The sequence below is a fragment of the Ramlibacter sp. genome, from assembly GCF_041916345.1.
In the GTDB taxonomy this organism is placed as follows: domain Bacteria; phylum Pseudomonadota; class Gammaproteobacteria; order Burkholderiales; family Burkholderiaceae_C; genus Ramlibacter.
Window position 1 is genome coordinate 1 of record NZ_JAYRZR010000028.1, and the last position, 45854, is coordinate 45854.

General features: G+C 70.1%; 37 protein-coding genes and 1 pseudogene. 17 read left to right on the forward strand and 21 right to left on the reverse strand.

Features of this window, described 5'->3' with window-relative positions; genetic code table 11:
• Both ACE3T5_RS09615 and ACE3T5_RS09620 read right to left on the reverse strand, forming a co-directional pair.
• Nucleotides 1–452 (reverse strand): sensor histidine kinase N-terminal domain-containing protein (locus tag ACE3T5_RS09615; protein ID WP_374666923.1); only part of this gene is annotated, 452 nt, incomplete at its 3' end.
• Between the two features lie 19 nt (nt 453–471).
• The gene (locus ACE3T5_RS09620) at nt 472–1161 is read right to left on the reverse strand and encodes a response regulator (protein ID WP_374666926.1); all 690 of its coding nucleotides are present in this window, start codon (nt 1159–1161) and stop codon (nt 472–474) included.
• A 115-nt stretch (nt 1162–1276) separates the two neighbouring features.
• Between ACE3T5_RS09620 and ACE3T5_RS09625 the strand changes: the two genes are divergently transcribed.
• The 3 genes from ACE3T5_RS09625 to ACE3T5_RS09635 are packed head-to-tail and all read left to right on the forward strand — an operon-like array spanning nt 1277 to nt 3881.
• Complete coding sequence (locus ACE3T5_RS09625; protein WP_374666928.1) at nt 1277–1765, forward strand: tripartite tricarboxylate transporter TctB family protein; 489 nt, start codon at nt 1277–1279, stop codon at nt 1763–1765.
• Nucleotides 1766–1774: 9 nt separating this feature from the next.
• Nucleotides 1775–3286 carry a tripartite tricarboxylate transporter permease gene (locus ACE3T5_RS09630; protein WP_374666930.1) on the forward strand — a complete coding sequence of 504 codons (1512 nt, stop codon included), beginning with the start codon at nt 1775–1777 and terminating at the stop codon, nt 3284–3286.
• 37 nt (nt 3287–3323) lie between these two features.
• On the forward strand, nt 3324–3881 hold the full coding sequence (locus ACE3T5_RS09635) for a GAF domain-containing protein (protein WP_374666932.1): 558 nt from the start codon (nt 3324–3326) through the stop codon (nt 3879–3881).
• On the opposite strand, the gene ACE3T5_RS09640 is transcribed toward ACE3T5_RS09635, so the two are convergent.
• The 7 genes from ACE3T5_RS09640 to dapC form a co-directional block, all read right to left on the reverse strand.
• Nucleotides 3865–4374: a hypothetical protein gene (locus ACE3T5_RS09640; protein WP_374666934.1), complete on the reverse strand. Its 510-nt coding sequence runs from the start codon at nt 4372–4374 to the stop codon at nt 3865–3867. The genes ACE3T5_RS09635 and ACE3T5_RS09640 overlap by 17 nt on opposite strands.
• Before the next feature lie 37 nt (nt 4375–4411).
• Nucleotides 4412–6421, reverse strand: a complete 2010-nt coding sequence (locus ACE3T5_RS09645) for an ABC-F family ATP-binding cassette domain-containing protein (protein WP_374666936.1) — start codon at nt 6419–6421, stop codon at nt 4412–4414.
• Between the two features lie 45 nt (nt 6422–6466).
• On the reverse strand, nt 6467–7345 hold the full coding sequence (prmB, locus tag ACE3T5_RS09650) for a 50S ribosomal protein L3 N(5)-glutamine methyltransferase (RefSeq protein WP_374666938.1): 879 nt from the start codon (nt 7343–7345) through the stop codon (nt 6467–6469).
• On the reverse strand, nt 7342–8490 hold the full coding sequence (gene dapE / locus ACE3T5_RS09655; RefSeq protein ID WP_374666940.1) for a succinyl-diaminopimelate desuccinylase: 1149 nt from the start codon (nt 8488–8490) through the stop codon (nt 7342–7344). The genes prmB and dapE overlap by 4 nt, the downstream gene beginning before the upstream one ends.
• Nucleotides 8491–8651: 161 nt before the next feature.
• Nucleotides 8652–9800: a PilT/PilU family type 4a pilus ATPase gene (locus tag ACE3T5_RS09660; protein ID WP_374666942.1), complete on the reverse strand. Its 1149-nt coding sequence runs from the start codon at nt 9798–9800 to the stop codon at nt 8652–8654.
• A gap of 58 nt (nt 9801–9858) precedes the next feature.
• A complete protein-coding gene (gene dapD, locus ACE3T5_RS09665; RefSeq protein ID WP_374666944.1) occupies nt 9859–10683 on the reverse strand; it encodes a 2,3,4,5-tetrahydropyridine-2,6-dicarboxylate N-succinyltransferase in 825 nt (274 codons plus the stop codon).
• Entirely contained in the window at nt 10680–11897 is a 1218-nt protein-coding gene (dapC, locus tag ACE3T5_RS09670) for a succinyldiaminopimelate transaminase (protein WP_374666947.1), read from the reverse strand. The genes dapD and dapC overlap by 4 nt, the downstream gene beginning before the upstream one ends.
• 51 nt (nt 11898–11948) lie before the next feature.
• Between dapC and ACE3T5_RS09675 the strand changes: the two genes are divergently transcribed.
• Both ACE3T5_RS09675 and ACE3T5_RS09680 read left to right on the forward strand, forming a co-directional pair.
• Nucleotides 11949–12977 (forward strand): alkane 1-monooxygenase, encoded by a 1029-nt coding sequence (locus ACE3T5_RS09675; protein ID WP_374666949.1) that lies wholly within the window; start codon nt 11949–11951, stop codon nt 12975–12977.
• Between the two features lie 140 nt (nt 12978–13117).
• Entirely contained in the window at nt 13118–13576 is a 459-nt protein-coding gene (locus tag ACE3T5_RS09680) for a hypothetical protein (protein WP_374666951.1), read from the forward strand.
• Nucleotides 13577–13585: 9 nt separating this feature from the next.
• On the opposite strand, the gene ACE3T5_RS09685 is transcribed toward ACE3T5_RS09680, so the two are convergent.
• Complete coding sequence (locus ACE3T5_RS09685) at nt 13586–14410, reverse strand: YiiX/YebB-like N1pC/P60 family cysteine hydrolase (protein WP_374666953.1); 825 nt, start codon at nt 14408–14410, stop codon at nt 13586–13588.
• 135 nt (nt 14411–14545) lie between these two features.
• Between ACE3T5_RS09685 and smc the strand changes: the two genes are divergently transcribed.
• The 4 genes from smc (at nt 14546) to def (ending at nt 21805) form a co-directional block, all read left to right on the forward strand.
• A complete protein-coding gene (gene smc, locus ACE3T5_RS09690) occupies nt 14546–18061 on the forward strand; it encodes a chromosome segregation protein SMC (protein WP_374666955.1) in 3516 nt (1171 codons plus the stop codon).
• A 4-nt stretch (nt 18062–18065) separates the two neighbouring features.
• Nucleotides 18066–19094 carry a cell division protein FtsZ gene (locus ACE3T5_RS09695; RefSeq protein WP_374666957.1) on the forward strand — a complete coding sequence of 343 codons (1029 nt, stop codon included), beginning with the start codon at nt 18066–18068 and terminating at the stop codon, nt 19092–19094.
• Between the two features lie 65 nt (nt 19095–19159).
• Nucleotides 19160–21220, forward strand: coding sequence for an NAD-dependent DNA ligase LigA (gene ligA, locus ACE3T5_RS09700; RefSeq protein ID WP_374666959.1), 2061 nt, complete (start codon nt 19160–19162; stop codon nt 21218–21220).
• A gap of 45 nt (nt 21221–21265) precedes the next feature.
• Nucleotides 21266–21805: a peptide deformylase gene (gene def, locus ACE3T5_RS09705; RefSeq protein ID WP_374666961.1), complete on the forward strand. Its 540-nt coding sequence runs from the start codon at nt 21266–21268 to the stop codon at nt 21803–21805.
• Between the two features lie 133 nt (nt 21806–21938).
• Here def and ACE3T5_RS09710 read toward each other — a convergent pair whose 3' ends face one another.
• Complete coding sequence (locus ACE3T5_RS09710) at nt 21939–24584, reverse strand: [protein-PII] uridylyltransferase (protein ID WP_374666963.1); 2646 nt, start codon at nt 24582–24584, stop codon at nt 21939–21941.
• Entirely contained in the window at nt 24581–25384 is an 804-nt protein-coding gene (map, locus tag ACE3T5_RS09715) for a type I methionyl aminopeptidase (protein WP_374666965.1), read from the reverse strand. The genes ACE3T5_RS09710 and map overlap by 4 nt, the downstream gene beginning before the upstream one ends.
• Nucleotides 25385–25491: 107 nt before the next feature.
• Between map and purL the strand changes: the two genes are divergently transcribed.
• Genes purL through ACE3T5_RS09730 form a run of 3 tightly spaced genes read left to right on the forward strand, consistent with a single transcriptional unit; the run spans nt 25492 to nt 30901 of the window.
• Entirely contained in the window at nt 25492–29487 is a 3996-nt protein-coding gene (purL, locus tag ACE3T5_RS09720) for a phosphoribosylformylglycinamidine synthase (protein WP_374666967.1), read from the forward strand.
• Complete coding sequence (locus ACE3T5_RS09725) at nt 29487–29915, forward strand: chorismate mutase (protein ID WP_374666969.1); 429 nt, start codon at nt 29487–29489, stop codon at nt 29913–29915. Before purL ends, ACE3T5_RS09725 begins: the two co-directional genes overlap by 1 nt.
• Entirely contained in the window at nt 29912–30901 is a 990-nt protein-coding gene (locus ACE3T5_RS09730; protein ID WP_374666971.1) for a Bug family tripartite tricarboxylate transporter substrate binding protein, read from the forward strand. Before ACE3T5_RS09725 ends, ACE3T5_RS09730 begins: the two co-directional genes overlap by 4 nt.
• A 12-nt stretch (nt 30902–30913) precedes the next feature.
• Here ACE3T5_RS09730 and ACE3T5_RS09735 read toward each other — a convergent pair whose 3' ends face one another.
• Both ACE3T5_RS09735 and ACE3T5_RS09740 read right to left on the reverse strand, forming a co-directional pair.
• Nucleotides 30914–32905 carry a U32 family peptidase gene (locus ACE3T5_RS09735; protein ID WP_374666973.1) on the reverse strand — a complete coding sequence of 664 codons (1992 nt, stop codon included), beginning with the start codon at nt 32903–32905 and terminating at the stop codon, nt 30914–30916.
• A gap of 48 nt (nt 32906–32953) precedes the next feature.
• Entirely contained in the window at nt 32954–33823 is an 870-nt protein-coding gene (locus ACE3T5_RS09740) for a metal-dependent hydrolase (RefSeq protein ID WP_374666975.1), read from the reverse strand.
• A 134-nt stretch (nt 33824–33957) separates the two neighbouring features.
• On the opposite strand from ACE3T5_RS09740, the gene ACE3T5_RS09745 reads away from it, so the two are divergent.
• Nucleotides 33958–34701, forward strand: coding sequence for a DUF1624 domain-containing protein (locus ACE3T5_RS09745; RefSeq protein WP_374666977.1), 744 nt, complete (start codon nt 33958–33960; stop codon nt 34699–34701).
• A gap of 64 nt (nt 34702–34765) precedes the next feature.
• On the opposite strand, the gene ACE3T5_RS09750 is transcribed toward ACE3T5_RS09745, so the two are convergent.
• Genes ACE3T5_RS09750 through ACE3T5_RS09780 form a run of 7 tightly spaced genes read right to left on the reverse strand, consistent with a single transcriptional unit; the run spans nt 34766 to nt 41325 of the window.
• Nucleotides 34766–35545, reverse strand: a complete 780-nt coding sequence (locus ACE3T5_RS09750; RefSeq protein ID WP_374666979.1) for a peptidylprolyl isomerase — start codon at nt 35543–35545, stop codon at nt 34766–34768.
• Between the two features lie 33 nt (nt 35546–35578).
• On the reverse strand, nt 35579–35848 hold the full coding sequence (locus tag ACE3T5_RS09755; RefSeq protein ID WP_374666981.1) for a BolA family protein: 270 nt from the start codon (nt 35846–35848) through the stop codon (nt 35579–35581).
• 1 nt (nt 35849) lies between these two features.
• Nucleotides 35850–36428, reverse strand: a complete 579-nt coding sequence (locus ACE3T5_RS09760; RefSeq protein WP_374666983.1) for a septation protein A — start codon at nt 36426–36428, stop codon at nt 35850–35852.
• A complete protein-coding gene (gene msrB / locus ACE3T5_RS09765; RefSeq protein ID WP_374666985.1) occupies nt 36428–36853 on the reverse strand; it encodes a peptide-methionine (R)-S-oxide reductase MsrB in 426 nt (141 codons plus the stop codon). Before msrB ends, ACE3T5_RS09760 begins: the two co-directional genes overlap by 1 nt.
• Entirely contained in the window at nt 36850–38349 is a 1500-nt protein-coding gene (locus ACE3T5_RS09770; RefSeq protein ID WP_374666987.1) for a YdiU family protein, read from the reverse strand. The genes msrB and ACE3T5_RS09770 overlap by 4 nt, the downstream gene beginning before the upstream one ends.
• Before the next feature lie 58 nt (nt 38350–38407).
• On the reverse strand, nt 38408–39088 hold the full coding sequence (locus ACE3T5_RS09775) for a Crp/Fnr family transcriptional regulator (protein WP_374666989.1): 681 nt from the start codon (nt 39086–39088) through the stop codon (nt 38408–38410).
• 50 nt (nt 39089–39138) lie between these two features.
• Nucleotides 39139–41325, reverse strand: coding sequence for a protein kinase (locus ACE3T5_RS09780; RefSeq protein ID WP_374666991.1), 2187 nt, complete (start codon nt 41323–41325; stop codon nt 39139–39141).
• A gap of 208 nt (nt 41326–41533) precedes the next feature.
• Here ACE3T5_RS09780 and ACE3T5_RS09785 point away from each other — a divergent pair, with 208 nt between their 5' ends.
• From ACE3T5_RS09785 to ACE3T5_RS09800, 4 genes and pseudogenes are all read left to right on the forward strand, one after another.
• Nucleotides 41534–43162, forward strand: coding sequence for a 3-(methylthio)propionyl-CoA ligase (locus tag ACE3T5_RS09785; RefSeq protein ID WP_374666993.1), 1629 nt, complete (start codon nt 41534–41536; stop codon nt 43160–43162).
• Nucleotides 43163–43298: 136 nt separating this feature from the next.
• A complete protein-coding gene (locus ACE3T5_RS09790) occupies nt 43299–44528 on the forward strand; it encodes a branched-chain amino acid ABC transporter substrate-binding protein (RefSeq protein WP_374666995.1) in 1230 nt (409 codons plus the stop codon).
• Nucleotides 44529–44652: 124 nt separating this feature from the next.
• Complete coding sequence (locus ACE3T5_RS09795) at nt 44653–45600, forward strand: branched-chain amino acid ABC transporter permease (protein WP_374666997.1); 948 nt, start codon at nt 44653–44655, stop codon at nt 45598–45600.
• Between the two features lie 6 nt (nt 45601–45606).
• Nucleotides 45607–45854 (forward strand): annotated as a pseudogene (locus tag ACE3T5_RS09800) (branched-chain amino acid ABC transporter permease); the annotation flags it as partial.

The window sequence follows — 45854 nt, forward strand, 5'->3', positions numbered from 1 at the left end:
AGCGTGCGCGTGCGCGTGCTCTGGCCGACCAGCACGGTCACCGGCAAGGGCTTGTCCAGGTGCAGGGCCACCACGCGGAAGGGGCGGCCCGCGATCAGGCCGTCGCCATAGCGGTGGCCCGTCTCGGGTGGCGGGCCGTCCAGCGCCAGGCCCGGATGGCCGTGCACCAGGGTGCCGTCGGCCGCGCGTACGCTGAAGACCACCGTCTCGGCCTGGTCGAACAGCACCGTCTTCACCTGGTCCGGCGTCAGCGCCAGGTGCGGGCGGCCCTCGCGCACCTGCACGGCGGAGCCGACCAGATAGGCGTCGTCGAGGATGGATCGGTCGAAGGCACGCTGCGCGAAGAAGTACGCCACGGCAAGCGAGATCGCGGTGCCCAGCAGCCAGATGGCCGCCAGTGACAGCAGCACCGGCCGCAGCAGGATGGCGCGCAGCGATTGCAGGCGGCGCATGGTAGGGTTCACGCGTCCGCTAGGCCGCGGCCTCGAGCAGGTAGCCCAGCCCGCGCAGCGTGCGGATGTTCACGCCGGCCCCCGCCAGGCGCTTGCGCAGGCGCGAGATGAAGGCCTCCAGCGCGTTGTCGGTCAGCATGTCGCCCACGGCGGAGAGCTTGGTCGCCAGCTCCCGCTTGCTCACCACGCGGCCGACGGGCGTCATCAGCTCCCACAGCACCTCGAACTCGCGCGCGGGCAGCTCCAGCGGCTCGCCTGCCATGAAGAGCCGGCGTGCCTGCCGGTCCAGCAGCAGCGTGCCCGCCTCGGCGCGGTCCGTCGTGCCGCGGTGCCGGCGCACCAGCGCGCGCAGGCGGGCCTCGAGTTCGGCCAGGTCGAACGGCTTGCCCAGGTAGTCATCGGCGCCGCTGTTCAGGCCGGCGATGCGCTCCTCGGTGCGGTTGCGCGCGGTCAGCACCAGCACGGGCGTGGCGCTGCCGCGGGCCCGCGCCGCGCCCAGCAGGGTCAGGCCGCTGCCCAGACCGCTGTGCGGATGCGCGGTGTGGGGCAGGTTCAGATCCAGCACCACGGCGTCGTAGGCCTGCACGCGCCACAGGTGGTCGGCCGTGGCCATGTCGCCCGCTTCGTCCACCCGTACGCCTGCCTCGCCAAGGCTGCGGGCAACGATGTGCCGCAGGGTGGGGTCGTCCTCGATCAGCAGCACGCGCATGGGAAGCATGGTGTACCGCGTCGCCGATGCGTCGCGCTAAGTGGAATCACGTAGCGGGCGGGTCAGTCGCGGGTCAGGGCCGGCGGGCGATAAACAGGGCCTCAAGGAAAACACCATGCAGATCAAGAGCCAGAAGGACTTTGTCTCGGGCCTGATGTTCACGGCCATCGGGGTCGCGTTCGCCATCGGGTCGACCACCTACACCGTGGGCGAGGGCGCCCGCATGGGCCCCGGCTACTTCCCGCTGCTGCTGGGGGTGGTGCTCGGCGTGCTGGGCCTCGTGATCGTGGGCCAGAGCCTGGGCACCGCCGAAGGCGAGGGTGAACGCATCGGCGCCTGGGCCTGGAAGCCGCTGGGCTTCGTGCTGGCCGCCAACTGCGTGTTCGGCATCCTGCTGGGCGGCATTCCGCGCCTGCGCATACCGCCCATGGGCCTGATCGTCGCGATCTACGCGCTGACGTACATCGCCAGCCTCGCGGGCGACGAGTTCGACGCCAAGGAGGTCGCCATTCTCTCCACCGTGCTGGCGGCGGGCAGCTACCTGGCCTTCGTGATGCTGCTGAAGCTGCAGTTTCCCGTCTGGCCCACGTTCATCACCGGTTGAGGCGCAGTCATGGATCTCATCGCGAACCTGGCCACCGGCTTCGGCGTGGCCGTCACGCCGATCAACCTGCTGTACTGCTTCATCGGCTGCCTGCTGGGCACGCTGATCGGGGTGCTGCCCGGCATCGGGCCGGTGGCCACCATTGCCATGCTGCTGCCCGCCACCTATGCGCTGCCGCCGGTGTCGGCCCTGATCATGCTGGCAGGCATCTACTACGGCGCCCAGTACGGCGGCTCCACCACCGCGATCCTGGTGAACCTGCCGGGTGAATCGTCCTCGGTGGTGACCGTCATCGACGGCTACCAGATGGCCCGCCAGGGCCGCGCCGGCCCCGCGCTGGCCGCCGCGGGCCTGGGCTCGTTCTTCGCCGGCTGCGTGGGCACGCTCATCCTCGCGGCCTTCGCCGCGCCGCTGACCGAGGTGGCGTTCAAGTTCGGCCCGGCCGAGTACTTCTCGCTCATGATCCTGGGCCTGATCGGCGCGGTGGTCCTGGCCTCCGGTTCGCTCGTGAAGGCCATCGCCATGATCGTGCTGGGCCTGCTGCTCGGGCTGGTCGGTACGGACGTGAACTCCGGCGTGGCGCGCTTCGCCTTCGACATCCCGGAGCTGACGGACGGCATCGGCTTCGTGGTCATCGCCATGGGCGTGTTCGGCTACGGCGAGATCATCAGCAACCTGTCGCAGCCGGCCGAGAACCGCGAGGTGTTCACCGGCAAGGTACAGGGCCTCATGCCGACGCTGCAAGACTTCAAGCGCATGGTCCCCGCGGTGCTGCGCGGCACCGCCCTGGGCTCGGCGCTGGGCATCCTGCCCGGCGGCGGCGCGCTGCTGGCGGCCTTTGCGGCCTACACGGTGGAGAAGAAGACCAGGCTGCAACCGGGCGAGGTGCCCTTCGGCCGCGGCAACATCCGCGGCGTGGCGGCGCCCGAATCGGCCAACAATGCCGGCTCGCAGACCTCGTTCATCCCGCTGCTCACGCTGGGCATCCCGCCCAACGCCGTGATGGCGCTGATGGTGGGCGCGATGACCATCCACAACATCCAGCCCGGCCCGCAGGTGATGACCAGCAACCCCGGCCTGTTCTGGGGCCTGATCGCCTCCATGTGGATCGGCAACCTGATGCTGGTGATCCTGAACCTGCCGCTGATCGGCATCTGGATCAAGCTGCTGACCGTGCCCTACCGCTGGCTGTTCCCGGCCATCGTGCTGTTCTGCGCCATCGGCGTCTATTCCACCAACAACAACGTCTTCGACATCTGGATGGTGGCGCTGTTCGGCTTCGTCGGCTACGCGTTCATCAAGCTGGGTTGCGAGCCTGCGCCGCTGCTGCTGGGCTTCATCCTGGGCCCGATGATGGAGGAGAACCTGCGCCGGGCGCTGCTGCTGTCGCGCGGCGACTGGAGCGTGCTGGTCACCCGGCCACTGTCGGCCAGCCTGCTGGCCGCCGCGCTGGCACTGGTCGTCATCGTGGCCCTGCCGGCCATCAAGGCCCGTCGCGAGGAGGCCTTCGTCGAGGATTGAGCCCCGCCCGCATCGACCTTGGGCCAGAATCACGGCGATGTACGAGGACTACAACCCCGATGACCTGCAGGTGCGCGTGGCCGAGATGCTGGTCGCCACCGCCGATGAGGCCGACCATCAGGTCGACAGCCAGATCCGCGACGTGCTGAGGTTGCTGCGCGAGAAGATGAAGATGGACGTGGTCTTCGTGTCCGAGTTCACCGGTGGCCGCCGGGTCTTTCGCCAGGTGGAGCAGGCCCGCCCCGTGCTGGCCGAGGGTGAATCGGATCCGCTGGAGGCCTCGTGGTGCCAGCGTGTGGTGGATGGGCGTCTGCCCGGCTTCGTGCCCGATGCCGCGCCGCTGGTGGCCGCGGGCACCTTGCCGGCGCCGCCCACACCGATCGGCACGCACATCAGCACCCCGCTGATGCTGCCCAGCGGGGAGGTTTACGGCACGCTGTGCTGCTACAGCTTCACGGTGAACCCCGACGCGACCGAGGCGGACCTGCGGCGCCTGCGCTACACGGCGGAGCTGGCGGGCCAGCGCATCGACGCCGGCCGCAAGGCCATGGCCCTGCAGCCCAAGGCGCCAGGCGCGCTCAATCCCCGGCCGTAGGCGCCGGCAGCCGCAGCTTCGCGGTCTTGCACACCTGCACGCAATCGCGGATGTGCAGCTCGCCCAGGTAGCGGATGGCGGAGTAGCTGATCGCGGCGGAGATCACCTGGCCGGCCAGCGGCACGAACTTCGCGGCCTGCTTGGCGGTGAGCCGCTTGCCGGCGGCGGCGGCCATGCGGATCACGAGGTCGCGCGTGATGAACTTGCCGATCAGCATGGAGCCGACCACGCTGATGGCCTTCTGCACCTGTTCGCGCTTGCGCGGCGGAAGCCGGTCCAGCTGCTCGGGCGAGAGGCCGAATTCCTCGTTGATGGCGGGCAGCAGCTTCGAGAGCAGGGCCGCATCGACCAGCCAGTCCAGGCCGGGGATGGGCACCGCGCCCGCGGCCGCGCCGGCCAGGGCGCGACGGTTCAGCAGCTTGCGGGCCCGCTCGATGGCGGCGAGCATCGCGGGGTCGCCATCGGCCAGTTGCAGGGTGGTGGGGGTCGCCATGGCGCGATGGTGGGGGCGAGAGGCCTGGCTTGCAAGTTCAATCGGCGGCGCCCGTCTCCGCAAGCTCGATGTCGCCGGAGAGTTCCAGCCAGCGTTCCTCCAGCCGGGCCAGCTCATCGCCCGCCGCCTTGAGGCGCCGGCCGGCCTCCGCGATCTCCGCTGGCGCCAGCCCGCCTGACAGGCGCGCCTCCAGCTCGGCGCGCTCGGCTTCCAGCGCGGCAATGCGGCGCTCGGCATCGGCCAGCTCCTTGCGCAGCGGCTTGAGCCGCGCGGCGAGCTGCTGGCGGGCCTGCGCCTGCTGGCGCCGCTGCTCCTGCGGGGGCAGGGCGGGGGCGCTCGGGGCCGGCGCGGGCGGGGCCGCCTCGGGTGCAGGCGCGGCCTCGACCGCCGCGCTGGCCTCGCGCGCCTCTCGCGTGGCCGCCTCGCGCAGGCGCTTCGCTTCCTCCAGCAGGTAGCGCTGGTAGTCGTCCAGGTCACCGTCGAAGGGCTGCACCTGGCCGCGACCGACCAGCCAGAACTCGTCGCAGACCGCACGCAGAAGCGCGCGGTCGTGGCTGACCAGCATCACCGTGCCCTCGAACTCGTTCAGCGCCACGGCGAGCGCCTCGCGCGTGGCGAGGTCCAGGTGGTTCGTGGGCTCGTCCAGCAGCAGCAGGTTGGGCCGCTGCCACACGATCATCGCCAGCACCAGCCGCGCCTTCTCGCCACCGCTCATGGTGCCCACGGTCTGCTTGACCATGTCGCCGGTGAAGAGGAACTGACCCAGGTAGTTGCGCAGGTCCTGCTCGCGGTCCGACTGGCCGGTGGCGTTGCCCAGCTCGCGCGCGAGGCGGGTCATGTGTTCGAGTGGCGTGTCCTGCGTGCGCAGCACGTCCAGCTCCTGCTGGGCGAAGTAGCCGATGGTGAGGCCCTTGCCCTCGGTCACGCCGCCGGCCAGTGGCGGCTGCATGCGGGCGATGGTCTTCACCAGCGTGGACTTGCCCTGGCCGTTGGCGCCCAGGATGCCGATGCGCTGGCCGGCCAGCACCGAGCGGTTCACGCCGCGCAGGATGACCGTGGGCTCGCCGCCATCGTCCCGCAGGTAGCCGAAAGCCGCGTCGCTGATCGCCAGCATCGGGTTCGGCAGGTTCATCGGCTCCTTGAACTCGAAGGTGAACTCCGCGTCCGCCAGCACCGGCGCAATCTTCTCCATGCGCTCCAGCGCCTTCACCCGGCTCTGTGCCTGCTTGGCCTTGGACGCCTTGGCCTTGAAGCGGTCGATGAACTTCTGCAGGTGGGCGATGCGCTCCTGCTGCTTGGCAAAGCTCTGCTGCTGCAGCGCGAGCTGCTGGGCACGCAGCATCTCGAAGGCGGTGTAGTTGCCGCCGTAGCGGGTGAGCTTCTGCTGCTCGATGTGCAGCGTCACGTCGGTCACCGCGTCCAGGAACTCGCGGTCGTGGCTGATCACGATCAGCGTGCCGCCATAGCGCTGCAGCCAGCCTTCCAGCCAGACCAGCGCATCCAGGTCCAGGTGGTTGGTGGGTTCGTCCAGCAGCAGCAGATCCGAAGGACACATCAGCGCGCGGGCGAGCTGCAGGCGCATGCGCCAGCCGCCGGAGAAGCTGTTGACGGGGCGATGCAGCTCCTCGGTGCGGAAGCCCAGGCCCAGGATCAACGTCTGCGCGCGCGGCACGGCGTCGTGCTCGCCGGCGTCGGCCAGGTCACTGTGCGCATGGGCGATGGCCATGCCGTCACCGGAGGCCTCGGCCTCCGCGAGCTCGGCGCGCAGGCGCATCAGGCGCTCGTCACCGGCCAGCACGAAGGCGGTGGCGGGCTCGTCGGTCTCGGGCATGTGCTGCGCCACCTGGGCGAGCTGCCATTGCGAGGGACGGCTGTAGTCGCCCTTGTCCTCGTGCAAGCTGCCGTTGAAGAGGGCGAACAGGGTGGACTTGCCGGCGCCGTTGCGGCCGACCAGGCCCACCTTCTCGCCGGGGTTGAGGGTCACGGACACATCGTCCAGGAGCACCTTGGCGCCGCGGCGCAGGGTGACGTTGCGAAGCTGGATCACGGAAAGGGAAACGGTCTCGGGAAAGGGGAGGGGAAGGCCGGGGAATCAGGCCGGGTCGGCCGCGGCGGCCAGGGCGTCACGCGTGAGCAGCAGCACCTGGTCGTCACCTGCGCTCACTTCCAGCCACACGGCCTCGAGCCGGGGAAAGGCGGCCTCGAAGTGCGCGCGCTCGTTGCCGATCTCCAGCACCAGCACACCGTGCTCGCGCAGGCGGGAGGGGGCATCGCGCAGCAGCGCGCGGATGAAGTCCATGCCGTCGTCGCCGCCCGCCAGCGCCAGCGCGGGCTCGGCCTGGTACTCGGGCGGCAAGGCGGTCATGCTCGCGGCGTTCACATAGGGCGGGTTGCACAGGATCAGGTCGTAGGGGCCGGGCAGGGCGGCGAGGCCGTCGGACGCGACGAGGCGGATGCGATCGGCCAGGCCATGCCGTTCGACATTCAGCCGGGCCACGGCCAGCGCATCGGCCGACAGATCTGCGGCATCCACGCGCACATCGGGCCAGGCCATCGCGGCCAGCACGGCCAGGCTCCCGTTGCCGGTGCAAAGATCCAGCACGTCGCGCGTGGTCTCGTCCAGCCAGGGGTCGACGGTGCCTTCGGCCAGCAGCTCCGCGATGAAGCTGCGCGGCACGATCACGCGATCGTCCACGTGGAACGGCACGCCTTGCAGCCATGCCTCACCGGTCAGGTAGGCGGCGGGGCGGCGCTTGGCGATGCGTTCCTCGACCAGCGCCTCCACCGCGGCCCGCTCGGCGGCGGTGAGGCGGCGATCCGCGAATTCGTCCAGCGCGTCCAGCGGCAGGCCCAGGCGCCAGAGCACCAGCCACGCGGCTTCGTCGAAGGCGTTCGTCGTGCCATGGCCGAAGGCCACGCCAGCCGACTGCAGCCGCGCCGCGGCCGCCTGCACCGTGTCGATCAGCTTCATCCGAGCGACTCGAGCCGTTCCAGCGTGCGGCGGTAGATGTTCTTCAGCGGCTCGATGTCGGCCACGCGCACGTGCTCGTCGATCTGGTGGATGCTGGCGTTGATGGGCCCGAACTCGATCACCTGCGGGCAGATGCGCGAGATGAACCGCCCGTCGCTGGTGCCGCCGGTGGTGGACAGCTCGGTCTCCACGCCGGTCTCGTCGCGGATGGCGCCCTGGATGGCGCCCACCAGATCGCCCGGCTCGGTGAGGAAGGGCTGGCCGCCCACGACCCAGGTCAGGTCGTACTCGAGGCCATGCCGTTGCAGCACCGCTTCCACGCGCTGCTGCAGCGCCTCGGCCGTGGTCACGCTCGCGAAGCGGAAGTTGAAGTCGATGACGACCGCGCCAGGGATCACGTTGCCCGCGCCGGTGCCGCCATGGATGTTGCTGATCTGGAAGCTGGTGGGCGGGAAGAACGCATTGCCGTGGTCCCACTCGGTGCGCGCCAGTTCCTCCAGCGCGGGCAGGGCCTGGTGGATCGGGTTGCGCGCCAGTTGCGGATAGGCGATGTGGCCCTGGATGCCCTTGACGGTGAGCTTGCCGGTCAGGCTGCCACGGCGGCCGTTCTTGATCATGTCGCCCAGGCGCTCCACCGAGGTGGGCTCGCCGACGATGCAGTAGTCCAGCCGTTCGCCGCGAGCGCGCAGCCGCTCGCACACGACTACCGTGCCATCCACGCTGGGGCCCTCCTCGTCGCTGGTGATCAGCAGGGCGATGCCGAGCGCCGGATCCGGGTTGGCCTGCAGGAACTCCTCCGCCGCCACGGTGAACGCGGCGATGGAGGTCTTCATGTCGGCGGCGCCGCGGCCGTACAGCCGGCCCTCGCGGTGGCTGGGCACGAAGGGATCGCTGGTCCACTTCTCCAGCGGGCCGGTGGGCACCACGTCGGTATGGCCGGCGAAGACGAGCATCCGGCCGCTGCGGCCCGGGCGCTTCGCCCATAGGTTGGTCACGCGGAAGCTGTCAGGCCCGCTTTCGACGGTCTCGCAGGCAAAGCCCAGCGGCGCCAGGCGCGAGCGCAGGATGCGCTGGCAGTCGCCGTCGGCGGGCGTGACGGAGCGCTGCGCGATGAGCTGTTCGGTGAGCAGGAGGGTCTGGGACATTTTCGAATTGTGAGGCCCCTTCAGGGGCCTCAATGGCAGACCGCGCGGAATAGCATGCAGCGCGGTCTCCCCTGTGAGGAGGATCCGGCTTTGCCGGTCCGAGTCACACTGATCCAGAAGGCCACTGAAAGAAGTCGCGCAGCGACTTCTTTCAGTGAATCCTAATGTTTCACGTCGAGGGTGATCTCGGTGAAGGACGGTTCGTCGTCCGGCTCCTCTTCGGCCTGCTGCTGGCCGGGCTTGCCGCCGGCGGCGGTGTTCTGCAGCCGCCATTGCAGGTTGGTGGGGGAGTCGGCGTGGGCCAGGCCTTCCTTCTTCTCGACCGTGCCGTCCATGATCAGGCGGGCGATGTCGGCTTCGAAGGTCTGCGAGCCCTCGGCCATGGATTGCTCCATGGCCTCCTTCACGCCGGAGAAGTCGCCCTTCTCGATCAGGTCAGCCACCAGCTTGGTGTTGAGCATCACCTCCACCGCTGGCGCACGGCCGCCGCTCACGGTGCGAATCAGCCGCTGGGACACGACGGCCTTCAGGGCCGCGGCCAGATCGCCCAGCATGGTGGGGCGCACCTCGACCGGATAGAACGAAAGAATGCGGTTGAGGGCCTGGTAGCTGTTGTTGGCGTGCATGGTCGCCAGGCACAGGTGGCCCGACTGGGCGTAGGCGATGGCGGCGGACATCGTCTCCCGGTCGCGGATTTCACCGATGAGAATGACGTCGGGCGCCTGCCGCAGCGCGTTCTTCAGGGCGACCTGCAGCGTCTGCGTGTCGCTGCCCACCTCGCGCTGGTTGACGATGGACTTCTTGTTCTTGAAGATGAATTCCACCGGGTCCTCGATCGTGAGGATGTGGCCGGCGAGGTTCTCGTTGCGGTGGTCGATCATCGCCGCGAGCGTGGTGCTCTTGCCGGCGCCGGTGGCACCCACCATCAGCAGCAGGCCGCGCTTGGCGAGGATCAGGTCCGCCAGGATCATGGGCACCGACAGCGAGGCGAGCGGCGGAATGTCCGAGGCGATATAGCGGATCACCGCGGCGACCGTGCCGCGCTGGTGCAGCGCGGAGAAGCGGAAGTTGCCCACGCCCTCGATCGCGCGGGCCATGTTCAGTTCACCCGTGCTGTCCAGCTCCTCCATGCGGTCGGCGGGCAGCACCTCGGCCAGCAGGGCGCGCGTGGCGTCGGGCGGCAGCAGCTGGTTGTTGATCGGGAGGCACTGCCCGTTGATCTTGATCGTGGCCGGCGCGTGCGCCGAGAGGTAGACGTCCGAGGCCCGCTTCTCGGCCATCAGACGCAGGATCCGCTCCATCGTGGACATGTGCCTACTCCGTCAGTGTTCTGACATTCTTCTCCGGACCCTGCATTGAACTACAGCCCTAGTCGCGCAGCAAGTCGTTCAGGCTGGTCTTGGCACGCGTCTGTGCATCCACGCGCTTGACGATGATCGCGGCATACAGGTTGTACTTGCCGCCATCGCGCGGCAGGCTGCCGGAAATCACGACCGAGCCGGCCGGAACGCGGCCGTAGGTGGTTTCCCCGGTTGCGCGGTCATAGATCGGCGTGCTTTGGCCGATGTACACGCCCATGGAGACGACCGAGTTCTCCTCCACGATCACGCCTTCCACGATCTCGGAGCGCGCGCCGATGAAGCAGTTGTCCTCGATGATCGTCGGGTTGGCCTGCAGCGGCTCCAGCACGCCACCCAGGCCCACGCCGCCGGAGAGGTGCACGTTCTTGCCCACCTGCGCGCACGAGCCGACGGTGGCCCAGGTGTCCACCATGGTGCCTTCGTCCACGTAGGCGCCGATGTTCACGTAGCTGGGCATCAGGATGGCGCCGCGGGCGATGAAGCTGCCGCGGCGCGCCACGGCCGGCGGCACCACGCGCACGCCGGTGGCCGCCATCTCCTCGGCCGAGAGATGCGCGAACTTGGTGCGCACCTTGTCGTAGAAGGCCAGCTCGCCGGCCTTGATGACCTCGTTGTCGTTCAGGCGGAACGACAGCAGCACCGCCTTCTTGATCCACTGGTGCACCGTCCACTGGCCCACGCCCTCACGGGTGGCCACGCGGAGCTTGCCGGCGTTGAGGTCGGCGATGACGTGTTCCACCGCTTCGGTGACTTCCTTGGGGGCGGCCTTGGGGGAGAGGCTGGCGCGGTTCTCCCACGCGGTGTCGATGATCTGCTGCAGCTGTTGGGTCATTGGGGTCGGTTCCGCACGAATTGCACGATGCGTTGCGCGGCCTCCAGGCATTCGGCGGTATCCGCCACCAGGGCCATGCGCACGCGGCCGGCGCCGGGATTGCGGCCACCTGCCTCGCGGGCGAGATAGCTGCCCGGCAGCACCGTCACATTGTATTGAGCCAGCAGATCACGCGCGAAATCGGTGTCGCTGCCCTTCACGCCCGCCCACAGGTAGAAGGCGGCGTCGGGCAGGCGCACGTCCAGCACCTCGGCCAGCAGGGGCGTCACCTCGGCGAACTTGCGGCGGTACAGCGCGCGGTTCTCCACCACGTGTGCCTCGTCGGCCCAGGCCACGGCGCTGGCCGCCTGCACGATGGGGCTCATGGCGCTGCCATGGTAGGTGCGATAGAGCAGGAACTGCTTCAGCAGCGCGGCATCCCCCGCCACGAAGCCGCTGCGCAAGCCGGGCACGTTGCTGCGCTTCGAGAGGCTGGTGAAGGCCACCAGGCCCGGGAAGCCCTCGCGCCCCTGGCGCTGGGCCGCCTCCAGCCCGCCCAGGGGCGGGCCGCCGCCCTCGGCCTCGTCGCGGAAGTAGATCTCGCTGTAGCACTCGTCGCTGGCGATGACGAAGCCATGGCGGTCCTGCAGCGCGAAGAGCTTGCGCCACTCGTCCTGCGGCATCACCGCGCCGGTGGGGTTGCCGGGGGAGCAGACGAAGATCAACTGCGTGCGGGCCCAGGTCGCTTCGGGCACGCTGTCCCAGTCCACCGCGAAGTTGCGTGCCGGGTCGCTGGGCGCGTAGTACGGCTCGGCGCCAGCCAGCAGGGCCGCGCCCTCGTAGATCTGATAGAACGGATTGGGGCACACCACCACGGCCGGCCGGGTGGGATCGATCACCGTCTGCGCGAAGGCGAACAGGGCCTCGCGCGAGCCGTTGACCGGCAGCACCTGCGTGGCCGGGTCGATGGGCAGCCCGTAGCGGCGCTGCAGCCAGCCGGCACAGGCCGCGCGCAGTTCCGGCGTGCCCGCCGTGGGCGGGTAGCCGGTGAGGTCGTGGCCGGGGCGCTCCATCGCCTCGGCGAGCGCCTGCTTGATGAAGGCGGGCGTGGCGTGCTTCGGCTCGCCGATGCCCAGGCTGATGGGCCGATGGGCGGGCGACGGCGTGACGCCCGCGAAGAGCTGCCGCAGCCGCTCGAAAGGGTAGGGCTGCAGGCGGGACAGCAAGGGATTCATGGGCGGGATTATCCCGTGCCCCCGGCGCCAGCCCGGCGCCATCATCGCGCCATGGACACGCCCCGGATGGCCTGGACGGATGCGCGCTTCGTGCTGGGCCTGGCGCTGGCGTCGCTCGCGCTCTACAACGTGCTGCACCATCCCGGGATGGCGGGGTGGGGCGCGCTGGGCATCCTGGTCTTCATCGCCGCGGCCGAGGCGCTGGTGCCGGCGCTGGCCAGGTCACCCGCACCGCAGGGGGCGCGTCCCGCGCTGCTGTGGCTGCTGCGCTTGCATGTGCCCTTGCAGCTCGCGCTGATCGCCGCCGGCCTCTCGGCCTCGGCGCATGCGCAGCCAGGCGAGTTGCTGGGCATCGCCCTGGCCGTGGGCTTCGTCACCGGTGCGCAGGGCATCACCTTCGCCCACGAACTGGGTCATGCGCGGAATCGTGCGGATCGAGCGCTCGCCTGGCTGCTGATGACCTCGGTGGCCTACCCGCACTTCATGGTGGAGCACTACCGCGGCCACCACGTGCGCGCCGCCACCTTCGACGACCCGGCGACCGCGCGGCAGGGCGAGAGCCTGTGGCGCTTCCTGCCCCGCACCCTGGCCGGCAGCCTGCTGAGCGGGTGGCGGCTGGAGGCCGCGCGGCTGCGGCGGCACGGCCTCGGCTGGTGGCGCAGTCCGCTGGCGGCCAGCACCCTCGCGATGGGGGCCTTTGCCGCCGGCCTGGCCCTGGCGCAGGAGTGGCGCCTGCTCGCCGTCTGGCTGCTGCAAGCCGCGGTGGCGGTGTGGCTGCTGGAGACGGTGAACTACATCGAGCACTACGGGCTGGTGCGTTCCGCCGGCGTCGATGGCCGGCCGGTGCCCTTTGGTGCCGGCCACGCCTGGAACGCCGACCACGCCCTCAGCAACGGCCTGCTGGCCAATCTGCAGCGCCACTCGGACCACCACATGCACGCGTGGAAGCCGTTCCCTGAGCTGGCACTGCTGCCGGGCCCGCGCCTGCCCACGGGCTACGCGGGCTGCATCCTGCTGGCCGCCGTGCCGCCGTTGTGGTTTGCCTGCATGCATCCGCGGCTGGCGGGTGAGGCGGCGTAGCCGGCCACGCACCAGGAAAGTTGCGCCGCACGATACCGGTGGTGGCCGCGCGCGGCACGGGTGCAGCAGGATGAGGCTGCGGCGCCTGCTGCGCCGGAGACTGCGCGCACAAGCATGTGCTTGGGCCACCAAGGATGCGGATGCAGATCCCTTCCAACACCCTCTCACGCGGCGCCGTCGCCGCCCTGTCCGTTGCGGGCACGCTCACGCTCGCGGGCTGCTACGTGGTGCCGGTTCATCCGCCGCACTCGCCGTACCCCGCACCCGCGGCGGTACCGGTGCCCGCGCCGCCGGCACCCATCAGCTTCACGGCGCGCCTCTATCCCTCGAACGACGCCGCCGCGCCCCACGGCATGGTGATGGCGGTGGTCACCAACGATCTCAACGGCCGCGGCCATTTCAGCACCCAGATCGGCGGGGAGGCCTTCACCGGCGAGGCCACGCGCGAAGCCGGCTCCTCGCGCGCCGGCACGGCCAGCGGCAGCGGCAACCGCGGCGGCTTCATCCAGTGCCGCTACACCATGAACAGCCCGACGCTGGGCACGGGCCACTGCCGCATGTCCAGCGGCGCCACCTTCACCATGCACGTGGGCGGCTGAGGGCGCCGCTCAGGTGACGTCGGCCTTGAGGTGCCCGACATAGCGCAGGGCCTGCCGCGTGCGCACCGAGGGCACGTCGCCCTCGCGCATGTGCAGCAGGTCCGCCGGGCTCAGCAGGCGCGGATCGGCGTCCGTCAGCGGCAGGCCGGCGCGGCGGTACGCCTCCAGCACGAACTGCGAGCAGAAGAAGCGGTCGCTGGGCCCCAGCCCGAGGTGGATGGCGCCCAGGCCCTGCAGGCAGATGTCTCGCACCAGCGTGGGCGTGAGGGGCAGCTCGCACAGCTTGCGGTCCAGCGTGAAGGGCGCCTGCAGCACGATGCCGGTGAAGCTGTAGGCCTTGCCCACGTTCTCGGCCACGAAGGCGTGCATGCGGGCCAGGTGTTCGGCCTGCACCTCGGGGTGGCGGAAGGCGACCACGGTGGATTCCTCCGCCACCAGGGCCTCCAGGCTGCGGCGGCGGATGCCCTGCGGCACCGCCTCCGCCACCGTGCCGGCGCGGCCGGCCTCTTCGGCGCCCAGGTACAGCGACGCATGGCTGACCGCCGACAGCGTCGCCAGGCGGATGCCCACCGAACTCCAGCCGGCGGCCGACGACAGCAGGATGTCGCCCGGCGCCAGCGCGGCCGCATCCACCGCCACGCCGCCGTTGAGCGGATGCAGCGAGGGCTGGCGCACCTGCAGGCGCGGGGCGGCGTCGGGCTGGGCATCGTCGATGAAGCGCGTGGCGCAGCCGGCCAGCAGCGCGGCCGGGGCGCCAGCCAGCAGGGCGCGCCGGGTGAGGCGGCCTGCGGGGCGCCCGGTCTGGCGTGGCGTGGGGCTCTGGCGCATCGGCATCGGCGGATTCTAGGAGCCCGCGGCGTCCCTACCACGAGCGCCCCGGCACGGCAATGCCAAAGTGCTCGGGTAACATCCGCCCTCGGCCGTCGGGTTGCCCGCGGCACGCGCATTGCTTTCACGCGACATCCACCCGTGCGTCTCACGTCGATCAAGCTCTCGGGCTTCAAGTCCTTCGCGGAGCCCACCAACTTCATGCTCCCGGGCCAGCTGGTGGGCGTGGTAGGCCCCAACGGCTGCGGCAAGTCCAACATCATGGACGCCGTGCGCTGGGTGCTGGGCGAGTCCCGCGCGAGCGAGCTGCGCGGCGAGTCCATGCAGGACGTCATCTTCAACGGCACCACCACGCGCAAGCCGGCCTCGCGCTCGTCGGTGGAGCTGGTGTTCGACAACGCCGACCATCGGGCGGGCGGCCAGTGGAGCCAGTTTGCCGAGATCGCGGTCAAGCGCGTGCTCACGCGCGACGGCACCAGCAGCTACTACATCAACAACCAGCCGGTGCGCCGCCGCGACGTGCAGGACGTGTTCCTGGGCACCGGCCTCGGCCCGCGCGCCTACGCCATCATTGGCCAGGGCACCATCAGCCGCATCATCGAGAGCAAGCCCGAGGAGCTGCGCCTGTTCCTGGAGGAGGCCGCGGGCGTCTCCAAGTACAAGGAGCGCCGGCGCGAGACCGAGAACCGGCTCGCCGACACGCGCGAGAACCTCACGCGGGTGGAGGACATCCTGCGCGAGCTGAACGCCAACCTCGACAAGCTGGAGAAGCAGGCCGAGGTGGCGCAGCGCTACAACACGCTGCAGGCCGACGTGACGCTGCGTCAGCAGCAGCTGTGGTTCCTCAAGCGCGCCGAGGCCGAGGCCGACCAGGTGCGCCTGAAGGCCGATGCCGACAAGGCCGTGAACGACCTGGAGTCGCGGGTGGCCGACCTGCGCCGCATCGAGAGCGAGCTGGAGACGATCCGTCAGGCCCACTATGCGGCCGGCGACCAGGTGAACCAGGCGCAGGGCCTGCTGTACGAAGCCAGTGCCGAGGTCGGCCGGCTGGAGGCCGAGATCCGCTTCGTGGTGGAAGGCCGGCAGCGGGTGGAGCAGCGGCTCATCCAGCTCAAGGAGCAGGCCGCGCAGTGGACGCAGCGGCGCGAGGAGGCGGAGGCCGAGACCGGCCAGCTGGCCGAGCAGTCCGCCACCGCCGAGGACCGCGCCACCCTGCTGGCGGCGCAGGTTGAAGAACACGGCATGCAGCTGCCCGACCTGGAAGAGGCCCTGCGCCAGGCCCAGGCCCGTGCCAACGAGCAGCGCGGCGCCGTGGCGCAGGTGCAGCAGCAGATCCAGGTGCTGGCCGCCGAGCAGCGTCACATCGAGGAACAGTCGCGCCAGTTCAACCAGCGCCGCGATCGCTTGGTGACGGACCGCAACGCGTTGGCCGCGCCCGATGAGGCGCGGCTGGTGAACCTGCAGACGCAACTGGCGTCCGCGCAGGAGGCCGCAGAAACGGCGGACGCCCGCCTGCACGAGCTGCAGGAGCAGGTGCCGCGGCTGGATGAAGACCGCCGCGCACGCCAGCAGGACGTGAACGCCCAGGGCGCGAAGCAGGCCGACCTGTCGGCCCGGCTGGAGGCGCTGAAGGCGCTTCAGGAGAAGGTGCGAACGGACGGCAAGCTGCAGCCCTGGCTCACGAAGCACGGTCTGGCCGGCCTGCAGGGCCTGTGGAGCCGCATTCACATCGAGCAGGGCTGGGAGGCCGCTCTGGAGGCGGCCCTGCGCGAGCGGCTGAACGCGCTGGAGATCTCGCGCCTGGAGATGGTGCGCGCCTTTGCGCAGGATGCCCCGCCGGCCCGGCTGGCCTTCTATCACGCGCCTGTTGCCGCCTTGCCCGAGGCGCCGGCTGCGCTGCCCCGGCTCGCCGATCTGCTGCGTCTGAACGATGCGGGCCAGAAGGCCCTGCTGGCGGATTGGCTGCAAGGCTGCTACACCGCTGCCAGCTTCGAGGAAGCCCTGGCCCAGCGGGCGCAGCTGCGTCCGGGCGAGGCGATCTTCGTCAAGGCGGGCCACGCGGTCACGGCGCATGGCGTGAGCTTCTACGCGCCCGATTCCGAGCAGGCCGGTCTGCTGGCGCGCCAGCAGGAGATCGAGAACCTCGAAAAGCAGCTGCGCGCCCAGGCCCTGATCACCGAGGAAGCCCGCAGCGCCCTGGTGCGCGCCGAGGCGGCCTACACCGACGCTTCGCAGCGCCTGCTGACGGTGCGGCGCGAGGCGCAGGAGTCGCAGTCACGCGCGCACGAGCTGCAGGTGGAGACGCTGCGCCTCAGCCAGCTGGCCGAGCAGACGCGCGCCCGCAGCGAGCAGATCGCCGCCGACCTGGGCGAGGTCGATGCCCAGCTGGAAGAGCTGCAGGAGCGCCGCGTGGCCGCCGAGGCGCGCTTCGAGGAGCTGGACATGCAGCTCGCCGACAGCCAGGAGCGCCACGCCCAGCTCGACGAACGCGTGATCGAGGCGGACCGCAAGCTGGCCGAGGCGCGCGAGCAGCACCGCAGCCTGGAACGCCAGGCGCAGGAGGCGCAGTTCTCGCAGCGCGCGCTGGAAGCGCGTCGGGGGGAACTGGCGCGCGCGATCGACACGGCCACCCAGCAACTGGCGAGTCTTTCCGCCGAGGACGAGCGGGCCCACGCGGAGCTGACGCGCCTGACCGATGCCGCAGCCCAGGCCGGCCTGCAATCCGCACTGGCCGTGAAGGCCGAGCGCGAGCAGGTGCTGGGCGCGCGCCGCAGCGAATACGACGACCTCACCGCCAAGCTGCGCGCCAGCGACGAGCGCCGCATGCAGCTCGAGCGCGAGCTGGATCCGCTGCGCCAGCGCATCACCGACCTGCAGCTCAAGGAGCAGGCCGCGCGCCTGGGCCTGGAGCAGTACACGCAGTTCCTGGCCGATGCGCAGGCCGACCTGGAGGCCGTGGGGCGCTCCATCGCCGAGGGCAATGTGCGCCTGGCAGGCCTGCAGGGCGAGATCGACCGCATCCACCGCGAGATCACGGCGCTGGGGGCCGTCAACCTAGCGGCGCTGGACGAGCTGAGCGCCGCGCGCGAGCGCAAGCAGTTCCTCGACGCGCAGTCGGCGGACCTGAACGAGGCCATGAAGACGCTGGAAGACGCGATCCGCAAGATCGACGGCGAAACCCGTGAGCTGCTGGGCAGCACCTTCCAGACCGTCAACGAGCACTTCGGCCGCATGTTCCCGGAGCTGTTCGGCGGCGGCAACGCCAAGCTGGTGATGACCGGCGAGGAGATCCTCGACTCGGGCGTGCAGGTGATGGCGCAGCCGCCCGGCAAGAAGAACCAGACCATCCACCTGCTCTCCGGTGGCGAGAAGGCGCTCACCGCCATCGCGCTGGTGTTCGCCATCTTCCAGCTCAACCCGGCGCCGTTCTGCCTGCTCGACGAGGTGGATGCGCCGCTGGACGACGCCAACACCGAACGCTATGCCAAGCTGGTCACCAGCATGAGCAAGGGCACCCAGTTCCTCTTCATCAGCCACAACAAGATCGCGATGGAGATGGCCGAGCAGCTGATCGGCGTGACCATGCAGGAGCAGGGCGTCTCACGCATCGTGGCGGTGGACATGGAATCCGCCGTCTCCATGGCCGAGGTGTCCTGACCCGATGAGCGGCTTCACCGTCGGCCTGGCGATCCTCGGTGGCCTGCTGCTGGCCGCGCTGGTGGCCTACAACGCCTGGACGACGCGCCGCAACACGCCGCGCCAGCCCGATGCGCCGCCGCCGGCCCCCGCGGTGGAGCCGGGCCTGGACGGTCGCACCGAACCCGTCTTCGATGATGCGCCGCTGGCGCCCCTGCCGGTGCCGGAGCGCCGCCCCGGTCTGGATGCACTGATCGACGTGCTGGCCCCGATTGCCGTGGACGCGGCCGTGACCGGGGATGCCGCCCTGGCGGCGCTGCCGCCCACCCGGCGTGCGGGCAGCAAGCCGTTTGCCGTGGAAGGCCGCAACGAGGCCACCGGCGAGTGGGAGATGCCGCGCGCGGGCCAGCGCTACACCGCCTTCCAGGCCGGCGTGCAGCTCGCCAACCGCAGCGGCCCGCTGAACGAGATCGAGTACTCCGAGTTCGTGGTGAAGGCACAGGCCTTTGCCGACGCCGTGGGCGGCAACCCCGAGTTCCCCGAGATGCTGGACGAGGTGGCGCGGGCGCGCGAGCTGGACCAGTTCGCCAGCGCGCACGATGCCCAGCTGGGCTTCACCCTGCGCGCACGCCATGCCGCCTGGAGCCCGGGCTATGTGCAGCAGAGCGCGGCGCGTCTCGGCTTCGTCGCGGGCGCGCTGCCGGGGCGGCTGGTGCTGCCGGCGGCCACGGCCGGCCACCCGCCCATCCTGGGCCTGGCCTTCAGCACGCAGGCGGCACTGGCCGAGGACCCCACGCAGAGCGCGATCCGCGAGGTCTCGCTCAGCCTCGACGTGCCGCAGGTGCCGCGCAGCGAGCAGCCCTTCGTGCGCATGCGCGATGCCGCCATTGCGCTGGCTGCCTCGATGGACGGGCTGATCACCGACGACAACGGCCAGGTCATCCCCGCCGACGCGCTGGATGCCATCGGCGCCGATCTGGAAAGCCTGTACGACACCCTGGACGCGCGCGACCTCGCGGCCGGCTCGCCGCAGGCGCGCCGGTTGTTCTCATGATGCATCCCCTGCCGTAGAAGGCTGGCGGTGACCGCAGGGAACCCCAGCACAGCCTCCGACGCGCCATGCCCCTCTCGCCCCAAGTCCAGGAACGCGCAGCCGCCCTGCGTGAGCTGCTGCATCACCATGCCCACCGCTACTACGTGCTCGATGACCCGGCTATCCCCGATGCCGAGTACGACCGCCTGTTCCGCGAGCTGCAGGCGCTGGAGGCGCAGCACCCTGATCTGCTCTCGCCCGATTCGCCCACACAGCGCGTGGGCGGGCGCGCGCTGGACGGCTTTGCCAAGGTGCGGCATGCGGTGCCCATGCTCTCGATCCGCACCGAGACTGACATCGAGGCCAGCGGTGCCCTCGCGTTCGATGCCCGGGTGCGCCGCGAGCTGGGCCTGACCGAAGGCGACCCGCCGGTCACCTACGTGGCCGAGCTGAAGTTCGACGGCCTGGCGATCAACCTGCGCTACGAGCATGGCGTCTTGGTCCAGGCCGCCACGCGCGGCGACGGCGAGATCGGCGAAGACGTGACGCAGAACATCCGCACCATCGGCCAGATTCCGCTGCGCCTGGGCGCCGGCGCGCCGCCGGTGCTGGAGGTGCGCGGCGAGGTGTACATGCGCCGCGACGACTTCGAGCGCCTGAACGAGCAGCAGCGCGCGAAGATCGCCGCCGGCGCGAAGAACGAGCGCACCTACGTCAACCCGCGCAATGCGGCGGCGGGCGCCGTCCGGCAGCTGGACCCGGCTGTCACGCGGCAACGTCCGTTGAGCTTCTTCGCCTATGGCTGGGGCGAGGTGACGACAGCGGAGGCGGGCGGGCCGGCCTTCGAATCACACCACCAGGCGCTGCAGGCCTTCCGCGAGTGGGGCCTGCCGGTGTCCGACCGCATGAGCCTCGCGCACGGTCCGCAGGCGCTGGTGGCGTATCACGCCTCGGTGGGGCGGGATCGCGACAGCCTGCCCTTCGACATCGATGGCGTGGTCTACAAGGTGGACAGCCTCGCGCTGCAGCGGCAGCTGGGCTTCGTGACCCGCGAGCCGCGCTGGGCGGTGGCGCACAAGTTCCCGGCGCAGGAGATGGTGACCGTCGTCGAGGCGATCGACGTGCAGGTGGGCCGCACCGGCAAGCTGACGCCCGTGGCCAAGCTGGCGCCGGTCTTCGTGGGCGGCGTCACGGTGACCAACGCCACCCTGCACAACGAGGACGAGGCGCGCCGCAAGGACGTGCGCGTGGGTGACCATGTCATCGTCCGCCGCGCCGGCGACGTGATCCCCGAGGTGGTGGCGGTGGTGCCCGAGCGCAGGCCGCCGGGCACCGAGGTCTTCACCATGCCGCGCGTCTGCCCGGTGTGCGGCTCGGCGGCCGTGCGCGAGGAAGGCGAGGCCGACTACCGCTGCACGGGCGGCCTGTTCTGCGCCGCGCAGCGCATGGGCGCGATCCTGCACTACGCCCAGCGTCGCGCGCTCGACATCGAGGGCCTGGGCGACAAGCTGGTGGAGCAGCTGGTCGAAGCCGGCGTCGTGAAGACGCTGCCCGATCTGTACCGCCTGGGCCTGACCTCGCTGGTGGCCCTTGAGCGCATGGGCGACAAGTCGGCGCAGAACCTGCTGGCCAGCCTGGAGGCCTCCAAGCGCACGACGCTGCCGCGCTTCCTGTACGGCCTGGGCATCCGCCACGTCGGCGAATCGACCGCGCGCGATCTGGCGCTGCACTTCGGCAGCCTGGACGCGATCATGGCCGCCGACCCCGACCGCCTGCTCGAAGTGCCGGATGTCGGCCCCATCGTGGCCGAGAGCGTGCACACCTTCTTTCAGCAGCCGCACAACCGCGAGGTGATCGAGCAGCTGCGCGCCTGCGGCGTGCACTGGGACGAAAGCGAACCCGCCAGCGGCGCACCCCGTCCGCTGGCCGGCAAGACCATCGTGCTCACCGGCACCTTGCCGACCCTCAGCCGCGACGAAGCCAAGGATCTGCTCGAAGCCGCCGGCGCCAAGGTGTCCGGCTCGGTGAGCAGGAAGACCCACTACGTGGTTGCCGGCACTGAGGCCGGGAGCAAGCTGGACAAGGCCCGCGAGCTGGGTGTGCCGGTGCTGGATGAAGAGGGCCTGCGGCAGCTGCTGGCGGGCTGAGGCGCCCGCATCTGGCCGCACCTCGACGACGACAAGAGACGCCCCATGACTGTCCGTGAAATCCTGAAGATGGGCGACCCGCGCCTGCTGCGCACCGCGCAGCAGGTGCGACGCTTCGACACCCCCGAGCTGCACGCGCTGATCGCTGACCTGCACGACACCATGAAGGCGGCCGATGGGGCCGGGCTGGCCGCGCCGCAGATCGGCGTGGACCTGCAGCTCGTGGTGTTCGGCAGCGACCGGCCCAATCCCCGCTACCCCGATGCGCCGCTCGTGCCGCGCACCGTGCTGCTCAACCCGGTGATCACGCCGGTGGGCGAGGAGGAAGAGGAGGGCTGGGAAGGGTGTCTGTCGGTGCCCGGCCTGCGCGGCTTGGTGCCACGTTGGCGGCGCATCCACTACCAGGGCTTCGACCCTCGCGGCCAGCCCATCGACCGCGTGGCAGAGGGCTTCCATGCGCGCGTGGTGCAGCACGAGTGCGACCACCTGTGGGGCAAGCTGTACCCCATGCGCGTGCGCGACTTCACGAAGTTCGGGTTCACCGAGGTGCTGTTTCCGGGTTTGGATGCCGGCGGGGATGATTGAGGGCGGCAGCGCTGGGGTTGCGCTGTCTCTCCACCGCCAGCCTACGGGGACAGCGACAGTCTTCGGGTGTTCGTAGGCTGGGGTGCAACCCCAGCGGTTCCCGTGGCGCGCACAGGCCCGGGCGCGCCGCGCCTCAGCTCGCCATCGCCTCCAGCAGCTCGGTCTCGATCTCGATCTGCTTGCGGTTCTGCTGCAGCTCGGCGCCGTCGATCAGGAAGGTGTCTTCCACGCGCTCGCCCAGGGTCGTGACCTTGGCGAGCTGCAGGTTGATCTTGTGGCGGGCGAGCACGCGCGCCACGGAGTAGAGCAAGCCCACGCGGTCGCTGGCGGAGATGGAGAGCAGCCAGCGCTGCGCCTTCTCGTCCGGGCGCAGGTCCACGCGTGGGGCAATGGGGAAGCTCTTGACCCGGCGTGACACCCGGCCGCGGCTGGGCGGCGGCAGCGGGCCCGCGGCGGAAATGGTGGTGGCCAGGCCGGATTCGACCATGCTGCACAGTTCGCGGTAGTGGTCGGGCAGCATGGCGGTGACGACCTGGAAGGTGTCGAGCGCGCAGCCGTCCGTGGCCGTGTGGATCTTCGCATCCAGGATGCTGAAGCCCGCCTGGTCGAAGTAGCCGCAGATGCGCGCGAACAGGTCGGGCTGGTCGGGCGTGTACACCAGCACCTGCAGGCCTTCGCCCACCGGCGACAGGCGGGCCCGCACGATCACGCGCCCGCTGCCCACGTGACGCGAGAGATGGCGCGTGTGCCAGGCGATGTCGCCGGCGTCGTGGCGCATGAAGTAGCCCACGTCCAGCGTCTCCCACAGCTTCTTGTGCGCCTCGAAGGGCAAGGCGAAGAGCTGCAGCTGCACCAGCGCCTCACGCTTGCGGGCCTCGATCTCGGCGTCGGGGTCGGGGGCGCGGCCGCCCAGCACCCGCAGGGTGTAGCGGTACAGGTCCTCCAGCAGCTTGCCCTTCCAGGCGTTCCACACCTTCGGGCTGGTGCCGCGGATGTCGGCCACGGTCAGCAGGTACAGCGCGGTGAGGTAGCGCTCGTTGACCACGCGCTTCGCGAAGGCGTGGATCACGGCCGGGTTGCCCAGGTCCTCCTTCTGCGCCACGCGGCTCATCGACAGGTGCTCGCGCACCAGGAACTCCACCAGCTTCGCGTCCTCGCGTTCGATGCCGTGCTGGCGGCAGAAGCGCCGCACCTCGGTGGCACCCAGGTCCGAGTGGTCGCCGCCGCGGCCCTTGGCGATGTCGTGGAACAGCGCCGCCAGATACAGGATGTAGGGCTTGTCCCAGCCGGCGGCGAGCTGCGAGCAGAACGGGTACTCGTGCGCATGCTCGGCGATGAAGAACCGGCGCACGTTGCGCAGCACCATCAGGATGTGCTGGTCCACCGTGTAGACGTGGAACAGGTCGTGCTGCATCTGGCCCACGATGCGGCGGAACACCCACAGGTAGCGGCCCAGCACCGAGGTCTGGTTCATCAGCCGCATGGCGTGGGTGATGCCCTCGGGCTGCATCAGGATGGCGCGGAAGGTCTCGCGGTTGACCGGGTCGTTGCGGAAGCGCGCGTCCATCACGCCGCGGGCGTTGTACAGCGCGCGCAAGGTGCGGGCCGAAAAGCCCTTCACGCCGGCGGTGGTCTGGTACAGCAGGAAGGTCTCCAGTACCGCGTGCGGCTCGCGCTCGTACAGGTCGTCGCTCACGACCTCGACCATGCCGGACTTCTCCAGGAAGCGCTCGTTCAGCGGCCGCGGCGGCTGCACCGCCGGATTCAGGCGCTCCTCGATGTTCAGCAACAGGATCTGGTTGAGCTGCGTCACCGCCTTGGCCGCCCAGTAGTAGCGCTTCATCAGCCGCTCGCTCGCCCGCGTGAGCAGGCGGCCGTCGGGCCGCATCGCGTTCTCGTAGCCGAAGGTGGCCGCCACCGCATCCTGCAGGTCGAAGACGAGGCGGTCCTCCCGGCGGCGCGAGACCATGTGCAGCCGTGCGCGGATCAGGCTGAGCAGGGCCTCGTTGCGCTTGATCTGCCGGGCCTCGAAGGGCGTGGCCAGGCCCTTGCGGGCCAGTGCGTCCCAGCTGGCGCCGAAGCCGGCCGCGTTGGCCACCCACAGGATCACCTGCAGGTCGCGCAGGCCGCCGGGGGATTCCTTGCAGTTCGGCTCCAGCGCGTAGGGCGTGTCCTCGAACTTGGTGTGCCGCTGGCGCATCTCCAGCGTCTTGGCCACGAAGAAGGCACGCGGGTCCAGCCCGGCGCGAAAAGCCTTCACGAAGGACTTGTAGAGCGGCTGCGCACCGGTGACGAGCCGTGACTCCAGCAGCGAGGTCTGCACCGTCACGTCGCCCGCGGCCTGGGCCACGCACTCGGCCACCGTGCGCACGCTGGAGCCGATCTCCAGGCCGGCATCCCAGCAGCTGCCGATGAAGGCCTCGATGCGGCGGCGCAGCTCGTCGTCCGGCTCGGCCGGCGCGCCCGATGCGGACTCGGGCAGGAGCAGCAGCACGTCCACGTCGGAGTGCGGATACAGCTCGCCGCGCCCGAAGCCGCCCACCGCCACCAGGGCCAGCCCTTCGGGCAACCCGGCGCGGACCCACAGGGCGCGCAGCAGGTCATCGACCAGGGCGCACAGATCCTTCAGCAGGCGGTGCACGCCGCGGGTGGAGGTGCCGGTGGCCTGCAGCGTGGCCATCAGGGCGGCCTTGCGCGTGCGGAAATCCTCGCGCAGCACTGCCACATCGGTGGGGCCGCCGGCCCCCTGCGCGGCGGCCGGACCGGCGCCCGCGCTCATGGGGTCACGAAAGGCGGCGGCGGCGGGCTGCCGGCGGACAGCGTGAGCACCTCGTAGCCCGTCTCGGTGACCAGCACGGTGTGCTCCCACTGGGCGGACAGCGAGTGGTCCTTGGTGACGATGGTCCAGCCGTCGTTGCCCAGTTCCTTCACTTCGCGGCGGCCGGCGTTGATCATCGGCTCGATGGTGAACGTCATGCCGGGCTGCAGTTCCTCCAGCGTGCCGGGCTTGCCGTAGTGCAGCACCTGCGGCTCTTCATGGAAGTTGCGGCCGATGCCGTGGCCGCAGAACTCGCGCACCACCGAGAAGCCGTTGCCCTCGGCGAACTTCTGGATCGCCCAGCCGATGTCGCCCAGGCGCACGCCCGGGCGCACCTGCACGATGCCGTGCCACATGGCCTCATAGGTGAGCTGCACCAGGCGGCGCGCGGCGATGGAGGCCTCGCCCACGATGAACATGCGGCTGGTGTCGCCGTACCAGCCATCCTTGATGACGGTGACGTCCACGTTGACGATGTCGCCCTTCTTCAGCGGCTTGTCGTTCGGGATGCCGTGGCACACCACGTGGTTGACCGAGGTGCACAGCGAGGCCGGGTAGGGCGGGTAGCCCGAGGGCTGGTAGCCCAGCGTGGCCGAGGTCGTGCCCTGCTTCTTCATGTGGTCGGCCGCCAGGCGGTCGATCTCGCGGGTGGTGATGCCCGGCTTGATGAGAGGCGTGAGGTAGTCCAGCACCTCCGCGGCCAACCGCCCCGCGGTGCGCATGCCCTGGATCCCTGCCTCGTCCTTGTACGTGATGCCCATGGGCGCGGATTATCCCATCGGCCCGAAGACCGCGCAGGTAGAATTGCGGCGCGTCGGCGGCCCCAGTCAGCGGTCGCGGGCTTCACTCCCCACTCCAGGTTTCCACCGTGTCCCTGCACATCACCGAGTTCGAGGGCGGCACGGCCCTCAGCGACTTCCGGATCCAGCAACTCCTGCCGCGGCTCGCCGCCGTGCATGACCGAATCACCGGCCTCGCGGCGCGGCACGTGCACCTGGTCGCCTCCGACCATGCGCTGGCGCCGGCCGAGCGCGAGCGCCTGGCCGCGCTGCTGAGCTATGGCGAGCCGTTCGCCGGCGCGGCCGAAGGCCCGGTGGTCATCGTCGCCCCGCGCCTGGGCACGGTCTCGCCCTGGGCCTCCAAGGCCACCGACATCGCCCACAACTGCGGCCTGGCCGTGCGCCGCATCGAGCGCGTGATGGAGGTCCGCCTGCAGCTGCGCAGCGGCCTGCTGGGCCGGGCGCCCGCCGTCACGCCCGAGCAGCTGGGCGCCCTGGCCGATCTGCTGCACGACCGCATGACCGAGAGCGTGCTCGCCGACCGCGCCGAGGCCGCGCGCCTGTTCACCCCGCTGCAACCGCAGCCCATGGAGCACATCGACGTGCTGGGCGGCGGCCGCGGCGCGCTGGAGCAGGCCAACACCCGCTTCGGCCTGGCGCTGGCCGACGACGAGATCGACTACCTCGTGAGTGCCTTCCAGGGCCTGGGCCGCAACCCGACGGATGTGGAGCTGATGATGTTCGCGCAGGCGAACAGCGAGCACTGCCGCCACAAGATCTTCAACGCCCGCTTCACCATCGACGGCGAGCCGCAGGAGCCATCCCTGTTCGGCATGATCCGCCACACGCACCGCACCCACCCGCAGCACACGGTGATCGCCTACGCCGACAACGCCGCGGTGATGGAAGGCCACGCGGTCGAGCGCTTCGTGCCCGGCGCGGGCGGCGTCTACACCGGCACCGCCGCCACCCACCACGTGTTGATGAAGGTGGAGACGCACAACCACCCGACGGCGATCTCGCCCTTCCCGGGCGCCTCCACCGGCGCCGGCGGCGAGATCCGCGACGAAGGCGCCACCGGCCGCGGCGCGCGGCCCAAGGCCGGCCTGACCGGCTTCACCGTCTCCGGTCTGTGGGACAGCCGCTTCGGCCGCCCTGGCCACATCGCGAGCGCCCTGCAGATCATGACCGAGGGTCCCCTCGGCGGCGCCGCCTTCAACAACGAGTTCGGCCGGCCCAACCTGCTGGGCTACTTCCGCGCCTATGAGCAGCAGGTGGCGGGCGTGGCGCGCGGCTATCACAAGCCGATCATGATCGCGGGCGGCCTGGGCTTCATCGACGCCGGCCTCACGCACAAGATCCCTTTCCCGCCCGGCACGCTGCTCATCCAGCTGGGTGGCCCCGGCATGCGCATCGGCATGGGCGGCGGCGCGGCCAGCTCCATGGCCACTGGCACCAACGCGGCCGAGCTCGACTTCGATTCGGTGCAGCGCGGCAACCCCGAGATCCAGCGTCGCGCGCAGGAGGTCATCAACGGCTGCTGGTCGCTCGGCGAGGCGAATCCCGTGCTGGCTATTCATGACGTGGGCGCGGGCGGTCTCTCCAACGCCTTCCCCGAACTGACGCACGACGCCGGCCGCGGCGCCCGCTTCGACCTGCGCCAGGTGCCGCTGGAAGAGTCCGGCCTGGCCCCGAAGGAGATCTGGTGCAACGAAAGCCAGGAGCGCTACGTGCTGGCCATCGCGCCGCAGTCGCTGGAGGCCTTCCGCGCCCTGTGCGAGCGTGAGCGCTGCCCGTTTGCCGTGGTGGGCGTCGCCACCGAGGCGCCGCAGCTCGTGGTGGGCGAGGTGGATCTCGCCACGGGTGAGTCCGCAGTCACCCCTGACGCGCAAGCAGTGGACATGCCGCTCGAGGTGCTGCTGGGCAAGCCCCCCAAGATGCACCGCGACGTGAAGCGCGTGGCGCGCGAGGTGCCGGCCATCGACCTGTCTGGCGTGGCCTTGCAGGAGGCGGCGCTGAAGGTGCTGAGCCATCCCACGGTGGCGTCCAAGCGCTTCCTCGTCACCATCGGTGACCGCACCGTGGGCGGGCTGTCGCACCGCGACCAGATGGTCGGCCCCTGGCAGGTGCCGGTGGCCGACTGCGCCGTCACGCTGGCGGACTACCAGGGCTTCGCCGGCGAGGCCATGAGCATGGGCGAGCGCACGCCGCTGGCCGCCATCGACGCGCCGGCCTCGGGCCGCATGGCGGTGGCCGAGGCCATCACCAACCTGCTGGCCGCGCCCATCGAGCTGTCGCGCGTGAAGCTCTCCGCCAACTGGATGGCTGCCTGCGGCGAGCCCGGCGAGGATGCCGCGCTGTACGACACGGTGCGCGCCGTCGGCCTGGAGCTGTGCCCCGCGCTCGGCGTCTCCATTCCCGTCGGCAAGGACAGCCTGTCGATGCGCACCCAGTGGCGCGAAGGCGATGCGACGCGCAAGGTCACGTCGCCGGTGAGCCTGATCATCACCGCCTTCGCCAGCCTGCCAGACGTGCGCGACACGCTCACGCCCCAGCTGGATGCCACGCAGGAGACGACGCTCGTGCTCGTGGACCTGGGCCGCGGCCGCATGCGCATGGGCGGCAGCATCCTGGCGCAGGTGCTCGACCAGCCGGGCGGTGAGGTGCCGGATCTGGACGACCCGCAGGACCTGGTGAAGCTGGTGCAGGCGGTGAACGCCCTGCGTGCGCAGGGCCGCCTGCTGGCCTATCACGACCGCAGCGACGGCGGCCTGCTCGCCGCCGCCTGCGAGATGGCCTTCGCCGGCCAGGTGGGCGTGGCGCTGAACGTGGACCTGCTGGTCACCGAAGGCGACGGCATCAGTGACAGCCGCGCCGAGTACGGCGACGCCAAGAACTGGGCCGCGCAGGTGGGCCCGCGCCGCGAGGAACTGACGCTCAAGGCCCTGTTCAACGAAGAGCTGGGCGTGCTGCTGCAGGTGCCCACGAGCGAGCGCAACGCGGTGATGCAGGTGCTGCGCGAGCACGGCCTCTCGCGGCACAGCCACTTCGTCGGGCAGACGCGGCCGGCCTCGTCGGCGGTGGACGCCGGCAAGGGCGAGCTGCAGGTCTGGCGCGACACCAAGGTGCAGTTCGGTGCCAGCCTGGCCGATCTGCGCCAGGTGTGGGACAGCGTGAGCTGGAAGATCTGCCAGCAGCGTGACAACCCCGCCTGCGCGGACAGCGAGCACGCGGCCGCGGGCGACCCGGCGGATCCGGGCCTGCACGTCGCGCTGACCTTCGACGCCGAGGAAGACGTCGCGGCACCGTTCGTGAACCTCGCGCGCCCGCGCGTGGCCATCCTGCGCGAGCAGGGCGTCAATTCGCACGTGGAGATGGCCTACGCCTTCACCCAGGCCGGCTTCGAGGCGGTGGACGTGCACATGACCGATCTGCAGACGGCCCGCCATGACCTTTCGCGCTTCCAGGGTCTGGTGGCCTGCGGCGGCTTCAGCTACGGCGACACGCTGGGTGCCGGCATCGGCTGGGCCCGCAGCATCACCTTCAACCCGCGGCTGGCGGATCAGTTCAAGGCCTTCTTCGGCCGGGCGGACACCTTCGGCCTGGGGGTGTGCAACGGCTGCCAGATGTTCGCCGAGCTGGCCGACATCATCCCCGGCGCACAGGCCTGGCCGCGCTTCACCACCAACCGCAGCGAGCGCTTCGAGGCGCGGCTGTCGCTGGTGGAGGTGCTGGATTCGCCCAGCCTGTTCTTCCGCGACATGGCGGGCAGCCGCCTGCCGATCGCGGTGGCGCACGGCGAGGGCTATGCCAACTTCGCCCATCGCGGCGACCGCGCCGCCGTGATCCCGGCCCTGCGCTATGTCGATCATCAGGGTGCCGCCACCGAGCGCTACCCGTTCAACCCGAACGGCAGCCCGGGCGGCCTCACCGGCGTGACCACGGCCGACGGCCGCTTCACCGCGCTGATGCCGCACCCCGAGCGTGTGTTCCGCAACATCCAGATGAGCTGGACATCCGGCGATCCGTCGGCGCTGAGCCCGTGGATGCGGCTGTGGCGCAATGCGCGGCGGTGGGTGGGCTGATGACGCAGCCTGTTGATCCCGTACGCGAGCCGGATCCAGCCGGCGCGCCGCTGCGCCGCTTCACCGACCCCACCTACCGGCCCTTGGCGCCGGACCTCGCCACGCTGCGCCGCGAGATCGACCGCATTGATGAGCAGGTGGTGCGCCTGCTCGCCGAAAGGGCGATGTACGTCAAGGACGCCGCGCGCTTCAAGCGCGACAGTTACCAGGTCAGCGCACCCGCGCGGCAGGCCCAGGTTTTTGCCCATGTGCGCGCGCTCGCGGCACAGCACAATCCAGCCTTCAACGGCGGCTTCGAGGGCCTGCCCGATGTGGTGGAAGCCGCGTACCGGGCCCTGGTGCCGGCCTACATTGCCTGCGAACAAAACTATTTCGGCGCCACCGAGCCGGTGACCGCCGAAGCGAACCAAAAGGAAATCGAGAAGTGACCTCACGCCGCCAAGTCCTGAAGACCCTGGGTGCCGCCGCGCCCGCTGCCCTGCTGGCCGCACCGTGGACGGCCGCCCGCGCGCAGGGGGAGTACCCGGCCCGGCCGATCCGCCTGGTGGTGCCCTTCGCGGCCGGCTCCACGCCGGACGTCTTTGCGCGGGTGGTGAGCGAGAAGGCCTCGCAGGGCCTGAAGCAGCCCATCGTGATCGAGAACCGCGCCGGAGCGGGTGGCAACGTGGGCACCGACGCGGTGGCGAAGGCGGCGCCGGACGGCTACACCATCGGCGCCTCCATCACCGGCCCGCTGGTGAACAACACGGTGCTGTACAAGCGCCTGCCGTACGACCCCTTCAAGGACCTCACGCCCATCACCTTCGGCGTGCACCAGGCCAACGTGCTGGCCGTGAGCCCCTCGCTCGGCGTGAACACGCTGAAGGAACTGATGGAGCTGCTGCGCCGCAACCCCGGCAAGTACAACTACGCCTCCATCGGCCTTGGCAGCCTCTCGCACCTGAGCGTGGAGCTGCTGAAGTCGCTCACCAACAGCTTCGTGGTGCACATCCCTTATGCCTCGTCGCCGGCTGCGGTGACGAGCGTGCTGCAGGGCGACACGCACATCATCAGCCTGGCGCCGCTCGCGGTGATGCCGCAGGTGAACGCGGGCAAGCTGAAGGCGCTGGGCGTGTCCACCGCCAAGCGCGTGCCGCAGTTGCCGAACATCCCGACGTTCCGTGAAGGCGGCCTGCCCATGGACGGCAGCGCCTGGATCGGCCTGGTCGCCCCGGGCGCCACGCCGGCCCCCATCGTCGACCGCCTGAACCGCGAGTTCGTGGCCGCCATGCGCGACCCGGCGGTCAACGACAAGCTCAAGGCCCAGTACATGGATGCCGAGCCCGGCACGCCGCAGCAGTTCGCGGCGTTCATGCAGGCGGAGCTCGCCAAGTGGGGCCCGGTGATCAAGCGCAGCGGCGCGGTGATCGAGTAGGGCGGGCGCGGGTCAAGCCACCGGCCGCGTGCGATAGAACTTCATCGGCACCTCCCGCGCCTCGCGCGCGGCCTGGTTCAGCACCGACTTCTTCATTCGCCCGACCACGTGCATCTCGCACGGCTTGCAGTCGAAGCGCAGGGTGAGCTTCTCGCTGCCGTTGATCAGCTGCAGCGGCTCGGCCTTGATGGTGCCCTTCACGCCCACCACCCCCTTGGCCTGCTTCGGGCATAGGCTCATCGACCAGCGCACGCAGTGCTTGGTGATCATCAGGCTCACCTCGCCCAACTCCTCGTGGCTTTCGTACGCGGCGTCAATCACGCGCACGCCGTGCTTCGTGTAGAAGTTGCGCGCCTCGTGGTTGAACACGTTGGCGAGATAGGTGAGGGTGTCCTCGGGGTAGGGCACCGGCGGTTCCACCGGCTTCGCGCGGGTCGGGCGCTGGTAGGCGCGCAGGCGCTCCGCCTCCAGCGCGGCGGTCGCGTCACGCCGCAGCGCGTTCAGCAGCGAAGGCGGCACGAACCAGGGCTGTGACAGGTCCAGGCGCACCTCCAGCGGCGTGAAGATCGACTGGCCGAAGCGGCCCAGGTGCTCGCGCAGGGCGGCCTCGCCGCGGGCCGCGTCACGGGCCGGCTGCCGCTCATGCGGGGCCGTGGCCGTGGCGGTGTGGCCGTCTTCGTCGGTCAGGCGCAGGCTCAGGCCGTCGGGCGTCTCGCCCAGCACCACCCATACACCGATGCGCCGGTCGCTGGATTTCTTCTCCAGCGTGCGCACCCAGTCCATGTCGCGGTTGCGGTTGAGGCGCGTGCCCTTGCGCAGGTCCTTCAGGCCGGCGATGGGGTCCTTGGGGAACACGCGCCAGCGGCCGGGTGAGAGCGCCTCGGCGCGGTTGATGGCCACGCCCACCAGTTCCTTCTGCAGGTCGAAGTAGCAGAGGCCGTCGCCGTTGTGCAGCACACGGGCTGCGTCGTCCAGTTCCAGCTCCAGGCTGTCGGTGCCGACCTTCGTGACCCAGCCGATCGGCTGGCCCGGGTTCTTGGGGGAATCGAAGGCGCCGATGTCGTCCTGGCGGCCGTTGACGAAGTAGTCGGTGAACTCGCGGTTGAAGTTCTGGTTGGGGTCGGGCGTGAAGGTGAAGGTGGTGCGGCCGCTGGAGGCGCGTGCGTAAGGCGTGCCGGAGGCCTCGCTTGCCTCGATCAGCTCGTCGAACAGCCGCCGGTAGTGGGCGGTGATGTTCTTCACGTAGCCCATGTCCTTGTACCGGCCCTCGATCTTGAAGCTGCGCACGCCGGCCTCCACCAGCGCGGCGAGGTTCGCGCTCTGGTTGTTGTCCTTCATCGAGAGCACGTGCTTGTCGTGCGCGATGAAGCGGCCCTGGGCGTCCACCACGTGATAGGGCAGGCGGCAGGCCTGCGAGCAGTCGCCGCGGTTGGCGCTGCGGCCGGTGTGGGCATGGCTGATGTAGCACTGGCCGCTGTAGGCCACGCACAGCGCGCCGTGGATGAAGAACTCCAGCTTGCAGCGGTCGGGGTCCAGCGCGGCGTGGATCTCGCGGATCTGCTCCAGCGTGAGCTCGCGCGCGAGCACGATCTGGGAGAACCCCACGTCCTGCAGGAAGCGCGCCTTCTCCACCGTGCGGATGTCGGTCTGCGTGCTGGCGTGCAGTTGGATGGGCGGCATGTCGTCCATGGCGATGAGGGCCATGTCCTGCACGATCAGCACGTCGGCACCGGCGTGGTAGACGTCCCAGGCCATGCGGCGCGCGCCCTCCAGCTCGTCGTCGCGCAGGATGGTGTTGTGGGTCACGAAGATGCGCGCGCCGAAGCGATGGGCATGGCGCGCGAGGCGTTCGATGTCCTGAACGCTGTTGCTGGCCGACACCCGCGCGCCGTAGCCCGGCCCGCCGATGTACACCGCATCGGCGCCATGGTTCACGGCCTCGATGCCGATGTCGGCATCGCGCGCAGGCGCAAGCAGTTCGAGCTGGTGGGCGAGGAGCGACATGGGGCGCGGATTTTACCGGCGCCTCCTCGTCATGCCCGCGCTGGCCGCTCAGAACACCAGCTTCTGCCCCGGCTGCAGCTCGATCATCCGCGCCGGGCTGTTGCCGCCCATGGCGGCGCCGAACTCCGCCGGGGTGCCGCGCAGCACCGGGATGGTGCCGAAGTGGATGGGAATGGCGTACTTCGGCTTGATCATGTCGTTCACCACCATCGCCGCCTGCTGCGGGCTCATCACGAAGTGGCCGCCGATGGGAATGAGCACCATGTCGGGCTTGTACATGTCGGCGATCAGCTTCATGTCGCCGAAGACGCCCGTATCGCCCATGTGCCAGATCTTGAAGCCGTTCTCCAGCTCCACGATGAAGCCCACCGGCTCGCCGCCGGGATAGACCATGTCCTTGCCGGCGCTGTCCTTCCAGGCCAGCTCGGACGAATGCTCGGCGCGCACCGCGTGGATCTTGGGCCCGGTGGGGCCGAAGGGCGCGACCATGCCGCTCTTGCCGAAGCGCGGCGCCAGCTCCGCTGGCAGGATGCCGAGCGTCGCCACCGTCTGGTTCATGCCGGCCGGCCCGAACATCGGCGCGTTGTTCATCTTCGCCAGCTCCGGCGCATCGGCGAAGTGGTCAAAGTGGGCATGGGTGACCAGAATGGCGTCGAGCTTGCCCAGCGCCTTCAGGTCCTTGAAGTTGGCGGGCGTCTTGGGGTTGGACTTGAGCCAGGGGTCGATCATGATCACCTTGCCGCCCGGCGAGGTGATGCGCACGCTGGCCTGGCCCAGCCACAGCACCTCGGTCTTGCCGGCGGCGCGCGGCGCGTCGGCGGCCATCGGCTGCAGGGCGGGGGCTTGCGAGGCGGGCATGCCGGCACAGCCGGCCAGGGCGGCAAGGGCAACGGCAGCGAGCAGGGGGCGCAGGGGCATGGCGGACTCCTTGGTGGGGGTGGCATGCCAACCGGCGGCCGGCATCGCTGCATTGAAGCGGCGCCGCCGGCCGGCGTCAACCGGGCCATCCCACCCGTGCGCCCCGCCGCGGCCGGGCTCTACACTGCCGGCCGATGCCTGCCGCTGCCGCCCCCCGCCGCTTCGACCGCCTGGATGCCCTGCGCGGCGTCGCCATCGTGTGGATGACGGTCTACCACTTCGCCTTCGACCTCAACCACTTCGGCTTCATCCGGCAGGACTTCTATCGTGACCCGGTGTGGACCTGGCAGCGCACCTGCATCCTGGGCCTGTTCCTCTTCTGCGCCGGCCTCGGCCAGGCGGTGGCGGTGGCACAGGGGCAGACCTGGGCCCGCTTCTGGCGCCGCTGGGCCCAGGTGGCGGGCTGCGCGCTGCTGGTCACGGCCGGCTCGTGGCTGATGTTTCCCAACAGCTTCATCTACTTCGGCGTGCTGCACGGCATGGCGGTGATGCTGGTCATCGCCCGCCTGACCGCCGGGTGGGGCGCCTGGCTCTGGCTGGCGGGCGCGGTGGCCGTGCTCGCGCCCCTGGCGGCACCCGCGATGCATGCCGCGTGGCCGGGCCTGGAGGTGATGCAGCGGCCGTGGCTCAACTGGCTGGGCTGGATCGCGCGTAAGCCGCGCACCGAGGACTACGTGCCGCTGCTGCCCTGGCTGGGCGTGATGTGGTGGGGGCTGGCGGCCGGGCAGTGGGTGCTGCGCGAACGGCCCGAGTGGATGCAGCGGGTGCTGCCGGGGCAGGCCGGATGGCTGGCCTGGATGGGGCGATGGAGCCTCACCTGGTACATGGTGCATCAGCCCGTGCTGATCGGCGTGCTGATGGCCGTGCGGGCCATCTGAGGGGCGAGAAGCAAAAAAGCCGGGCAGCGCCCGGCTTCCTGTTCACCGCGGAGGAACCGCGGCCTCACTCCACCTTCGCGTTCTTGCGCAGGCCGTCCTGGAACTGCTGCAGCTTCATCTGCTGCATCTGCTGGGCGATCTGCGGACGCAGTTCCTCGAACTTCGGCACCTGGGCCTCGCGGATGTCGTCGACGCGGATGATGTGCCAGCCGAACTGCGTCTGCACGGCAGCCGGGGTCGTCTGGCCCTTGGCGAGCTTGACCATGGCGTTGGAGAACTCGGGCACGTAGCTGCCGGGGGCGGCCCAGTCGAGGTCGCCGCCGTTGGCGCCGGACCCGGGGTCCTTGGACGCCTTCTTGGCGATGTCCTCGAACTTGGCGCCCTTCTTCAGGTCGTCCAGGATCTTCTTGGCCTCGTCTTCCTTCTCCACCAGGATGTGGCGGGCCTTGTATTCCTTGCCGCCGTTGGCCTGGGCGAACTTGTCGTACTCGGCCTTCAGGTCGGCATCCGTCACCGGGTTCTTCTTCTGGAAGTCGGCGAACAGCTCGCGGATCAGGATGGTCTGGCGGGCCAGCTCGATCTGGGCCTTGAAGTCGTCGGTGGCGTCCAGGCCGCGCTTCTGCGCTTCCTGCATGAAGATCTCGCGGGCGATGACTTCGTCACGCAGCTGCGCCTGCATCTCGGGCGGCACGGGGCGGCCGGCCTTGGCGAGCTGCATGGCCAGCATGTCGACGCGGGCCTTGGGCACCGGCTTGCCGTTCACGATGGCGACGTTCTGGGCGCTGGCGGGCAGGGCGATGCCGAGCGTGGCCGCGGCCAAGGCGGCGAGAAGGACTTTTTTCATGGGAGTTCCCCTGGGGAAAGCGGCTTGAATGGATCAGCGGGTCTCGACGGCGAGCGCATGCAGGCCGCGGTCGAGAAACTCGCGCAGCGCATCATACACAAGGCGGTGCCGGGCCACGCGGGCCAGGCCTTCGAAGCGTGGCGAGGCGATGCGCACCCGGAAATGGGTGCCGAAGCCGGTGCCGTCGGCGCCCGCATGGCCGGCGTGGGCGGCGCTTTCATCCAGCACCTCCAGCTCGGTCGGGGCCAGCGTGGCCTGCAGGCGGGCGCGCAGCGCTTCGGCGGTGATGCCGGTGCCGGCCATGTCAGGCCTGCTCGCCCGGGCCGGGCTTGGCGGCCGCCTCGTCCGGCTTGTCCGGCTCGGTGATGAAGCGGTTGAGGTACAGCGCCTGGGCGACCACGAACACCAGCATCAGCCCGATGCCGCCAAACAGCTTGAAGCTGACCCAGGTGTCAGTGTCGAAGCTATAGGCCACCCAGAGGTTGAGCACGCCCATCACGGCGAAGAAGCCGATCCAGCTGTAGTTCATGACGCGCCAGGCCTGGTCCGGCAGCTCCAGCTGGCTGCCCATCAGGCTCTTCAGCAGGTTGCGGCGGAAGAACAGCTGGCCCACCAGCAGCGCACCGCCCATCAGCCAGTACAGCACCGTGGGCTTCCACTTGATGAAGGTCTCGTCGTGGGCCAGGATGGTGGCGCCGCCGAACACCACGATGATGCCCAGGCTCACCCACTGCATGGGCTCCACCTTGCCGGTGGACCAGCGCAGCCACGCGATCTGCGCGATGGTGGCCACGATGGCCACGCCGGTGGCCACGTAGATCCCCCACAGCTTGTAGGCCGCGAAGAACAGGACGATGGGAAAGAAGTCGAGCAGCAGTTTCATCAGGTCTTGGGGGTGTCGTCCGCCGGCTGGAAATCGAGCGAGGCGGAGTTCATGCAGTAGCGCAGGCCGGTGGGCGCCGGCCCGTCCGGGAACACATGGCCCAGGTGCGCCCCGCATTGTGCACACACGGTCTCGGTGCGCACCATGAAGTGGCTGGTGTCACGCCGTTCGGCGATGGCGCCAGGCACCGCCAGCGAGAAGCTCGGCCAGCCGCAGCCGGCGTCGAACTTGGTGTCGGCGTCGAACAGCTTGGCGCCGCAGCAGATGCAGTGGTAGGAGCCGTCGGCCCACACGCGTTCGTACTTGCCGGTGAAGGGGCGCTCGGTCGCGGCATGGCGCGTGATCTCGAAGGCGCCGGGCTCGGCACCCTTCTGGGCGAGCAGGGCCCGCCATTCGGCTTCGGTCTTCTGGATGGGAAAGGTCATGAGGAGCAGCTGATTTCGAGCGTGGACGCCCAGTCGGGCGGAAAGCCGGCCAGGTCCTCATGCTCCGGATGCTCTTCGAACGGAGCCTGGACCAGGCGCAGCAGCGTGTCGACCCCGGCGAAATCGCCCTCGCGGGCGGATCGGATCGCCAGTTCCGCCAGGTGGTTGCGCAGCACCCACTTGGGGTTGGTGCGCAGCATTCCGGCGGCCACGGCCGCCCGGTCGGACGGCAGCCGCTGCCGGTACTGTCGCAGCCAGGTGTCAAAACCTTGCCGGTCCGGGAACAGATCGCGCACCGGCTCGAAATCATCATCGGCCACGGCGCGCGACAGGCGCCGCCAGAAGATGGGGTAGTCCACGGCGCCGGCGGCGAGCTGCTGCAGCACGCCCTCGATCAGCTCCCGGTCGCCGGGCTGCGCCTCGGTGAGGCCCAGCTTGGCGCGCATGCGGGCCTCCAGCTGCGCCGGGAACACGGTCTTGTAGCTCTCCAGAGCGGCGAGCGCGCGCTCCTGCTCGCCGATGATCGGCAGCAGCGCCTGGCCCAGGCAGAACAGGTTCCAGTACGCCACGTTCGGCTGCCGGTTGTAGGCATAGCGGCCGCGTTCGTCACTGTGGTTGCAGATGTGCCCGGGCACGAAGGCATCCAGGAACTGGAACGGACCATAGTCGATGGTCTGGCCCAGGATGCTCATGTTGTCGGTGTTCATCACCCCGTGGCAGAAGCCCGCGGCCTGCCACTGCGCCACCAGGGCGGCCGTGCGCTCGCTCACCTGTTCCAGCAGGTTGGCGTAGGGGTCGCCTTCCAGCCGGTCCGACTCGCGGCAGGCCGGGTAGAAGCGGTCGATGACGAAATCCGCCAGCTGGCGCAGCTCGGCCACCTGGTCGCGCGCGGAGAAATGCTCGAAGTGGCCGAAGCGGATGAAGCTGGGCGCCACGCGCGTCACCACGGCGGCGGTCTCCACCGTCTCGCGGCGCACTGGCGCAGGCGAACTGGTGACGGCCAGCGCGCGCGTGGTGGGAATGCCCAGGGCATGCATCGCCTCGGAGCACAGGTACTCGCGGATGCTGGACCGCAGCACGGCCCGGCCATCGCCCATGCGCGAGTAGGGCGTGAGGCCGCTGCCCTTGAGCTGGATCTCCTGCACGCCCGCCGGGGTGCGCAGGCCGCCCAGCAGGATGGCGCGGCCGTCGCCCAGCTGGCCGGCCCACACACCGAACTGGTGACCGCTGTAGACGGTGGCGATGGGCCGGCTGCCCTCGGGCACGAGGTTGCCGGTGAGCTGGTGCACCGTGCGCTCGTCATGCAGCCAGCCTTCGGGCAGGCCCAGCTCGGACGCCAGCCGGGCATTGCCGCTCACCAGCACGGGCGCGGGCAGGGGCGAGGGCTGCAGTTCGGTGTGGAACGCCGGGCCCAGCGCCGCGAACGCGTGCTCCCAGTCCAGTGCCGGGGCCGTGTCCGCGGTATCGGGCCGCGCTTCCGCTACGAGATCACTCATGCCGGGATTGTCCGCCGCATCGGACAGCCGCGTGGCGCGCAGGGTCGCCGCCGCCGGCTCAGCCATCGAGCAGCGCCGTGAGGCCCGCCTCGTCACGGATGCCCACGCGGCCGAACTCCAGCGTCACCAGGCCCTGCCGCTCGAAGCCCTTGAGGATGCCGTTGACCGTCTGCCGGGCCAGGCCGGCAAGTACCGCCAGCTCTTCCTGCGACAGGGCCAGCGAACGCTGGCCGTGCCAGAACATGCGGCTGAGCGCCAGCGCCACCCGCTGCTCGGGCGAGCGGATGCGCCCGGCCTCGATGATGGCCATGGCCTGCGCCAGGCGCAGGTTGAGGTGATCGGCCAACGCGTGGTTGAAGGGCAGGCTGGTGCGGCGCAGGTGCTCGAACTCGGCGCGGGGCAGGCACAGCAGCTCGGTCGGTCGCAGGGCGATCACGTCATAGCGGCGCGGCTCGTCCTTCATCACCGAGCCACCGCCCAGCCACTCGCCGCCGGGCACGCCCAGGAAGGCGGCGAGGCGGCCGTCGGCGTTCTGGCTCTGGATCTTCACCAGGCCCGAGAGCACGGCATACCAGCCACCCACCGGCTCGCCGGCGCGCAGCAGCACCTCACCCCGGCCGGCCTTCAGCACCTGGATGCCATCGGCCACGCGCACGCGGTCCGCGGCCGGCAGCGCGGCGAACCAGGGCTGCGCCTGCAGGAAGGCCACGGCGGGCCGGGAAGCGTCGTGCATCAGCATGCCGCACATCATGCAGCACCGGGGCGCGCCCGACCGGGGCGAGCGGGTCGCTACCAGTCGATCCGGCGCGGTGCGCGGCGTGGCAGGCCGGCGCCCGTCCAGGCGTCGGTGCCGCCGCGATACCAGTGCACCTGGGTGTAGCCGGCCTCGATGGCGTGCAGCGCGGCGTTGTAGGACAGCCAGCACTCGGCGTTCAGGCAGAGGAAGACGAGGGGGCGGCCGCGGTCCCCGCCGGTCAGCTCCTGCAGGGCGTTGGCGAAGCCCGCCTTCGCCGGCGGGCCCAGCCGCCCCTGGCCCGCACCCGGCATCCAGGCCGCACCCGGCACGGTCATGCGCGCCTTGGTGTCCAGCACGTCGATCACGACCACGGACCGGTTGGCCAGCAGCAGGGCCTTGAGATCCAGCGTGGCAATGGTCCGCCCGCCGGGCAGGCTTCGCGGCGTTGGCGCGTGCAGCGGCTTCACGCGCGGCTCGCGGGTGGGAGCAACGCCCCAGTCCGTGTCTTCGTTCGCGAAGAAGCGGGCCTCGGTGGCTGCCGCTGCCGGGGCGGCTGGCGGCGGGGCCGAAGCGGGCGCCGTGGCGGCGGCACGCCTTTCCTTGGCGCGGGCCGCCAGCGCTTCGGCGGCGCTGCGGGCGGCGGACTGGGCGCTCGCCTGTTCAGCCGCGGCACGCTCGGCGGCCGCCCGCTCGGCGGCCACCCGTTCGGCCGCGGCGCGCTCCGCGGCGGCGGCGGCCGCGGCCTTCTCCGCGGCCAGCTTGTCCTCGGCGGCGCGACGGGCCTCACGCGCCGTCTGCTCGCGTTCGGCCGCGGCGCGTGCGGCCGCCTTCTCGGCTGCCGCACGATCCGCTGCTGCCTGGCTGGCCGCGGCGAGCGCCCGTCGGGCTTGTTCGTCGACGGCCGGGGTCGGGGCGGGGGCCACCGGGGCCGCCGGCGCGGACGCCACCGGGACGACGGCAACGGCCTGGGGGGCCGGCGGCGTGGCCGAGGCGGTGGCGGCCGGTGCAGGCGCGCGGCCCCACCAGATCGCCGCGCCCGCCACGAGCGCCACCGCCCCCAGGCCAGCGCCAAGCAGCGCCTTGGACGAGCCACGCCGCGGTGGCTCGTCCACGGCCTGCGTGGTCGCCGGCCGCGCCGTCGCCACGGGAGGCATCGTCACATCGGCAGGGCTGCCGGGCACGGCCCGCATGCGCGAGAGCTTCACACGCGCCAGCGTGCTGTAGGTGCCGTTGGGGAACTGGGCGATGTACGCCTCCAGCTCCGCCGGGTCGACCGTGCTCTGGACCGAACGCCAGAACTCCAGTTCGGCGTCGCTGGTCGAGGTGGCGGCCACGGGCGGCGGCGCGACGGCGGCGGGCGCGCGCGCCGCCACGGCCGCGGCCGGAAACACCGTCGGCATCTCCGCCGGGTGGCCCGCCAGAGCCGCCCGCAGCGCCGCGGCGAATGCCTTCGCGGTGGGATACCGCGCCGCCGGGTCCTTGGCCAGCGCGCCGGCCACCACGGTGTCGAAGACCGCCGGCAGGCCGGGGACGAGCGAGGAGGGCGGCGGTGGCTGCTCCTGGGCGATGGCGGCAAGCACCGCCCAGGGCGTGTCGCCCTTGAACGGCTTGTCGCCGGTGAGGAACTGATGCAGCACGATGCCAGCCGCGAAGATGTCCGTCCGGCGGTCGATGCGGGCGCCGGAGATCTGCTCGGGCGACATGTAGGCGGGGGAGCCGACCATGGTGTCGGCCTGGGTGCGCTGGGTGCCGTCCTGCACGCGGGCCACGCCGAAATCCGCCAGCTTGAGGCGCCGCTGCGCGTCCAGCATCACGTTGGCGGGCTTCACGTCGCGGTGGATCACGCCGGCCTCGTGCGCGAAGTCCAGCGCGTCGAGCAGCTCGCCCATCAGCCGAACGACCTCGGCCAGGGGCAGGCGTTCGCCGGACTCGAACAGGCTGCGCAGCTCGCGGCCGTCGATGAACTCCATCACCAGGTAGGCCACGTCGTCCTCGACGCCGAAGTCGTAGACCTGGACGATGTGCGGGTGGTTCAGCCGGGCGACCGCGCGTGCCTCCTGGGCGAAGCGCTGCGCGTAGGTGCGCTCGGTCTCGGGGTCGCCCGCGGCGTTGCGCAGGATGGTCTTCACGGCCACGCGGCGGCCGAGGCTGGGGTCGAGGCCCTCATAGACCACCCCCATCGCGCCCTTGCCGAGGATGCGAACGAGGTCGTAGCGACCGAGCTTTCGCAGCACTTCCATGAACCGTGGGCTCCCCCGCCGCCGGCAGGCGACGAGGGCATTATGGTGGCGCCGGGCGAGCGGCGGCAAGGCGCGCGTCTGTCACCGCGCCGACAGGTGTTGACGGCCTGGCCGCGCACCGGCCAGACTGCCGGCCCTGATTCGCAGGCCCCCTGCGCGCCGACTGGGTACGATGGCGGGCACCAAGTTGTATTTCACTGGAGACACCATGCTCGGACTGATGCAAGACCAACCCCTCCTGATCTCGTCGCTGATCGACTTCGCCGAGCGCCACCACGGTGACGGCGAGATCGTCTCGCGCCGGGTCGAGGGCGACATCCACCGCTGCCAGTGGCGCGATGTGGCCAGGCGCTCGCGCCAGGTGGCGCATGCGCTGGACGCGATGCAGCTGCTGTTCTCGGACCGCGTGGCCACCCTGGCCTGGAACGGCTACCGCCATCTGGAGCTGTACTTCGGCGTGAGCGGCTCGGGCCGCGTGCTGCACACCATCAACCCGCGCCTGCACCCGGACCAGATCGCCTGGATCGCCAACCACGCCGAGGACCAGGTGCTGTGCTTCGACCTGAGCTTCCTGCCGCTGGTGCAGGCGGTGCATGCCAAGTGCCCCACCATCAAGGCCTACGTGGCGCTGTGCGACGCCTCGCGCCTGCCGGCCGACAGCGGCATTCCCAACCTGGTGGCCTACGAGGACTGGATCGGCGGCCACCCCGCCGCCTACCAGTGGCCGGTGTTCGACGAGAACTCGGCCTCCAGCATGTGCTACACCAGCGGCACCACCGGCAACCCCAAGGCGGCGCTGTACAGCCACCGCTCCACCACGCTGCACGCCTACGCCGCGGCCCTGCCGGACGTGATGTGCCTGTCCGCGCGCGACGCCGTGCTGCCCGTGGTGCCCATGTTCCACGTCAACGCCTGGGGCATCCCTTACTCCGCCGCGCTCACCGGCTGCAAGCTGGTGTTCCCGGGCGGTGCGCTGGACGGCAAGTCGGTCTACGAGCTGATCGAGGCCGAGGGCGTGACCTACGCCGCCGGCGTGCCCACCGTCTGGCAGATGCTGCTGGGCCACATGAAGCCGGGCGGCCTGCGCTTCTCCACCCTCAAGCGCACGGTGATCGGCGGCTCCGCCTGCCCGCCGGCGATGATCGACGCCTTCCGCGAGGAGTACGGCGTGGAGGTGCTGCATGCCTGGGGCATGACCGAGATGAGCCCGCTGGGCACCCTGTGCACGTTGAAGAACAAGCACCTGACCATGTCGGCGGAAGACCAGATGAAGATCCGCCTCAAGCAGGGCCGGGCCATCTACGGCGTGGACATGAAGATCGTCGGCGAGGACGGCGCCGAGCTGCCCTGGGACGGCAAGACCTACGGCGACCTGCACGTCAAGGGCCCCTGGATCGTGCGCGAGTACTTCAAGGGCGAGGGCGGCAACCCCCTGGTCGACGGCTGGTTCCCCACCGGTGACGTGGCCACCATCGACGCCGACGGCTACATGCAGATCACCGACCGCAGCAAGGACGTGATCAAGTCCGGCGGCGAATGGATCAGCTCCATCGACGTGGAAAACATCGCCATGGCGCACCCGGCCGTGCAGATGGCCGCCTGCGTGGGCATGCGGCACCCCAAGTGGGACGAACGCCCCATCGTCGTCGTGGTCAAGAAGGCCGGCGCCGAGGTCACCCGCGAGGAGCTGTTGCGCCACTACGAGGGCAAGATCGCCAAGTGGCAGATCCCCGACGACGTGGTCTTCGTCGACGCCATCCCGCTGGGCGCCACCGGCAAGATGCTGAAGACGAAACTGCGCGAGCTGCTGAAGGATTACAAGCTGCCGGGCGTCTGAGCCGCGCCCGCCGGGCCCGCCGCGCTGTCGCCTGGGCGATAGGGTGGCGCGGCCTTAGGGGCAATCCCTGACCGTTGCGGTGCACAAATACTTGTACCCTGCGCCCCATCGAAGATCACCTCCAGGAGACATCCAGATGAAGTTCGTGCTGAAAGCCATCGCCGTGTCCGCCATCGTCGCCGCCTCCGGCGCCGCGCTGGCCCAGAAGGGCGAAACCGTCCGCATCGCGTTCATGGATCCGCTGTCGGGCCCATTCGCCAACGTCGGCCAGAACCAGCTCAAGAGCTGGCAATACGCCGCCGAGCGGTTCTCCGGCAAGAACGTCGCCGGCGTGAAGTTCGAGGTGGTGGGCTTCGACAACAAGGGCTCCCCGCAGGAAAGCCTGAACACGCTGAAGGCCGCCATCGACCAGGGCTTCCGCTACGTCACCCAGGGCAACGGCTCCGGTGCCGCCACCGCCATCCTGGAAGCCGTGGCCAAGCACAACGAGCGCAACCCCGGCAAGGAGGTCGTGTACCTCAACTACGCCGCGGTGGACCCGTCGCTCACCAACGAGAAGTGCGACTTCTGGCATTTCCGCCTGGACGCCGACACCTCCATGAAGATGGAGGCGCTGACCTCCTTCATGAAGGACCAGCCCAAGGTCAAGAGCGTCTACCTGCTGAACCAGAACTACTCGCACGGCCACCAGGTCGCCAAGTACTTCAAGGACGCCATCGCCCGCAAGCGCCCCGATGTGAAGATCGCCGGTGAAGACCTGCACCCGATCGGCCAGGTGAAGGACTTCGCGCCGTACGTCGCCAAGATCAAGCAGTCGGGCGCCGACACCATCGTCACCGGCAACTGGGGCCAGGACCTGACGCTCCTGGTCAAGGCGCTGAACGACGCCGGCCTGAAGATCCCGATGTACACCTACTACGCCGGCGTCACCGGCACGCCCACCGCGCTGGCCGCCGGCGGCGAGAGCGAGGTGTATGTGGTGGCCTATGGCCATTCCAACCACAAGGGTGAACTCGGCGAGATGGGCCAGGAGTTCCTGAAGAAGTTCAACGACGACTACTACACCTTCGCCACCTACAACGGCATCCAGCTGCTGAGCGCGGCGATGGCCAAGGCCAAGACCACCAACCCGGTGGCGGTGGCCAAGGCGATGGAAGGCCTGTCGATCAAGAGCTTCGCCGGCGACGTGACCATGCGCGCTTCGGATCACCAGCTGCAGCAGTCGATGTTCATCACCAAGTGGCAGAAGGCCAAGGCGGGCGAGTACAGCGTCGAGAAGACCGGCTACACCTTCGTGCCGATCAAGCAGATGGACCCGTACGTCTCCAGCACGCCCACCAGCTGCCAGATGAAGCGGCCGGGTTGAGGCTGCGCCCGGGGCTTGCCCCCGGGCTTCCCACAGGGTCTGTGGGCCGGGGTCCAGGGGCTGCGAATGGGCCCCGGGCCCGGGTGACCCCGTGCCCCGCCGCCAGCCGCCAGCCCCTTTCTCCATGGAATTCTTCACCATCTCGCTCCTGAACGGCGTCAGCTACGGGCTGCTGCTGTTCATGCTCAGCTCGGGCCTCACGCTGATCTTCAGCATGATGGGCGTGCTGAACTTCGCGCATGCCAGCTTCTACATGCTGGGTGCGTACTTCGCCTACAGCATCACCCAGCTCGTGGGTTTCTGGCCAGCGCTGGTGCTGGCGCCGCTGATCGTGGCGGTGCTGGGCGCGCTGTTCGAGAAATACGCGCTGCGGCGGGTGCACAAGTTCGGCCACGTGCCGGAGCTGCTGATCACCTTCGGCCTGTCGTTCATCATCCTGGAGATGGTGCAGCTCGTCTGGGGCACGAGCTCGGTGGACTACCGCGTGCCGGCGGAGCTGACGGGCGCGCTCTTCAACATCCATGGCATCGCCTTTCCCAAGTACCGCGGTTTCATGATGCTGGTGGCGGTGCTGATGCTGGTGGCCATCTGGCTGCTGCTGACCCGCACGCGCATCGGCCTGGTGATCCAGGCCGCGCTGACCCACCCCGAGACGGTGGAAGCCCTGGGCCACAACGTGCCGCGCGTCTTCATGCTGGTCTTCGGCGGCGGTGCCGCGCTGGCCGGACTGGCGGGCGTGATCGGCGGCAATGCCTTCGTCACCGAGCCCGGCATGGCCGCCACGGTGGGTTCGGTGATCTTCGTGGTGGTGGTGGTGGGCGGCATGGGGTCGCTCGCCGGCGCCTTCGTCGCCTCGCTGCTGATCGGCATCATCCAGACCTTCGCCGTGGGGGTCGACGCCTCGCTGATGGGCGCGCTCAAGATGGTGGGCGTGGAGGTGACCTCGCAGACCTTCGGCTACGCGCTGTGGAAGCTCAAGATCAGCCAGGTCGCACCCATCCTGCCCTACGTGTTCCTGGTGCTGATCCTGATCTTCCGGCCCAAGGGCCTGCTCGGCACGCGGGAGGGATAGAACGCCATGTCCCACGCCTACTACGAGTTCAAGCCCTACAACGTGGGCCGCTGGATCATCTGGGGCCTGTTCGCGGCCCTGCTGATCGTGGCGCCGATGCTGTTCACCAGCAGCCTGTCGCACACGATGCTCAGCCAGATGGGCATCGCCATCATCGTCTGCCTGTCCTACAACATGCTGCTGGGGCAGGGCGGCATGCTCAGCTTCGGCCATGCCGTGTATTCGGGCATGGGCTCCTTCCTGGCGATCCACAC

Coding starts and splice junctions, on each gene's coding strand:
- ACE3T5_RS09620 (WP_374666926.1), bottom strand. CDS start 1,161: ATGCGCGTGCTGCTGATCGAGGACGACCCCACCCTGCGGCACATCGTT.
- ACE3T5_RS09625 (WP_374666928.1), top strand. CDS start 1,277: ATGCAGATCAAGAGCCAGAAGGACTTTGTCTCGGGCCTGATGTTCACG.
- ACE3T5_RS09630 (WP_374666930.1), top strand. CDS start 1,775: ATGGATCTCATCGCGAACCTGGCCACCGGCTTCGGCGTGGCCGTCACG.
- ACE3T5_RS09635 (WP_374666932.1), top strand. CDS start 3,324: ATGTACGAGGACTACAACCCCGATGACCTGCAGGTGCGCGTGGCCGAG.
- ACE3T5_RS09640 (WP_374666934.1), bottom strand. CDS start 4,374: ATGGCGACCCCCACCACCCTGCAACTGGCCGATGGCGACCCCGCGATG.
- prmB (WP_374666938.1), bottom strand. CDS start 7,345: ATGAAGCTGATCGACACGGTGCAGGCGGCCGCGGCGCGGCTGCAGTCG.
- dapE (WP_374666940.1), bottom strand. CDS start 8,490: ATGTCCCAGACCCTCCTGCTCACCGAACAGCTCATCGCGCAGCGCTCC.
- ACE3T5_RS09660 (WP_374666942.1), bottom strand. CDS start 9,800: ATGTCCACGATGGAGCGGATCCTGCGTCTGATGGCCGAGAAGCGGGCC.
- dapD (WP_374666944.1), bottom strand. CDS start 10,683: ATGACCCAACAGCTGCAGCAGATCATCGACACCGCGTGGGAGAACCGC.
- dapC (WP_374666947.1), bottom strand. CDS start 11,897: ATGAATCCCTTGCTGTCCCGCCTGCAGCCCTACCCTTTCGAGCGGCTG.
- ACE3T5_RS09675 (WP_374666949.1), top strand. CDS start 11,949: ATGGACACGCCCCGGATGGCCTGGACGGATGCGCGCTTCGTGCTGGGC.
- ACE3T5_RS09680 (WP_374666951.1), top strand. CDS start 13,118: ATGCAGATCCCTTCCAACACCCTCTCACGCGGCGCCGTCGCCGCCCTG.
- ACE3T5_RS09685 (WP_374666953.1), bottom strand. CDS start 14,410: ATGCCGATGCGCCAGAGCCCCACGCCACGCCAGACCGGGCGCCCCGCA.
- ACE3T5_RS09695 (WP_374666957.1), top strand. CDS start 18,066: ATGAGCGGCTTCACCGTCGGCCTGGCGATCCTCGGTGGCCTGCTGCTG.
- ligA (WP_374666959.1), top strand. CDS start 19,160: ATGCCCCTCTCGCCCCAAGTCCAGGAACGCGCAGCCGCCCTGCGTGAG.
- def (WP_374666961.1), top strand. CDS start 21,266: ATGACTGTCCGTGAAATCCTGAAGATGGGCGACCCGCGCCTGCTGCGC.
- ACE3T5_RS09710 (WP_374666963.1), bottom strand. CDS start 24,584: ATGAGCGCGGGCGCCGGTCCGGCCGCCGCGCAGGGGGCCGGCGGCCCC.
- map (WP_374666965.1), bottom strand. CDS start 25,384: ATGGGCATCACGTACAAGGACGAGGCAGGGATCCAGGGCATGCGCACC.
- ACE3T5_RS09725 (WP_374666969.1), top strand. CDS start 29,487: ATGACGCAGCCTGTTGATCCCGTACGCGAGCCGGATCCAGCCGGCGCG.
- ACE3T5_RS09735 (WP_374666973.1), bottom strand. CDS start 32,905: ATGTCGCTCCTCGCCCACCAGCTCGAACTGCTTGCGCCTGCGCGCGAT.
- ACE3T5_RS09740 (WP_374666975.1), bottom strand. CDS start 33,823: ATGCCCCTGCGCCCCCTGCTCGCTGCCGTTGCCCTTGCCGCCCTGGCC.
- ACE3T5_RS09745 (WP_374666977.1), top strand. CDS start 33,958: ATGCCTGCCGCTGCCGCCCCCCGCCGCTTCGACCGCCTGGATGCCCTG.
- ACE3T5_RS09750 (WP_374666979.1), bottom strand. CDS start 35,545: ATGAAAAAAGTCCTTCTCGCCGCCTTGGCCGCGGCCACGCTCGGCATC.
- ACE3T5_RS09755 (WP_374666981.1), bottom strand. CDS start 35,848: ATGGCCGGCACCGGCATCACCGCCGAAGCGCTGCGCGCCCGCCTGCAG.
- ACE3T5_RS09760 (WP_374666983.1), bottom strand. CDS start 36,428: ATGAAACTGCTGCTCGACTTCTTTCCCATCGTCCTGTTCTTCGCGGCC.
- msrB (WP_374666985.1), bottom strand. CDS start 36,853: ATGACCTTTCCCATCCAGAAGACCGAAGCCGAATGGCGGGCCCTGCTC.
- ACE3T5_RS09770 (WP_374666987.1), bottom strand. CDS start 38,349: ATGAGTGATCTCGTAGCGGAAGCGCGGCCCGATACCGCGGACACGGCC.
- ACE3T5_RS09775 (WP_374666989.1), bottom strand. CDS start 39,088: ATGCTGATGCACGACGCTTCCCGGCCCGCCGTGGCCTTCCTGCAGGCG.
- ACE3T5_RS09780 (WP_374666991.1), bottom strand. CDS start 41,325: ATGGAAGTGCTGCGAAAGCTCGGTCGCTACGACCTCGTTCGCATCCTC.
- ACE3T5_RS09785 (WP_374666993.1), top strand. CDS start 41,534: ATGCTCGGACTGATGCAAGACCAACCCCTCCTGATCTCGTCGCTGATC.
- ACE3T5_RS09790 (WP_374666995.1), top strand. CDS start 43,299: ATGAAGTTCGTGCTGAAAGCCATCGCCGTGTCCGCCATCGTCGCCGCC.
- ACE3T5_RS09795 (WP_374666997.1), top strand. CDS start 44,653: ATGGAATTCTTCACCATCTCGCTCCTGAACGGCGTCAGCTACGGGCTG.